Below are 57,671 nucleotides of genomic sequence, written 5' to 3' on the forward strand. Positions count from 1 at the left end.
TTTAAAGCAATTTGCTCGTATGTTAGGTGATATATCAGATGAACGTATTATCGAAATTGCTGAAATGGTTCATTTAGATGAAAGAATTCATGACAAGGTAAAAACGTACTCACTTGGTATGAAACAACGCCTTGGAATTGCACAGGCGCTCCTTGGGAATCCGAAATTGCTCATATTAGATGAGCCAACGAATGGTTTAGATCCAGCAGGGATTAGAGAACTTAGGGAATTTATACATAAGCTTGTGAAAGAAGAAAATATGAGCGTGTTTATTTCAAGTCACTTGCTAAGTGAAGTGCAAATGATATGCGATCGCGTTGCTATTATTCATAAAGGAAAGATGATAACAGTTGCCAAGGTTGAAGAATTAATTAAAACAGCAAGTGATCGTGTAGAATGGATTGTTACACCGATTTCTAAGGCGAAAGATATGCTAGAAGCGGCCGAAGAAGTAAGGGAAGTGAGTGTAGAAGGCGATCGATTACTATGCCGCATGGATATTGCATCTATAAGTAGTTGGAATAAACACTTTGTCGCAAATGAAATAGATGTACATAGCGTTAAGGAGCTTGTATTTACGCTAGAAGATTTATTTATTGAACTCACAAGGGGTGAGCAGCATGCGTGAATTTGCGAATCTAGTTTTAAATGAATCAGAAAAGATTTACCGCAAGAAACGTATTTTTGTTGTCATGCTTATTTTAGCAATCTTGATCCCGCTTTTTGTGTATGCGCAGTATCGTGAAATAGAAACGACACAAAAAAGACTCGGTACAACTGATTGGAAGGTTTCATTGCAACAGCAAATTGTTGATTCTCAGAACCGGTTGAACAATTCTAGGTTGCCAGAAGAATGGCGTGATTGGTTAAAGGTAAGAGTTGAGCAACAACAATATTATTTAGATCATAATATTAATCCGATGGCACCGGGTGCACCGACTTTTGTCAGAGCATTTATTGAACAAGGAATTACATTATTTATTCCGCTTCTCGTAATGATTGTCGCCATTGATATCGTTTCAGGAGAACGAAGTGATGGGACGATGAAGATGTTACTTACGCGGCCGATTCGGCGCTGGAAAATACTCCTTAGTAAATACGTGACGATGTTATTTTTCATTTCGCTCATACTGTTTCTTGTAGGTTTGTTTGCTTACATATTATCAGGGCTTGTATTTGGGTACTCGGGATGGAATTTACCTGTTTTAACAGGATTCGTCATTGATAAGGAAACGTTAAATACGAACTTTGTACATCTTATTCCGCAGTGGCAATACATCTTAATGGCGTATGGACTAGCCTGGTTTGTTGCTATCGTTGTCGGAACTATATCATTTATGGTCTCTGTTTTAATTCGTAATACACCAGCTGGTATGGGCGTTATGCTAGCTGCATTAATTGCAGGCGGTATTTTAAGCTCGTTCGCAACATCTTGGGAAGGCGCCAAATATATTTTTAGTGTGAATTTATCATTAACGGATTATTTATCAGGAAAATTACCTGCATTACAAGGTTTATCGATGGGATTTTCTTTGATGAATTTAACTGTTTGGGCAGTTGTTTCTCTTGTTATTTCGTTCGTAGTATTTACAAGACAGGATATGGTGAATTAATTAGACAGGAAGTGACAGTATGGAAAATGTTTTAAAGAATGATTGGGAGCCACTATTGGCACCAGAATTCGAGAAAGAGTATTATCTTACTCTATCCAGTTTTTTGACAGAAGAATACAGCACGCATGTTGTTTATCCGAAGGTAGAAGATATTTTTAACGCTCTTCAGTATACAAGTTATGAAAATACAAAGGTTGTCATTTTAGGGCAAGATCCATATCATGGACCGAATCAAGCGCATGGTTTAAGCTTTTCTGTGCAACCTGGTGTTAAAACACCACCGTCATTGTTAAATATGTATAAAGAACTTCGAGATGAATATGGTTATGAAATCCCGAATAACGGTTATTTAGTAAAATGGGCGGAACAAGGAGTATTATTACTAAATACCGTATTAACAGTTCGTCAAGGCGAAGCAAATTCTCATAAGGGAAAAGGATGGGAGCACTTCACAGATCGTGTAATTGAACTGTTGAACGAACGTGAAAAGCCAGTTATTTTCATATTGTGGGGGCGCCATGCGCAGGCGAAGAAGAAATTAATTACGAATCCGAATCATCATATTATCGAATCTGTACATCCAAGCCCATTATCGGCAAGACGTGGTTTCTTTGGTAGTAAGCCATATTCTAAAATAAATACAATTTTAGCTAATATGGGCGAAAGAGAAATTGATTGGGAAATTCCAAATTTATAAATAGAAAAGGTAGTTAACAGTTGTTAACTACCTTTTTATTATCATTGTTGCTCGTTCTTTAATTTTGCATCTAGTACAAAAGTACCAAATGGGATAACTGATGAAACGAATGCTCCAAGTGCCCATAAAATTGATTTACGGTGTACGATTGTTACTTGAATTACTGCAAAGATGAATAGAATAAATAGAACACCATGAGCCATGCCTGTAATTTTAACAGCTGTTGCAAATCCTGCGAAATATTTCAATGGCATTGCTACAAATAATAGTAATAGGAAAGAAATACCCTCAACTAGTCCAATTGCTCTTAATCGTCCGATTGGTGTAGATAACATAAAGTAGCCTCCTTTAACGTATGCTTGTATATAGTAAATTTGTATTCTTTTTCAAAATAAAATAGTCTATTTTGTTTCATTATATACAAAAAGAAAGTTTACACTACGAGAATAGTGCAAAGTTCAAAATATAGTCACAAAAGCATGAGAATTTAAATAAAAACCTATTTGAAGTATTTGACTTCAAATAGGTTTTGTGAATGAAAATATTAAACAAGTACATCCGTTTTTAAAACGAATTTCTCTACAACTTTTGCAACACCATCGTTCATATTTGTATCTGTTACGTAGTTCGCAATTTCTTTAATATCATCAGGTGCATTGCCCATTGCAACGCCAAGACCAGCAAATTCAATCATTGCTTGGTCGTTATAGCTATCGCCCATTGCGATAACTTCTTCACGCTTAATGCCAAGCTTTTGAATCAGTTTGTTTAAGCTCGTTCCTTTTGTAACACCGGCTTCTGTAAATTCTAAGAAGAATGGTTTCGAACGCATCACGCTTAATTGGCCTTCTAGTTGTTGTTGAAGTTTCTTTTCAACTTCAACAAGGCGTTCAGCTTCTTTATTCATTAATACTTTTACTACAGGCTCTTTAACTGCGGCTTTAAAGTCATCTACTACAACAATTGGCATACCAGTAATATCGCCCTCAATTTCAGTATAAGGATTATTTTCTTCCGTTACGATATCATCGCCCATATAAGTATGAATCCATACATCTTCAGTTTTACTAATTTCAAATAGGTTGTGAACGATTTCAGGAGATAGTGTACTACTAAAGATTTCTTCGTTTGTTTTACAGTTAATAATTTTTGCGCCATTAAAAGATAGAATGAAACTGCCGTATTCTTCTAAGCGAAGTTCTTTGGCTACATTGCGCATACCAAACGTTGGACGTCCAGAAGCAAGTACAACCTTTACCCCTTGCTCTTGTGCAGTCATTAACGCTTCTTTCGTACGAGGTGAAATAGTATGGTCATCACGTAATAAAGTATCATCTAAATCTAAAACAATCATTTTATAAGTCATATAGAAAATTCCTTTCTTTAATTGAAATCAAAATACATGTTCATGAAGATGTTGAGGAATAATAGTAAGACATCAAACCTCTTTGAAAAGAAGTAGATAAATTATTATGAGTTGTTGCTCATAATATTGGTTAATAATCATTGGGGAAGAATAAAACCCCAATGATTAAAGTTTGATTTTATCGTAACAACTCTAAAGGTAGAGTGCAATAATGGAAGTTTTCCAATTTACGATATTTGTTTTGCAGCGGAACGAGAAAATAGTATTTCTAGCAAGATTGCCATTACAGATCCAAGAACGAGACCATTACTTAAAAACGATGCTAGAAATGGTGGAAGTGTGGAATATGCTCCTGCTGGAACAAACATAACTCCGACTCCTGTAAAGATTGAAAGACCGGCTACTTTAAATAATCGTTCTTTATCCTGGACAGTTTCGTATTCTCGAAAGGCGAGACCAATCATGCTTGCGAATACAGGATAAATAGCGGCATAACCAACTGCAACAGGGATTGCTGCAAAGAATGAAGTAATCTTTGGAAATATACTAACGACAATAATAAAGCTTGACCCTAATATAAACGGGAGACGTTTATAAATATTAGTCGTTGCAATAAAACCTGCTGATCCAGAAATAGCGACAGGCCCAATAGCTGAAAATAGGCCGCCTAGCAATTGGTTGATTCCTGTTATAATGCCAGCTTGTTTAAAACGATCTGATGCAGCGTTTTCTTCATATTTAGAGACAACCTTTTGTACAACGCGAATACTTGCTAACATATTTGTTAGAAGTAAGAGTGTAACGAAAATGACCGTAATTACCATGTTCCATTCAACACGAGGCATTCCGAAAACAAATAAGGATGGAAAACGGATTATGTCTGTCACTGGTGTTATTGGATTAGATAATCCGAAACATGCGAATAATATCCAGCCGCATACGATACTGAAAAGAACGGAATATTGTCCAATAATAGGTAGCTTCATGATGAAAAAGGATAGTAAAATAACAATGAGTGAAAGAATAAATACGTTAGGTTGTACTTCTGTATGTTTTCCATCAAGGCCAAACATTCCCTTTAAGAAGGAGCCACTAAGCTGCGCGACAAGAAGAAATAAATATGTTCCAATGACTGTCGGTGTAAAATAGCGAACAAGTTTATCAATAAGTCCAAAAACGCTAAGAATAATACAAATAATACCGCTTAATAAGAAAGCATATTGAAGAACTTTAAGTGTCTCATTGCTTGATCCAAATAATACGACGCCTAAACTCGCATAAAGGGAGAAAATTCCCCACCAAAGGCCAGCAGGACCTTCTTGAATAGGAAGTTTATGCCCAAATATAGCTTGCAAGAGACCAGCAAAGCCTAGAACAAATAATGTTCTTTGTACGAATGCAATGGCTTCAGCGCCATCAAGACCATAACTAGTTGCGACACTAATTGGTACAATAAGGCTTCCAGCTAAAATAAATAGTGCCCATTGTAAGGCGGAAAGAAATGTCTTCATTATATCAACCTCTTTCATAGATTCCGTATCTAGTATATACGTATTTTATTTCCACTGGCAAAGATTGTAGATAGAGAAAAGAGTTGAAACACGGTATGAATGCACGTAAGCAATTATGGATAGCAGTTATATGTATGACTTTTGTTGTAATTCTAGGAACGATAGGATTTATGACGATTGAAGAGATTAGTTTGTTTCAAGCATTTTGGATGACAATGATTACTGTATTGACTGTTGGATACGGAGATGCTGTTCCTGTAACGCAAGCGGGGAAAGTATTTGCGCTTCTTATTATTCCTGTTGGCGTAGGTATTGTTACGTATGCAATTGGGGTAGTGGCAGCTATGATTATTGAAGGGAATTTATTTCATGCAGTACGGAGGAAGAAGATGGATAAACAAATAGCGCAGTTGAAAAATCATATTATAGTATGTGGTTGCGGTAGAGTGGGGCTTCAAGTTGTACATGAATTGCAAGAAAAGAATATTCCATTTGTCGTTGTTGATAAAGATGAAAGTATATTGGAGCAGGAAAAGCTTTTATTTGTACATGGAGATGCAACGGAAGATCAAGTATTACATAATGCCGGAATTTTAAAAGCAGCTGGTTTAGTTGCTATTGTTGCAAATGATGCCGAAAATGTATTTATTACATTAACAGCAAGAGGGTTAAACGATACGATTAAAATTGTGGCGAGATCTGAAAAGCCAGAAACTGAAGAGAAATTAAGGCGCGCCGGTGCAAATAAGGTTATTAATCCATCTAGTATGGCAGGTGTTCATATCGCAAAAGGTATTGCAAATCCATTAACCGTTCATTATATTGATACAGTGTTGTATGGAATAGAACAGTCATTTGTCATTGAAGAAATTCTAGTTGGAAAAGATTCAATATTAGTTGGTAAATCGTTACTAGAGAGTAATGTAAGGAATCAGTTTGATGTAACAATATTAGCGATTTCAAGAAATGGGGATATTATACATAATCCAGCAGGGCAGGAAAAATTGAAAGAACGTGATATGATAATAGTATTTGGTTCAGTAGAGAAATTGGGACAATTCGAGAAAGAATTACAAAGTACGAGGTGATAAGGAATGCAAATATCTAGCGACAAGATTTTAAATAAAATGGCGAATGAAATTGCGAAGGCAAAAAGTAGTGAAGGACAAAAGTCAAAAGAACATTTATTAGTTGTGCGTGCTTTATGTGACTTATTATTAGATGAACAAGTTGAAACATCTATATATAGAGAACCGCAAATTCCATCGCAAGTAATTGGATCACAACCAGTAACAACTATGCAACCAATTGCACCTGTTTCTGGGGAGCCGGTATATATAAAAGAAAGTGATGCAAACGGTAATTCTTTATTTGATTTTTAGAAGATAAATCGTTTGGCTTATATGAAAAAATTGCTTATGATAAAGGTAAAAAAGGGGAATTAAGATGAAAATTTTCTTTTTACTAGGTTGTATTGCAGCGGGGCTATCTGTTGCGTTAGGGGCCTTTGGAGCACACGGTTTAGAAAATAAAATTTCTGCGAAAATGTTAGAAGTTTGGAAAACAGGCGTTACATATCAGATGTTTCATGCAGGTGGATTATTCGTAGTTGCTTTATTGATGGATAAGGTTCAATCATCACTTTTAACTACTGCTGGTTGGCTAATGGTAGCTGGGATTATTATGTTCTCAGGTAGTTTGTATGCATTAAGTACGACAGGCATTAAGTTCTTTGGCCCAATTACACCTCTTGGTGGTGTAGCGTTTATTGTGGCGTGGATTCTAGTAGGGACTGCAGTTGTAAAAGGATTATAAAAAACAAAAGCTGGCATTTGCCAGCTTTTTTTATGGTCTTGGAGTATAAGTTGCTTGTTGACTAGGTAAATACGTAATTTCTTCTGGAAATTCTACGTAATCTAAGTAGATCATTAATAGTAAATAGCGTTTTCCTGATTGCGGTTCACTAATAACGATATGGTCACGGCCAGCTGCTTCAATAATACCTGTATAAGATTGTGTACCAAGGGAACTGCCACGTTCATAAGTCATTACAACTGTAGCTTGCTTACCTTTGTTTAAACGAAGGATATTTTCAATATAGGATTGCTCTAGAGGTAACATGCCTTGAGAAATTGCATATTGAGCTTGCGCAGCTTGAGCTGTTTGTTGTTGCATCGCTTGCTGCTGTTGTTGAGTCATTTGTTGCGGTTGTACATAAGTTCCAGATGGTTGATAAAAACCTGTTCCATAGTACGGATTTTGTTGCTGTGCCATTCAAAAATCCCTCCTCATTTTCATCTCTTAATATACGCTAGGGCAGTCTTCGCCAGATGGTTGGAAGAAGCAGTGCTTTTTGAAGCGACCAGAGTTTTGTTGGTTATACCAAGTTGGCGGACAAGGACCTTCAGGTCTAAAGAACCATAAGGCAAAGTTAGCGGGCCAAAAACGTTGTCCTTGAATAGTTCGCCTTGCTAAGGCGATATCTTGTTCCCTGGCTCTTTGATAAAAATACCCTTTTTGTGTTGCCTCAAAACCACCAGGATTTTGATAAACCATTTGACGTAAATTACGTATTTTTCTAAAATCTAAACAATTTCCGCGGACACGATTTACTCCAACGTTTCCGACCATTAACATTCCTTGTTGCCCTTCTCCTTCGGCTTCAGCACGCATCAGTCTAGCCAACAACTTTACATCTTCTTCGTTATAAGCAATAACGCCCATTATGTGTCACCTCTCTTTTTGTAATACCTTTTGGAAAGAGGTTTATCCCGCATTAACGGGCAGTAAGACTCCTGCCCTAAAATTTGGTTGAAGTAAAGAAATTAGATGGGAGATCAAACTGCCCGTAAACGCCCGATTGGTTCAACTAATAATCAGCGGGGGATTCCCCCACTGATTAAAGTTTCACTTTATCTCTAGATGAAGTGTGTAACAATTACTAGTTCATACGTATGAGAAAAAGGACTCAGATATGACAACCAAACGAAGTTTTACATTGAGAGTGGAAAATAAAAAAAGCTAGCGTGAGCCAGCTTTTTTATTAAAAAATTTTAGACCATAAGTTTGAGAAGAAATCACCAATAGAGCGCATTGTTAACACAAACCAATTTGCTTTTTCAACTTCCTCTGTCGTTTTTGCAGTAACTTTCATACTTTTACTACCGTCTAAGAAACCATATTTATCAGTTGATTCTAAAGTAATTGAGCCTACTTTGGTATCTTTCTTAATAGGGGCAACTAAATGTCCATCTTCAGAAAGAGATTTATCTAATTCAGTTCCAATTTTATAAGGCTCTTTGCTACCTTTTTTCGCAATTACTGTTATTTCTTTTTCGGGTGCAACAGTTACTTGGTCTTCTTTCCCTTTTACTACAGAGATTGTATTGTTTTTATTAACTTTTAGTTTTTGTTTTTCAAAGTTATTAAATCCATATTCGATTAATTCACGAGATTCCGTGAAACGTTCATCCATTGATTTTGTTTTAATAATAACCGAGATAAGACGTACATCACCACGTTTAGCAGTAATGGTAAATCCGTATCCAGCTGTATCAGAACTTCCGGTTTTTAAACCATCAGTACCTTCATAAGCGAAAGCAGCTCCTGGTAACATCCAATTCCAGTTTTCCATACGAATTGGTTTTGGGTGATTGTCTGGGAAGTTTCTAAATCTTTGTTTTGTATCCTCTAGCATTTCTGGATACTTTGTAATCATTGCTTTTGAAAGCATACCCATATCACGAGCTGACATAGAGTTTTCTGCATTTGGATCAGTACCCTCAGGATGTTTTCCTTTTAAGTCAGCGTTATTTAAGCCAGTAGCGTTTACAAATTTATATTTCTTTAATCCTAGCTTTTTAGCATGTTCATTTGCAAGATTTAAGAAGTTTTTCTCACTTCCTGCAAGAAGTTCTGCTAAAGCAATACTAGATCCATTTGCAGAGAATATAACAATAGAATGATATAATTCTTTTACAGTATATTGACGTCCTTTTTCGAACGGTACATTAGAGAATTCATTATTACGAGAGACTTCATAAGCGTAATCAGAAATATTTACTTTCGTATCCCATGTGATTTTTCCTTCTTTAATTGCTTCTAAAACAGCGTAAACAACAATTAATTTTGACATACTAGCAATAGCTAGCAATTCATCTGGATTTTGCTCGTGAAGTATTTTTCCTGTATCTGCATCAAATAAAAGTGCAGCCGCCGCCTCAATATGTATTTTTCCTTCCGCATGGGATGTTATTACTCCTAAGGAAGAAATTGACAATACAAGCAATAGTAAAATAGACAAGATTTTTTTCATATAGATTATCACCTTCGCATCGTTATTTAGCATATAGCTCGTATCATTTTAGCATATCTTTACATATAAAAAGGTTACAATTTTACAAGAAATTTGAAAAAATGTTGGTTTTTCTTCAAAAGTGTAGAAAAAAGGAGATTTTTGAGGATAAATATAGAGAAGAATAAAAAAAGGAACGAATTTCGTTCCTTTTCACCATTTATATGTGTAAAAATTTCTCTACTTTTTCGTCTGGTAAAATGTTTCCAACGAAGAATGTTCCAAATTCACCATAACGAGCACTTACTTCATCGAAGCGCATTTCGTATATAAGTTTCTTAAATTGAAGAACATCGTCAGCGAATAATGTTACGCCCCATTCGAAATCGTCGAATCCAACAGATCCTGAAATCACTTGGCGTACTTTACCTGCGTATTGACGACCAATTTTACTATGGCTGTACATCATTTTTTTACGTTCTTCCATAGGAAGCATGTACCAGTTGTCATCACCTTGGCGACGCTTATCCATTGGATAGAAGCAAATATGATTTGCTTTCGGTAATTCAGGATATAAACGAGCTAAAATTTGCGGGTTTTGGTATGGATCCTCATCAGCTGGAAGGTAGTTGCTTAATTCAACAACAGATACGTAAGAATATGCAGGAACCATATATTCAGCTAAAGTTGTTTTATTCAATTCTGTCTCAATTTCATTTAACTCTTCCATTGTTGGACGTAAAATCATAAGCATAATATCAGCTTTTTGGCCAACAACTGTATACATTGCGTGACTACCTTTTTTCGCAGTAGCTACTTCGTTCCATTTTTCAACGACATTTAAAAATTCAGACACTGCTTGTCCGCGTTCGTCGCTAGATAATGTTTTCCATGCAGCCCAATCAATAGAACGTAAATCATGTAAACAATACCAGCCATCTAACGTTGTTGTTGCTTCACTCATTCTATTCACCTCAGTTAATGATAGTTTTACACGTTAACTATAGCATATATAGTTTTAAAATCATCTATATAAAACCTTGGCGCATAAAATTGTCACATTTAAGTGTTTAAGCAAGGTGAATTTAACGGCTGAATTTTATGAAAATATAATCATTTTTATTTTATCTATTTTTTGGGAGCTATAAGTTTAAAATATAGAAGAAAAGCAGTATTCTTAAAGATAGAGTTTTTTTAACATATGTAGGAGGGTTTATTCGTGAGCAACTTATTTACAACAGTAAAAGAAAAAGTTCAAGGAAAAGGCATTTCTATCGTACTTCCTGAAGGAACTGATGAAAGAATTTTAGGCGCTGCAGAGCGTTTAGCAAAAGAAGAGTTAGTAAAACCAATCTTAGTTGGTAATAAGGAAGAAATTAGCGCAAAAGCTGCTAGCATGAATTTAACATTAGCAGGCGTTGATATTTACGACCCAGCTACATACGAAGAAATGGATGCAATGGTAGCATCTTTCGTTGAACGCCGTAAAGGTAAAGCAACTGAAGAAGACGCTCGCAAAATCCTTAAAGACGAAAACTACTTCGGTACAATGCTTGTATACATGGGCAAAGCACACGGTTTAGTAAGTGGTGCAGCTCACTCTACAGCTGATACAGTTCGTCCAGCACTTCAAATTATTAAAACAAAACCAGGCGTTACAAAAACTTCTGGCGTATTCATCATGGTACGTGAAGAAGAGAAATATGTATTCGCTGATTGCGCAATTAACATTGCACCAAACAGCCAAGATTTAGCTGAAATCGGTATCGAAAGTGCGAAAACTGCTGAGTTATTCGGCATTGATCCACGCGTTGCTATGTTAAGCTTCTCTACAAAAGGTTCTGCGAAATCTCCAGAAACAGAAAAAGTTGTAGAAGCAACTCGCATTGCAAAAGAAATGGCTCCGGAGTTAACTTTAGATGGAGAATTCCAATTCGATGCTGCATTCGTACCATCTGTAGCTGAGAAAAAAGCTCCAGGTTCTACAATTAAAGGTGATGCTAACGTATTCGTATTCCCAAGCTTAGAAGCTGGTAATATTGGCTACAAAATCGCTCAACGTTTAGGTAACTTCGAAGCAGTAGGACCAATCTTACAAGGCTTAAACATGCCTGTAAATGATCTGTCTCGTGGATGTAACGAAGAAGAAGTGTACAAGTTAGCTTTAATTACAGCAGCTCAAGCACTTTAATTCTATAATGAATTGAAATAAAGACCGTCGCTATTATAGCGACGGTCTTTATTTTTCTAAGCCAAGTGCTTTATTATTACGATCAATAATACGTTGTAAATTCGTCTCATATAAAGGAATCTCATCTATTGTTAATTGAGATGGTGTTAACTTTGGAGCGAATTGCTGCAATGTTTTTAAAAGACGCATCATTAAATCTTGTACTGTAATGGTTTCGCCAAGTAATTCTGAGAGTGAGGCCATCGTACTTGGTACAATTTCAGGGTACGTAAAGCGTGTTTCTTCTCCTTGAATTGCTAGGTTGTAGAAATCACGAACGAGTGCGGCACGCTCAGAGCCACTTCCGGTAGCACAGAGATAAATTTGGACAGCGACACCGCCGCGAATACGACGTTGTGAAATACCAGCGAATTTTTGATCGCGAATACTTAAGTCATAACTACCAGGACAGTAAGAGCCAACAATTTCTTTTGCCTCGATAGTAACGTTGTAATCCTTTAACATCTCCTTAATTAAATGCCACATCGTATCGTATCCAAGATCAATATCGATACCTTTTTCTGTTTCTTGGAATAAAAGTGATACGTTTAAAACACCTTTATCAAGCACGACTGCAAGCCCGCCAGAATTACGAACAATAACATTGAAGTTGTGTTGTTTTAAAAAAGAAATACCTTCTTCTAAATGCGGAAGGCGTGAATCTTGAATGCCAAGGACAATTGTATTGTGATGAACCCAAGAACGCATTGTTGCGGCTGACTTGCCATTTCCAATGCTTGTGCATAATGTGTCATCCATTGCGAATGACTGAAGTGCATGGAATGTTGGTCCCAAACTAGACTGATCTACAATGCGCCACTCTGGCTGAGATAAAATGGAACGGGAATTGCTCATATAACTAACCCCTTATCTTTAAAATGACAATCTCTATTATAGCAAAAAATGAAGAATGGAGTTTTCTCACATATAAAGGGGGAGCTTAAAGGTGAAATAATAAAAAGGATGCATTACATGCATCCTTTTTATTCTGCAATTTTTTCTAAATTACCGTTTCGGTCCATTCGGAAAGATGTTTGAGAACGTTCTTCGTCATCCATGACTGCCAATTTACGAGCACGGTTCATAATGTTCATAAGTGTTTCGTAATCTTCTTGTACAGTATGAGATTGCTTTTCTAATTTTTCTAGTTTCTTTTCTAGTTCCTCATTCCGAAGGATTTGTGCTTTAATTTCTTGTTTCAATCTCGTATTCTCGTTTTCAAGAGCTGTCACTTTTATATTTGAAGATCCGACTGTTTGTAAAAAATAAATAACATCTTGCATTGTCATAGAGCTTCTTGCAGCAGGAGCAGTAGATTCTTGATATGGAATAGCTTCTTTATATTGTACGATTGATTCTTCTTGTACTAATTCTTCATAATCAGTTATCGAATCTGAAGCTGGTGGTGTATAAAGTAAACGTTTTTTCGCTTGTTCACCGCTTGCAGCACGCATTTTATCTTTACGATGTTTTTTTGCTAGTTGAAGAGCTTGTTCATAGCTATAGCGAACAACAGCATTCCAGCGGAAACCACAAGCAGCAGATGTACGATTTAACTGATCCCCTACTTCCTCAAATGCATTTAATTGCGTACTTCCTTCTCTAACATGACGAAGTACCGTTTCAGCAAGTAATAAATCATCCTCATCTGTCCAAGCATCTTGTCTTACTTTCATAGATTCAACTCCCTTTCTTTTTATGAACTTCCTATTTTTATAATGGGCAAAAAAATAAACTTTTATACAAAGCTTTTAAAAATATGGTAGATTTCGATGAAAGGTAAAAATTTTCCCATGAATGGTGAGCGCTTCTGTAGGAGAGCATATAAATATGTATCATTATGTAGAGAATAGGCTTTGTAGGGAAACTTGCAACGAGCTTCAAAGAGCGGTAAAATACCATTTAGTGTTTATTTTTAAACGAACTTGAGAAAAGTTTAAAATAGAGGAAGTGTTATGTAATGGGAAACGAGTTTCGCGTGTGCGATGACTGTCAGGCAACGAACATTAAAACGTTAGTTCCGAAGTTAAAAAAAGTAGATTCATGTGCAACGATTGAAGTTGGATGTCAGTCTTACTGTGGTCCTGGTCGTAAAAAATCATTCGCATTTGTAAATAACCGTCCAGTTGCGGCTCCAACAGAAGATGAGTTAATCGTGAAAATTGAAGCAAAGTTAAATAAGTAAGAAAAAGAAGAGTGAAAAGATTACTCTTCTTTTTTTATGCCCATAAGAGGAATGATTTATTCTGCGAAAGTACTCTTGTGTGGACGAACATTTTCTAAAGGATGAACATAACTTTTGTATTAAAATACCAATTTGTATAAATTTATATTTCAAAATAATGGTTGACAGTCTTTTAAAGCGATAGGTAGAATAGAAGTGTCTGATTCTGAGAATCATTATCAGGGAAATAACAATTCACCTAATTTTTTTATTACTATTTGAGAATAAATTTCATTTCAATAAATATATGTTGTTGGTTAGGATGGTTGAGGGATGGAAGCGAGCGCAAGCAGTATAGAACAGCAAGAAGAGAATGTTAAAGAGATTAAGAGCAGACCGCTCATCGCTTCTATTATTTTAGTAGCGGGTACAATTTTGTTAGCTTTAAGCATGGCAGTTTCTATTTCTTTTGGGGCTGCAGATATTAGTTTAAAGACTGTATGGCAAGCTGTATTTCAGTTTGATGGATCTATTACACATCATAACGTAATTCAAGAGCTTCGCATGCCTAGAGCAATAGGGGGCGTAGTTGCAGGTGCCTTTTTAGCGGTATCAGGAGCAATTATGCAAGGTATGACGCGAAATCCACTTGCTTCACCATCGTTAATGGGGATTACAGATGGAGCTGTATTTGGAATTGCAATTATGTATGCATTTTTCCCTAATTCACCTTATTTAATGTTTGTTATCGCATCTTTTATTGGAGCTGCGTTTGGTGCAAGCATTGTATATGGAATTGGATCTTCTTCACCAGGTGGATTAACACCTGTGAAATTAGCTTTAGCAGGTGCAGCTATTAGTGCTTTATTAGGGGCAATTTCATCTGGAATCGCATTGTATTTCAATCTTGCCCAAGAGGTGAGTATGTGGAATGCAGGCGGAGTCGCTGGAGTGAAATGGCAAAGTATTAATATGTTAGTGCCAATTGGCCTTATTTGTCTTTTTATCGCAATTATGATGTCGAGATATATTACAATTTTGAGCTTTGGTGAAGAAATTGCGATTGGACTTGGTCAAAATACGACATTGATTAAATTTATCGGAACAGTACTTGTTCTTGTTTTAACGGGTTCCGCAGTTTCCATGGCAGGATCAGTTGGATTTGTTGGTCTTGTAATTCCGCATATGACTCGTTTCCTCGTAGGCTCGGACTATAGATGGGTTATTCCATGTTCTGCGGTCTTAGGTGGGCTGTTAATTGAATGTGCAGATATGTTATCTCGCGTTATTAACCCGCCATTTGAAACGCCAATTGGAGCAATTACAGCGCTAATTGGGGTTCCATTCTTCCTCTACTTAGCACGTAATGAAGGGAGAGGAAAGATGTGAGGACGAGTGTCTTAACAAAAAAGAACATTTCTATATTAACGATTTTAGTAGGACTAATCGTTTCTATATTTCTTATTAGTTTAAATACAGGAACTTTTAAAATCCCGCCAATGGACGTATTAAAGTCATTGGTTGGACTAGGGGCTGAAGATCAGTCTGTTATTTTATTTGAATTCCGTATGCCGCGTATGGTAATTGCTATACTAGTCGGATCTGCTTTAGCTATGTCAGGCGCGATTTTGCAAGGTTTATCACGAAATCCGCTTGCTGATCCAGGTATTATAGGTATTAATGCTGGAGCGGGATTAACAGTTGTTATATTCGTCTACTTCTTCTTCGGGAAAGTAGGGACTGGTACATTTTTATCTGTATTCATTCTCCCATTCTTCGCACTAGTTGGAGCGATATTAGCAGCGGTAATTATTTATTTACTAGCATGGAAAGACGGCGTTTCATCGACTCGATTAATACTAGTCGGTATTGCCGTTGCAGCTGGATTTGGAGCTGTTAGTTTAATTTTCTCTATGAAGATGACATCTAACGATTTTCGTTTTGCTACGATTTGGCTGGCGGGAAGTCTATGGGGTACAGATTGGAAATTCGTATTAAGTGTACTTCCATGGATGGTTATTTTCTTACCGCTTGCTATAAGTAAAGCACACATATTAAATGTAATGAACCTAGGCGATTCTACAGCAGTTGGCCTTGGTGTAAACGTAGAAAAAGAAAGACGTAAATTATTATTTATTGCAGTTTGTTTAGCAGGGGCATCTGTTGCTGTTGCCGGCGGAATTGGCTTTATCGGTTTAATGGCCCCGCATTTAGCAAGGCGCCTTGTTGGTGGTAAACATCAAATTATGTTGCCCACAGCTGCGCTAATAGGAACGTTTTTACTTTTATTCGCAGACGTAATTTCAAGAAGTGTACTAACAACTTCAGAAATACCAGTCGGTCTTGTTATTTCTGTAATTGGTGCACCGTATTTTATTTATTTACTTATGAGGACAAAATAAAGGGAGGCTTTTCGTATGGCAACTTTAGCGGTGGATGCGGTATCGGTTGGCTATAATGAAGGTTTAATTATTGATGGATTAACAGTTGAAATTCCGGAAGGGAAAATTACAACAATTATTGGACCAAATGGTTGTGGGAAGTCCACATTATTAAAAACGGCGTCTCGTATTTTGAAGGCAAAGCAAGGTACTGTTTATCTTGACGGAAAAGCAATTGAGAAACAGCCAACGAAAGAAATTGCAAAGAAAATGGCGATTTTACCACAAACTGCAGAAGTGCCAACGGGTCTTACTGTATTTGAGCTTGTGTCATATGGAAGATTCCCTCATCAAAAAGGGTTTGGCACGTTGAAAGAAGAGGATTATCGCTATATTAACTGGGCACTTGAAGTGACAGGAATGAAAGAATTTGCGAATCGTCCAGCAGAAGCGCTATCAGGCGGTCAACGTCAACGTGTTTGGATTGCAATGGCTCTTGCACAAGGAACAGAATTACTTGTATTGGATGAACCAACGACGTACTTAGATATGGCTCATCAATTAGAAGTATTAAACTTATTGAAAAAGTTAAATGAAGAAGAAGGTAGAACGATTGTTATGGTTATCCATGACTTAAATCACGCTTCTCGTTTCTCAGATCATATGATTGCATTAAAAGCAGGTAAGTTAATGAAACAAGGAACGCCAGATGAAGTTATGACAAGTGAAACACTTCGTAACGTATTTGAGATTGAAGCTCAAATCGTTCCATGTCCAGTAAACTGTAAGCCAATTTGTTTAACATATGATTTAGCGATGATTAGTAATCAATTGCGTAAAAAAGCATAAGTAGAACCCCCTCGTGAAGAGGGGGACTTCTAATGGACGTTGAGCTTCTTATATAAGAATGGGAAGTTGAACGCCCGTTAGAATGGGTTATTAACAACAATTAATAAATATATATTAATTAATTGTTATCTTTGTTTCTTATAGTTCGTTGTAACTTATAAGATAAATACAGCTAGAAGGAGTGGGAACATGAAGAATTTTAAAATGGCACTATTAGCAATGGTACTAGTTGTGACTTCTGTACTATTTGCAGCTTGTTCTAACAAAGAAGAAGAAAAGAAAGCAGATGCAAAGACTGAAGAGCGCACTGTAAAACATGCAAAAGGGGAAATTAAAATTCCTGCAAACCCAAAGAAAATTGCTGACCTTAGTGGTTCAACAGAAGAATTATTAATTTTCGGTATGAAACCGGTTATTACTGCTAATACATCTCAAGAAAAAATTGATGCACATATTGAAAAGAAACTAAAAGACGTTAAACCAGTTGGTTCTGCTTGGGGCGATAAAATTAACATCGAAGCAGTAGCTGCTGCAAAACCAGATTTAATTCTTGTAAATAATCGTCAAGAAAAGATTTATGATCAATTATCTAAAATTGCACCAACAGTTATGTTAAACACTCCATTAGATCAATGGCGTCCAAAATTTGAAGAAGTAGGTCAAATCTTCGGTAAAGAAAAAGAAACAAAAGAATGGTTCAAAAAGTATGATGAAAAAGCAAGCAAATTACATGACAAAATCGTCGCTAAAACTGGTGAAGCAACATTTATGAAAATGGCTGCATATCCAAATGCTTTCCGTGTATACGGTGACTACGGTTACGGTAGCGTAATCTTTAATGATTTAAAACTACCAGCAGTTAAAGGTACACCAACTGATAAACCGTTAGTACAAGTACAAAAAGAAGCTTTAATTGATTACAACCCAGATTACTTATTCGTGTTTACAACTGGTGACGGTTCTCAGCGCTTGAAAGAATTCCAAGAAGAATCAATTTGGAAAAACATGAACGCTGTTAAAAACAACCACGTATTTACAATTAAAAATGAAGACTTAAACAAAGGTTACTTCCCACTTGGGAAAGATATGATCTTAGACGAAGTTGCTGAATTCGTTTTAGGTAAATAATGTATAAAGGAAATCACTTTTACTTCGGTAAAGGTGATTTTTTCTTTTTATAAAGGGAATTAATACAGTCTTTCATTTCTTTCTGTTTCTCATTTCGTTTATAATATAAAGTAAGAATGTAGTAAAGAAAGGGGGATGTCGGAAAGTGGTATATTTAAACGACAAACTCAGCGAAACAAAAGTGTTTAAAGACCCAGTACATAAATATGTGCACGTGCGTGATCGTGTTATTTGGGATTTAATCGGAACGAAAGAATTTCAACGCTTGCGCCGTATTAAGCAGCTTGGAACGACATTTTTTACATTTCACGGTGCAGAGCATAGTCGCTTTACTCATTCGTTAGGTGTATACGAAATTATTCGTCGTATGATTGATGATGTGTTTGATGGCAGACCAAATTGGAATGCTGAAGATAGATTGTTATGTTTATGTGCGGCATTACTTCATGATGTCGGCCACGGCCCATTTTCTCACTCGTTTGAAAAAGTATTTTCATTAGATCATGAGAAATTTACGCAAAAGATTATCGTTGGCGATACGGAGATTAATGATGTATTAAGTCGTGTTGATAAGGAGTTTCCACAAAAGGTAGCAGATGTAATTGCAAAAACGTCTACTAATAAATTAGCGATTAGTATGATTTCGAGTCAAATTGATGCGGATCGTATGGATTATTTATTAAGAGATGCTTATTTTACAGGCGTAAAGTACGGAAACTTCGATATGGAACGTATACTGCGTGTAATGCGTCCGTATGGGAATCAAGTAGTCATTAAAAATAGTGGTATGCATGCTGTTGAGCATTACATTATGAGTCGTTATCAAATGTATTGGCAAGTATATTTCCACCCGGTAACGCGAAGTGCAGAAGTTATTTTAACGAAGATTTTACACCGTGCGAAATCACTGCACGAGAAGTATTATACATTTAAAAATCATCCTGTTCATTTCTATTCTTTATTTGAAGAAGAAGTAACAGTAGAGGATTATTTAAAGTTAGACGAGAACGTTATGTATTACTACTTCCAAGTATGGCAGGAAGAAGAAGATCCAATTTTAAGCGATTTATGCCGCCGTTTTATGAATCGAAATCTATTTAAATATGTAGAGTTTACAGATAAACACGGTTTAGATAATTGGATGGAATTAAGTAGTTTATTTAAAAAGATTGGACTTGATCCGGAGTATTATTTAGTAGTTGATTCAACATCAGACTTACCGTATGACTTTTATCGTGCAGGAGAAGAAGAGGAGCGTCTACCAATCCTACTTCTTATGCCAAACGGAGAGCTTAGAGAGCTTTCACGTGAGTCGGATATTGTTGAGGCGATTACAGGTAAGAAAAGAACGGATCAAAAGCTATTCTATCCACATGATTTAATCTATGAAGATGGAAGAAAAGGAAAATATAAAGAGAGAATTATTGAGTTGTTAGAAGGAAAGAAATAAGAAGCAGCTAATGGCTGCTTCTTATGAAAAAACTTGAAATTATTTGTCGCTTAAGCGTTTTCCGCCAACTGCATAATGGTTTTTAGACATTTCTTCGATGAAAACAACGATGTTTTCTTCAGGAGCACCAGTTGTTTCGCTTACTGCTGCTGTTACTTTCTCAGCAAGAGCTTTCTTTTGTTCTTCTGTGCGTCCTTCTAGCATTTTCACTGTTACGTATGGCATGTACAATCGCTCCTTTTATGTAAGTTACACTCTTATTATAGCGGATTATGGGGAAGAACAATCGAAAAAACAAATAATTTCTTTTTTTGACATATGGAAGAGGAGATGAAGTATGGATCAGTTATTTAGATATCCATTGCACGAAATTCCGTTAGTAGCAATGGCAATTATTATTGCACTATCCGTTCATGAATTTGCACATGCATATGTTGCATATAAATTTGGGGACGATACAGCAAAGAGACAAGGGCGTTTAACGTTATCACCGATGGCCCATTTAGACCCTATCGGTTTGATTGCAGTATTAATTCTTGGATTCGGTTGGGCAAGACCAGTTCCTGTTAATCCATATAACTTTAAAAGACCGCGTCTGGCAGGTATATTAGTTTCAATTGCAGGGCCGATTAGTAACTTAATTTTGAGTGCAATTGGTTTAATTATTTGGTATAGCTTATTAAAATTTGGTGTATTATACTCAATTCCATCTGCAGTGGCAGATACGTTAGCTCAATTTTTCCAGATTTTTATTATGCTGAATATCGTTTTACTTGTATTTAACTTATTACCGATCCCGCCACTTGATGGGTATCGCGTAGTGGAAGATTTAGCGCCAGCAAATATTCGCGCAAAAATGACACAGTATGAAAAATACGGGGCAATTGCGTTATTAATTCTCGTTATTACACCGCTTAGTAATTACACAATTCAACCTATTTTCCAGGTAGTTATTCCGCATGTATTTGTATTTTTAGACAGCATCATTGCGCCTATTTTTGGCCTTTTATAATTTTTAAGTGAGGAGGATTTTACATATGACAGAGAAAAAGAAAAAAATCGGTTTTAATATCGTGAAAAATGATTCAACAGATGGACATGGTGGATTTGGTGTTGGAGCATTAAGCTTAGAAAACATTTCACCTGTATTTGTTGATGTACTAGAGAAGACTGCATTCGTTGATATCGGTGCGATGCATGCGCGTAGTACAGTAGAAAAAGGTATTAAGTTTTTAACAAATAAAGATGAAGTTCCAAATGGAAAACCATTTTGGCTTGTTTGGGTAACAATTGAAAGAACTGCGACAGGTGCGTATTACGCGGGTGTAACAGCTTGTGAAATGACAGTTGACCGTGAGATTCGCCGCGGATATAAATCACTTCCAGAACACGTAAATAAAATGGATAAATCATTGAAGCGTCACATTATGGTTGACCATATGGATGAATCATCTAAAAAGGTACTTGGTACGTTCTTGAAAGAACATAATGAAGCGATTTGGAACGAATCTAGTGAAGAATTGCGCCGTGCATTATTAAGTGAATAAAAAATAGCTGACGGATGCCCGTCAGCTATTTTTTTACCAAGGAAGATATTTTTTCCACCAACTTGTTTTTTTCTTTTCTTCAGTTGTTTTTTCAAATTCTTCTTTATCATCGACGTGATCCATACAATATTCAGTCGGTTCGGTACCTTTAGCGAAATACATTTTCACAGAAATAGGACAATTTTTTGTAGCAATTTTACCGTTCTCTGGATTGATATTAACCGCTACGACGTCACTTGGTTGTTTAAATTCTTTTTTAGGCTGTCCATCTAAGCCCTTCTCCATCGTATCAGTCCATATTTTCTTCGCATACCCCTGTTCTGCTACGTTTGAAATAGATTTAGGTTGATCATATCCGACCCATACACCTGTTACGATTTGCGGAGTAAATCCGATCATCCAACTATCCGTTTCAGTAGAACCAGATTTGCCGGCATATGTTCTTGATAATTTTGATAACATCGATTGGCCAGTTACAGCAGCATAACTGCTTAGTTTCTTATTAAACATACCAGTCATCATTTCTTCCATTACAAATGCTTTGCTCTTGTCGAGAACTTGTTTACTCTCTAAATGAGCATCGTATAATATATTTCCTTCATGATCCATAATGCGGCGAATGAAAGTAGGTTTTACTTCTTTTCCACCGTTTGCGAACATGCTATAAGCGTTAACCATTTCAATTGGTTTTACTGGTGATGTACCGAGAGCTAGAGAAGGCACATCTTTTAATGCACTTTTAATTCCAAATTGTTTCGCTGTTTTTGCTAGCGTGTCATCTCCTAAAAACAAATTCGTTTTCACAGCATAAATGTTATCAGAGACTGCGAGAGCTTGTGCCATCGTTACGAAATCATCTGCATAATAATCTTTATAGTTCTTCGGTTTATACTTTGAAACGCCGTCACCTAGGGTGAATACAGTATATTCGCTTTTTAAGCGCGTAGCAGGCGTGAATCCTCGTTCTAATGCCGCATAATATAGAAATGGCTTAAATGTAGAACCAGGCTGACGAACGGCTTGTGTAGCCCTGTTAAATTGACTCATATTATAATCAGTTCCACCAACAAGAGCAGCCACTTCACCTGTCGTTGGATTCATAGAGACGAGAGCAGTTTGTATGTTTGTTGTGTCAGGTATATGATCTTTTACAGCTTGTTCTGCTACAGCTTGTAGTTTAGGGTCTAGCGTTGTATAAATTCGTAAGCCACCTCGTTGTAAAGCTTGTTCGTCTAATCCAACATCACGAAGAAGCGAAGCTTGTACAGCATCTTGGAAATATGGTGCGACCTCTGCTACTTTTTTCGTATCTAATGAGGCAAAAGTTAGTGTCTCTTTCTTCGCTAAGGTTGCTTGTTGCTTCGTAATATATCCTTGCTTCACCATTTCATCTAATATGAGAGCTTGTCGTCCTTTAGCGCGATCCTCTTTCAAAAAGGGAGAATAGACACTTGGCCCTTTCGGGATACCTGCCAGCATACTAGCTTCTGCTAATGTTAACTCTTTTGCCGTTTTATCGAAATATAGACGGGACGCAGCTTCGATGCCATAAGCGCCATGTCCGTAATAAATTGTATTTAAATATCCTTCTAAAATATGATTTTTATTATAGTTTACTTCAAGGCGGATAGTGTACATTGCCTCTAATAATTTTCGTTTCCACGTTTTATCATGATCTAAATACAGATTACGCGCGTATTGTTGTGTAATTGTACTAGCTCCTTGTACCTTTGCCATCGCTTTTAAATCAGCAACAATTGCACCTGCAATCCGTTTCACATCGAAGCCGTGATGTTTATAAAATCTTTGATCTTCAATAGAAAGGGTCGCTTCTTTTACATAAGGTGAAATTTCATTAAGAGAGACATTGTAACGTTTTTGAATTTCGTTACTTTGTCCAATAACAGTATCATCGTTTGCGTAAAAGACGCTTGTTTGCGGGACCGCAACAGGAGGAGGTCCCATAATTTTTGCAACTATAATAATAACAAAAAAAGAAAAAACGAAGAAAAGGACGCACGAAAACATTGCGGTGAAGAAAAGACGTTTATATTTTTTAAGTTTTGGATTCATAGTTTGATCCATCTTTTTCAGCCCCTCATTAATACAAGCGTTATTGTATTAGTATTGAGGGTTTTCGTTTATTTTAAACAATGAAATTTCGAAAATAAAAAGCTCCTTCCATTAAGAAAGGAGCTCAAAGGCACGTGCTGGCCAATCGGTAATGATGACATCTACACCATAATCAATCATAGTTTGTAAATCTTTGTATTCGTTAATTGTATATGGACGGAAAACATATCCTTGCTCTTGTGCTAACTGCACAAATTCTTTCGTTAATAACTGGAAGTTTGGATGTAATCCACTTGCTTCTCTATGTTTTGCTTCGGAAATTGGATCAGTAAGTGGTGTATCATATAAAATTGCTCTTGGGATTTCAGGAGCAATTTCTGCTAATAATGAAACAGAGTCATGGTTAAATGATGAAAATACAATTTGATTAGAAAGATGATATTCACGCACAAGTGCAACAGCTTTTTCCTCAATATTTGGGTAATGAATAACATCTGTCTTTAATTCAATATTTAGTTGTAAGTTCGTTGTGGAAAGCCAAATGAAAACCTCACGCAACGTTGGGATTTTTGCTTCATGGAAAGAAGGGTCTTTATAGCTACCAGCGTCCAATAATTGTAGTTCCTCTACCGTTTTTTCAGAAACAAGTCCAACGCCATTTGTTGTACGATCGACGGTTTCATCGTGAATTACGACAAGTTCACCATCTTTTGATAAGTGGACATCGAGTTCAATTCCGTGAGCACCAATGCGTTCTGCTTCTTGGAAGGCAATCATCGTATTTTCGGGATGTGTTCCTTTTACTCCGCGGTGAGCGAAAATAAGTGGTTTACTCATGTGAAATTCTCCTTATTATCTCTTTTCTTTTATTATGAAACTGCTTTAGGGAAAATACAATTGAATATGACAAACATTTACAAAAGTCTAACAGTTGCAGAAAAGTTAACGTTAACGTAAAATGTAATAATCAAGTGAAGGGAGGAATAAACATGTATAAAATTGATGAAGTAACAAAGCAAGTCGGTTTAACAAAACGTACACTTCGTTATTATGAGGAAATTGGTTTAATTCATCCCCCAGAACGTAGTGAGGGAAATATCCGTCTGTATACGGATGAGGATATTGCCAGAATTAAAAGAATTGTAGAAGCGAAAGAAGTGCTAGGAATCACACTTCAAGAAATGCAGCATTTCTTATCACTAAAAGAAAGAATGGAGCAAAGAAGAAATAGCGAAAATCCTCGTGATCGTGAAGTGATTCAAGAAATTAAAGATATGCTTGAAAAACAAGTGCAAACGTTAGACGAAAAAATGGAGCAAATGCAACGTGTAAAGGCAGAACTAGAAGATAGTTTACATCGTGCAGTAACATTTTTAGAGAGCACAAAAGGAGAGTAATCAAAATGGAGAGCAAACAAAAACTAGGGAGATTGATTACAGTGGTGGCTACCTTCCTTGCCTTTTCGGGTATAGGAGTAGTCGACCCAATTTTGCCGATTATTGCAGAGAAAATTGGTGCATCGCATTGGCAAGTTGAAATGTTATTTACCGCTTATATTTTAACGATGGCAATTATGATGTTACCAGCTGGTATATTTGCATCGAGATTTGGTGATAAACGGATGATGACAATCGGTCTTGCGATTGTGACTGTATTTGCGTTTATATGTGGTATGTCACAAACGATTGCTCAATTATCTCTTTTCCGCGCTGGATGGGGATTAGGGAATGCGATGTTCTTCGCGACGGCGATGACTTTATTGATTGCATTAAGTAAAGAAGTTCATGAAGCAGTAGGATTATACGAAGCAGCTATCGGCTTAGGTATGGCTGGCGGACCGTTATTAGGCGGGATATTAGGTGGTCATTCTTGGCGTTATCCGTTTTTCGCGACGAGTATTTTAATTTTCTTAGCATTTATTTTAGTATTCTTTTTTGTAAAAGAACCAGAACGAAAAGTGAAGCGTAAGGCTGCTGGCGTAGGGGAATTACTTAACCTGGTGAAGTATAAACCATTTATGCAAGGTGCCATTTCAGGGATGCTATACTACTACGGATTTTTTGTCGTGTTAGCATATTCACCACTTATTATGCATTTATCAGCTATTCAATTAGGCTTTGTATTTTGCGGATGGGGACTCGCGTTAGCTTACGGTTCTGCAATTTTAGCACATAAGCTAGAAGGGAAATATGAACCAAAAACATTATTGAAGGGTAGTTTACTCGTATTTGCGATTTTCTTAATTGCACTATTCTTTGTGAAAATTATGTGGTTACAAATTACTCTTATCGTTTTATCAGGATTGGCGTCTGGCTTAAACAATGCATTATACACAAGTTATGTAATGGATATTTCACCTTATGAAAGATCTGTTACGTCAGGTGTTTATAACTTTGTTCGTTGGTTAGGTGGTGCGATTGCTCCGATTTTATCAGGAATTATCGGTCATACTGTTTCACCACAAAGTCCGTTTTTAGTAGGTGGAATTGTGGTGTTAGTTGGTTGTATTATGATCCTAATTCCAATTCGTAAACCAGTAGAAATAGAGACAAAAGCCCTTTCTTAAGAAAGGGTTTTCTTTCCTTTTACGGTGCAAACCCTTTCCGCACATATGTTAGAACCCTCTGACTAAAATATATTTTCGGTATTTTTGTACTTTTAACTATACATTTTGGATGTTTTGTTTTATTTTTGTTAGGGGACATTAATGATGTCCCTATTATAAATTTGCATTGAAAGGCGTGATTGTACGATGGAACTATGGTTCACTGAAAAACAAACAAAACATTTTGGGATTACGGCGCGTATTAACCGCACATTACATACGGAGCAAACAGAATTCCAAAAACTTGATATGGTTGAAACGGAAGAGTTCGGAAACATGCTTATTTTAGATGGCATGGTTATGACAACAGAAAAGGACGAGTTCGTTTATCACGAAATGGTAGCGCACGTACCTTTATTTACACATCCAAACCCTGAAAACGTATTAGTTGTTGGTGGCGGTGATGGTGGTGTTATTCGTGAAGTGTTAAAACACCCAAGTGTAAAGAAAGCAACTCTTGTTGAAATCGATGGAAAAGTAATTGAGTACTCTAAACAATACTTACCATCAATTGCAGGCGCATTAGATAATGAGCGTGTAGAAGTAAAAGTAGGAGACGGTTTCCTACATATCGCAGAAAGTGAAAATGAATACGATGTAATTATGGTAGATTCTACTGAGCCAGTAGGACCAGCAGTAAACCTATTTACAAAAGGCTTCTACGCTGGAATTTCAAAAGCGTTAAAAGAAGATGGTATTTTCGTTGCACAAACGGACAACCCTTGGTTCACACCAGAGTTAATTACAACTGTGTTTAAAGACGTAAAAGAGATCTTCCCAATCACTCGTTTATACACAGCAAACATTCCAACTTACCCAAGTGGTCTTTGGACGTTCACAATTGGATCTAAAAAACATGATCCATTAGAAGTAAGTGAAGAGCGTTTCCACGAAATCGAAACGAAATACTACACAAAAGAATTACACAATGCAGCATTCGCATTACCGAAATTTGTTGGCGATTTAATTAAGTAAGAGAATTGTATCAAACAAATAAAGTGTAAGTAGCTCATTTAAGGTGTTTGTCCAGAAGACTTGAACATGCTAGCTACTTACACTTCTGTAGAGAAAATCGTCTTCTTGTTGTTAAAAAGAAGACCCGGTAAATCGAGAAAGAGGAGCAATTCGCTCCAAATTTGAGAAATAGTGAAAGGTTGGGATACCTTAAGTTCCACATAAGGAGGAAAAGAATATGCGTTTTGATGAAGCTTATTCAGGTAAAGTATTTATTAAAAGTCATCCAAGTTTTGAAGAGTCAAAGGTAGTTATTTATGGGATGCCTATGGATTGGACAGTAAGTTACCGTCCGGGATCTCGTTTTGGCCCTGCACGTATTCGTGAAGTATCAATCGGTCTTGAAGAATATAGCCCGTATTTAGATCGTGAACTAGAAGAGGTAAAATATTTTGATGCGGGTGATATCCCATTACCATTCGGAAACGCACAACGCAGCTTAGACATGATTGAAGAGTATGTATCAAAACTTTTAGATGCCGATAAGTTTCCACTAGGTCTCGGCGGTGAGCACTTAGTGTCTTGGCCAATTTTTAAGGCAATGGCAAAAAAATATCCGGATTTAGCAATCATCCACATGGATGCTCATACTGATTTACGTGAATCGTATGAAGGGGAGCCTTTATCCCACTCTACACCAATTCGTAAAGTGTGTGATTTAATTGGTCCGGAAAACGTATATTCTTTCGGAATTCGTTCTGGAATGAAGGAAGAATTTGAATGGGCGAAAGAAGTAGGTATGAACTTATACAAATTTGACGTATTAGAACCGTTAAAAGAAGTATTACCGAAACTTGCTGGCCGCCCAGTCTATGTCACAATCGACATTGATGTATTAGACCCAGCTCACGCTCCAGGAACAGGAACGTTAGAAGCTGGCGGTATCACATCTAAAGAATTATTAGATTCCATCGTAGCAATTGCAAATTCAAATATAAATGTAGTTGGAGCAGACTTGGTAGAAGTAGCTCCAGTCTACGACCATAGTGATCAAACACCAGTCGCAGCAAGCAAATTCGTGCGGGAAATGCTGCTCGGTTGGGTGAAATAAAAGTGAAGCCGACTGTTTAGGCCCGGTGGCTAAGGTTCTTTCCTGCAAAAGGCGCTTTTTGCCTCGAAGGAAGAAGCGAAGCCACCGATCATTCTAGCCACTGCAGCTAGATAAAATAAAAGCCCTCTATATGATTAGAGGGCTCTTATTTTTTCGTTATGTGTCGGTAAGTCGATATATTAAAAAAACCGCCGATATAATTTCATTTACTGTTACGCAACACAAAAAAGAGCTATTCCTAAACGATGGGAATAGCTCTTTTTCTTATGCAACCTTCTCTTCCGAAGTAACTCCGCGAATTTCATCAGCAGAGCGGATCGGATATTTACGGAACACAATAGATCCGATGTATCCGACAATAGTGGTAACGATCCCACATAATATAGCAGCAATTGTTACTTTTACAACGTCATTAAATCCGAATAAGACAAGAAGTCCTGGGATTGGTGATGCTGTTCCTGGTGCATTATTAACGAGCTGGAACAGAGAGGTAATAATACCAGCAAGTGCACCGCCAACGAAGTTTGTCGCATAAATTGGAATCGGATTTGCTGAAACAACATCGGCTTGTGTTAAAGGCTCGATTGCTACAGCAATTGTATCTTTCTTTGAACAAATTTTTAAGCGTTTAAAGAAAATAAAGTTCATTGGGGCTGAAGCTGCTACAGCCAGACTACCAATTGCCATTGGTAAACCTGTTAATCCAAGCATTGCAGTTAGTGCCATAGAACTCAGTGGAGAGGTAGAAATAACTGTTATTAATCCACCAAGCATAATACCCATAATGATAGGACTTTCTGTAGTTGCAACTGAAATCATAGAACCGATTTTACCAAGTGTGGCGTTAACGAGCGGATCCATAAGCATTGCCATTCCGCGTGAGATTGGTGCAGCGATAAATAGGATTGCTAAAAATTCCACACCAGCTGGTAATTTCTTTTCGAGAAATTTCACGACGAAGGCACAAACGTATCCAGCGAAAAATCCTGGTAAAATACCAAATCCACTAGTAGCGATACCAATTAAAACAGCATATACGGGGGAAACACCGATTGCTAATGCGACTAAAATCGCTGCTGCGACACCGCTCATACTACCGGAAGCTTCTCCTACTGATTGTAAAAAGTCATTATGAAACATTTCTCCACCTATATAACGGTGAAATGCTTCAATAAGAAAACTTGCAATTGCTGCATTAGCTAAAGCGCCCATCGCCTTCATTCCGTAAGGCGCACGGTAACTGAAAAGTGTAAATAGACAAAGTACAACAAGTAATAGTGCTAAACCTTGCAAGATAGCCATTTGAAAACTGTCTCCTTTGATTTTTGTAATAAAAATTCGTATCATTCAATAATAATATAAAAGTGTATGAAACGGAAAAATTTTTTCTTGGGAACTGGTTGTAAGAAAAAATCCCTTACAATAATGTAAGGAAAGTGTAAGACTTTTAGATAGAGTATAGTATGCTCTTTTCCGTATAATACAAGTATAGATATAATACTAGCGAGAAAGAAGTGCAAACAGGAGGTTCATGTATGAAATTGGTAATTAAAGTTTTAGCTGTATTCGCCATTATTCTAGGTGGAACAGCGTATTATTTGAACACAAAAACAGAAGGTGTACATGCTTTTGTAGACAACTTCTTTTCAAATAAAGAAATACAAGATTATTATGCGGTTATAGATAAAGGTGAGAAAAAAGACGGAGAATACTTGTATACTTTTAAAGGGTATACAGAAGATGGAAAGTTACAAGTTATTAAAAGAATGATGAACCGTGAATTGCATACGGGGGCGTTTATAAAAATTTATGCAAAAGGTATGCAAGGAAAAGGATGGGCTGAAATCCCGAAAGAATCCATTCCGCAAAAAGCGTTGGAAAAAATAGAAAAACCATAAAAGGAGCGACTCATTCGCTCCTTTTTTAGTACGTTAAAATAGTGATAGATGTCTTCTCTTTGTGAGAAATAATTTTTGCATGTCCACCAATTGGAAAAGTGAAAATCGGGGTTGTATGCCCGAAACTTGCGTTTGCAATGATAGGGATATGTGCAAGTTCAGGTTTTGAAGCAATCATTTCTTGAATGTCTTCTATCGTACATTCTGCACCTTTTTGCATCTTTCCTATAACGATTCCCTTTATGTATTCAAAACCTTGCTGCTGCATAAGGGAATGTAAATAACGATCAAAAGTTTTAAGAGTAGATGTTCCAGTTAAACTATCTTCTTCAATAAATAAAATTTTCTCCTTTAAATTTGGCATATATGGTGTACCTTGCAGTAAGTTAAATGTGCTCATATTGCCACCGATAATATCTCCCGTAGCTTCTCCTTCTTGAATTGAAACATATCCTTCATTTTTAATAAATTCTCGATTTTCCTGATCTATATACCAAGAATCATCGCTCCATGTTTCAGATGGAAGGACTTCAATAGGCTCATTAGAAGTTAAGCACTTTAAAAAGTAATCGGTTGTATATCCGAGCCCTTTCTCCATTCCAAACGAAGAGAAATGGGGTCCTGAATATGTAACAAGCCCTGTTTTTGCGTAAATTGCATTATTTAAGGCAGTAATATCAGAATAACCACAGAAAAATTTCGGGTTTTCACGAATTAAATCATAATCGAGATGTTTCAATAAACCATTTGAGTTGTATCCGCCAAGTGTAGTCAAAATAGCTTTTACATTAGAGTCTCGAAATGCTTCATGGAGGTCTTGAATGCGGGAAGAAATAGAGGAGGAAGCAAATCGATCTATCTCATCAGCATATTTTGAGAATGTAACTTGAAAGCCCATGTCAGTTAATCTTTTTATAGCAAGTTTTCTATTTTCATTTGAAACAATACTTAAACTACACGATGGTGAAATCACTCGTATTTCAGCACCCTTTTTTAACTTTGTTGGTATCACTACATTCACCTCTTTAATTGAAAGAATATTTAGATTTAAAAAATATTTTATCATATGAAATAAAGTAGAAGTGAATTATTTTTTGAAATGGAGTTTTCCTGATTTTTCAGCAGACAGACAGAGTCTTTTTTTGATATGATAGGAAAAGTGATTTATTATAAGTAGTATTTAATATCTATAACATTTGAAAGGTGTGCAAGACGTGGAGAAACAACTTGCAGGCTTGCCGGTACACGTTCATTTCGTAACAGAAATCCGTGAAGGGGCGAGGAAGGAAACCGTTGCTTTTGAAGCAAATGGTCAATACTATGTAAAAGGTCAAGGTACATATGTAACATTCCAGGAGCCGAACGAACAAGGCGAAGTGAAAACAATTATTAAAATTCAAGATGAACAAGTTCTCATTATGCGTTCAGGTGCTGTTTCTATGCGTCAGACGCATGTGAAAGGTGAATGGACAACTGGTACGTATACGAGTGAACTTGGTACGTTTGCATTGCAAACAAAGACTGATAACGTTCTTTTTAAATGGTCGGATGAAAAGAAAAAAGGACAACTCTTCTTAACGTACGCATTGCTTCTAAGTGAACAAGAAGCTGGCAGATATACTATTACAATTAATTTGAAGGAGGCAAAATAATGAATTCCTTAGAACAGGTAAAAGGATTGATTAAAGAAGAAATTCAGGCTGCTGTATTAAAGGCAGAATTAGCGACAGAAGAACAAATTCCAAACGTTGTATTAGAATCTCCAAAAGATAAAACAAATGGTGACTTCTCTACAAATATGGCAATGCAACTTGCACGCGTTGCGAAAAAAGCACCTCGTATGATTGCAGAAGAACTAGTTGCAAACTTCGATAAAGCAAAAGCTTCTATTGAAAAAATCGAAATCGCTGGTCCTGGTTTTATTAACTTCTATATGGATAATAGCTACTTAACAGATTTAATTCCAACAATCGTAAACGCTGGTGAAGCTTACGGTGAAACGAATACTGGTAAAGGTGAAAAAGTACAAGTTGAGTTCGTATCTGCGAATCCAACAGGTGACCTTCACTTAGGACATGCACGCGGTGCGGCAGTAGGTGACACTTTATGTAACCTATTAGCAAAAGCAGGATACGATGTATCTCGTGAGTACTACATTAATGACGCTGGTAACCAAATTCATAACTTAGCTCTTTCTGTTGAAGCTCGTTACATGCAAGCTTTAGGCTTAGAAAAAGAAATGCCAGAAGACGGATACCATGGTGCGGATATCATTGGAATTGGTAAACGTTTAGCAGAAGAATTCGGTGATCGTTATGCGAAAGCTGATGAAAAAGAAAGCTATGAATTCTACCGTGAGTACGGTTTAAAATATGAATTAGCAAAACTTCAAAAAGACTTAGAAAGCTTCCGCGTTAAATTTGATGTATGGTTCTCAGAAACATCATTATACAAAAACGGGAAAATTGATCAAGCACTTGCTGTATTAAAAGAGCGCGACGAGATCTTTGAAGAAGACGGTGCAACTTGGTTCCGTTCAATGACTTACGGTGACGATAAAAACCGTGTATTAATTAAAAATGACGGTTCTTACACATACTTAACGCCAGATATCGCGTATCATCGTGATAAATTAGAGCGTGGTTTCGATAAGTTAATTAACATTTGGGGTGCTGACCATCACGGTTATATTCCACGTATGAAAGCTGCTATTCAAGCACTTGGTTACGATAAAGACACGCTTGAAGTAGAAATCATCCAAATGGTACAACTATACCAAAATGGTGAAAAAATGAAGATGAGTAAGCGTACGGGTAAAGCAGTTACACTTCGTGAGCTTATGGAAGAAGTAGGCGTGGACGCAATGCGTTACTTCTTCGCAATGCGTAGCGGTGACTCTCATTTAGACTTCGATATGGACTTAGCTGTATCAAAATCTAATGAAAACCCAGTATACTATGCACAATACGCTCACGCTCGCGTATGCAGCATCCTTCGCCAAGGTGAAGAATTAGGATTAGCTACAGGTGGAGACGTTAACTACAAACTTGTTACTTCTGAAAAAGAAGTAGAGTTACTGAAAAAACTTGGTGAATTCCCAGCGGTAGTTGCGGATGCAGCACAAAAACGTCTACCACACCGTATTACAAACTATGCATTTGAATTAGCAGCAACATTACACAGCTTCTACAATGCAGAAAAAGTATTAAACCAAGATAATTTAGAATTAAGTAAAGCTCGTTACGAGTTAATGAAAGCAGTACGCACTACACTTCAAAATGCATTAGCAATCGTAGGAGTATCTGCACCAGAAAAAATGTAATTAAGAAAAGCGGAAGCGGCTCGTTTAGAATAGGAGGGGGATGGAGCTCCTGACAGAGAGGCGTACTTTGCCTCGGAGGAAGGCGCGAAGCCACCGAGTATTCTAGCCGCTGGAGCTGGACAATAAAGAAAAGCGGAGCCGACTGTTTAGTCCCGAAGGCTAAGGTTCTTTCCCACAGAAGATGCATTTTATCTTCTAGTGGGGAAGGTTCTTAGACAGAAGGGGCTAGGAGGCAGAGCTGGACATAAAGAAAAGCGGAAGCGGACTTTCGTTTTTAAATAAAAGGCAATCACACGATGTTGTGATTGCCTTTTTATGTGGAGATAATAAAAAAATAAAATTTTATCAAACAAAAAGGGAATTTGCGTCGTCTTATATAAATGACAGGAGGTTTATGATGGAAGAAAAGGTAGAAGAATTAATTGATATATATAAGAAGCAAATATATTCCTTATGCTATAAGTTAGCAAAGACGAAAGAAGACGCGGAAGATATTTTTCAAGAGACATGGATAAAAGTTTTTTCATCGCGGCACCAACTTTCTTACGTGGAGAATTATAAAAAATGGATTACTACAATTTGTGTTCGTACGTTTTATGATTTTTATCGTAAGAAAAAAAGGTGGAAAGATCGAATATTGGATTTGTTTCATAAAGAGGATGGTGGAGAAATAGATTTCGCAGATGATGTGAATATATCAGAAGAATTTATTCAAAAAGTGGAAGCGGAAATGATACGGGAATTTATACAGCTATTGAATGAAAAATATAAAACCGTGCTCGTACTCTACTATTATGAACAATACTCTTATAAAGAAATGAGCGAAATATTAAATACACCGATTGGTACGGTAAAGTATCGGCTTAATTATGGGAAAAAGAAAATGCGAGAACATTTGGAGGGGTTCGTTCATGAAGGAAGATAAATTTGAACAGAAAATAAAGAGCAGTTTAGCAGAAGAGATAACTCCAAGCGAAGAGCTAATAAATAACACGAAGCAGGGCGTGCGAAAGGCTCAGAAGTTAGAGAGGAAATGGATGATTTGTATTCACACCATTTGGATTGTTTTGCTAACAATTGTTATAGAACAATTTGTCACTCATTTGGATTATAAAATTCCTATGTTAATAGCCATTGTGATTATGATGCATGTATACATTCCGATATATGTTGTAATACAGTCATTTTTAAAGAAGGAGTATAAATTACATGAATGAGTTCGCTAATCCGTTTGTACTATTTGAAGTAGCTGGAGTGACGATGTTTTTAGCTTTTATAGCACTTTTAATATGTGTTGCATCATGGGTATATACAGATGCTAAAGCACATCAAATGAGTAAAGGATGGAGTGTCTTAGCGGTTATATTTCCATTTTTTATCGGTTTTTTGTTATATATGGTAAGAAGAAGTAAAAAGAAAGTTGAAGGAGAATATAAGATGAACTTTGTTAAAAAACAGAAAGTAACATTAGTTGCGATATTGGCAAGTACAATGTTTGTATTACTTAGTGGTTTTGCTTTTGCACAAACGTTAGATGACGCGTGGAAAGCAGGAGATATATATTTAGAAAATGAGAAGCAAGGGGAGACAAGTTACGAGGCGAAATTCTCATCATGGGATATTGCCGGTAAAGATATTGAACTTCAGTATGAGAAGGACACAGAAGTGACATTTTCTTATGAGACAGATGCAAAACGAGGGAACTTATGCTTTAGCGTGTATGAAAGACGAGGAGAAGGTATAAAAGAGTTAAAGGAAATCTGTGAATCGAAAAAAGGTAGTTTTACAGTTACTTTAAAAGCAAATGAAGAGTATGTATTGAATATAAGCGGATTAAAAGTGAAAGATGGATTCGTAAAAGTGAATTGGCAAGAGAAATAAAAGGGGCCCTATAAAGGACCTCTTTTTTATTGAATAGTATAAGTAACAGAAAAACTAACAGGACTATAGTAAACGTAAGGTGCATGAAATTGAACATACATATTTCCATCTGTTTTTGCAGTGAAAATTCGGCCGTAACCATCAGAATAACGTCCAATTAGGTTATGATTTGAGTCATAAACACTGTAACTAGGAGTTTTGCTGTTAGGATGAATTGTTAGTTCTTGTCCTTTTTGAAGGAAAATAGGTTCTTGTTCAGAACTACCTCCAGTTTGCAAAGAATAAAATTTTGTAAAGCTTTGTTCTTGAGCGGCAGCAGCGACTTTTGTTTCAGGAATAAACGCAGTAGCTCCAGTAATTCCTGCTAAAGTTAATGCACCTGCTAAAATCATTTTTTTCATAATAGAAAAAGCCTCCTTATTAGTTGTAATCGGTGTTGTTACAGTTAATATTGTATACGATAATGGGTAGGATAAAATATGCTTTTATGCATATATATTTTTTCTCAATAAAAGACCACTGATAAAATCAGTGGTCTTTTAAATGATTAAGCAGCTTTCTGTTCAGTTTGAGGAACAGGTTTTTGAAGCGAGTTATAAACTCCTGTTCCGATAACGTCTAATGCCATTCTCATTCGTTCAGGTGAAATGTTTTCTAATACGTTATCTTGAGGTGTATGGTATACCTTCTCAATATGATAGATTAATGGATTCCAACTATCGACACCCATCCAAATGAATAGAGCAGCAGGAATACCAGCTTCAGCAAATGGAACATGATCACTAGAACCGAATTTACCTTGTAGGACGAGGTCATTATTTAGTTGTTTACCTGCTTGCAAGGCAGCGTCTGTTACAAAGTTTGTAGAGCCATCAGGTGTCATAGCGTATAAATTCTTTGCTTTATCATAATTTGTTGCAACCATGTCGGCGTTAAAGACACCTAAAATACGGTCGCGTTCTTTCTGGGATAGACTATTCACGTAATAATCCGAACCAAGTAATCCAGTTTCTTCAGAACCAAAGGTAATAAAGCGAATTTCTTTATCAGTTTCTACATTTTGAAAAGCACGAGCTAGTTCTAATACTAATCCAGTTCCAGAAGCATTATCATTTGCGCCAGGTGCTCCGACAACACTATCATAGTGCGAGCTTACAACGACTGCTTTCTCATTACCTGTACTCTTTTTTGGTTTCTTTTTGGCGATAACATTTAGAGATGTTAATTTAGATTCATGTCTCGCTTTTAGGGAAAGAATTGTTGTCCCTTTTTTAGCGATTTCTTCTTTAAATGCATTTCCTTGCGCATAAGCAAGACCAAAGACAGGGATAGACTGCTTTTTCGTTAGGCGGGGATTGAAGGTTTGTCCATAATTTCCGCGTCCGCCAATTAAACTGTATAAAAGAACACCTTTTGCACCTTTGCTAACAGCATTTTCAACTTGTTTATTATAGTCTGTAACTGTCGTTCCTCTTTCAAATAAAACAATTTTACCGTTTACTTCATTTGGAATATCTTCTAATTTTGTCCCACCTTGAACAAAGATAAGGGGAGCTGTAACAGCTTCTGTAGAAATGAGTGCATTAGGAGCAGCACCAGCTTGCCAATTACGTTTTGTTGATAGTGGTGATTCAATGAATCCAACGTATTGATCGGGCACCTGAAATGGTTGATATTCTACGTCATAGCCCATTGATTTAAGCTGCATACCAATGTAACGAGAAGCCCATTCTTCGGATTTTGTTCCACCGGGGCGAGGACCAATTGTTTCAGATAAGAAACGAACATGTTCAATCGCGCGGTTTGGATCAATCTGTTTTGTAATAGATGGAGTTTGTGTAACCTCTGACGTGGAATCCGCTTTTGCTTGCCCAATTGGAGCTAAGCTAACAGCGAGTGATACAGCAAGCAAAGAGCTTACTATTTTTTGTTTCAATGATTTTCTCATTTTTTCCTCTCCTATTCTTCTATTCTCTGTGACTGACAAAAGAAGACGGATAATGACTTTATTTTACCTTCGAGTCTTTTATTTTTCAATATTCTGACATTGAGAAATAAAAACAATATATGCATATTTGCATATTTTTGAGGAAGATATGTATGCTATCATTTTAAACGAAGGTTCGCTTTCTACTCTGAAAGCTCCTACATTGCATGAATCTAGTGTACCCAAACTTTAGATTATGTAGAGAAATGGAACCACTGTAGGGTTTCATTTCTCATGTTTGAATCAGTTGATGGTAATTATGTTTCCGCATTTCATAATTATTATCAGTGATATATGTAAGGCATCCATATGAAAATAAGAGGCTGTTCAAAGGTTTTCCGTACTTTTGGGCAGCCTCACCCCGTTAAAAGGACGATACTTTATGTATCGTCCTTTTTGTATAAAAAAACATCCAATCAATTGAGAGATTGATTGGATGTGAAAAAATTATTAATAATTTTTTTTGCGTTTTGTAGCCAAAATACTTAATAATCCAGCTAGTAGAAGAAGGATACCTACTGTTTGTGTAGGGTCTTCTTTATGACCTGTATTTGGAAGGTGTTTATCCGTATTTCGATCATCTTGCTGTTTGTTATCTGTTTTATTCGATGTTTCTTCGGAAGTTCCGTTTTCGTGTTTCTCAGATGTTTCATTGCCTTTGTTCTCTTCTTTATTTGGAGGAGTAACTGGCTTGTCATCTCCACCTGACGAAGATTCAATTTTTTTATTTGAAACTGTAATTTGTAGTGGTGTAGCTTGGGCTTTATCAATTGTAAAGTTTATTGGTGATGCATCTAATTGATAGCCATTAGGAGCCTGTGTTTCTACTAATTGATAATTACCAGGTTTCAAATCATTTACGATTACTTTTCCGTGTTGGTCTGTTTTTAAACCTTCTCGGATGATTTTTCCATCTTGGTCTAAAATATTGAAAATGGCACCTTCAAGTGTTCCATGGTGATCAATATCAACTTTAGTTAACTCAATTGAACCTGTTGTTAAACTATTTAAAGCTGTAACAGAGGTAATCTGAGATTGTCCTTTCGTAATTGTGAAAGGAATTGGTTTAATGTTTAAATCATAGCCAGTTGGAGCTTTCGTTTCAATGAACTGATAATCTCCCGGACGTAAATCAGAAACAGAAATCTTCCCATCTTTATCAGTAGTTAAATCAGAACGAACATCCTTGCCGTCCATATCTACAATTTTAAAGATTGCTCCTTCAAGAGTAGTACCATCGATGTCATCAACTTTAGTTAATTCAACTGCGCCTTTAGTTAAGCTGTTAGTAGCAGTAACAGAGGCGATTTTTTCTTGTCCTTTTTTAACTGTGAACTTAATAGGTGTTTTGTTTAAGTCATAGTGTTCAGGAGCTTTCGTTTCGATAAACTCATAGTCTCCTGGCGGTAATTCATCCACAACTAAACGGCCGTTTTTATCAGTAGTTAAATCGGTACGAACATCGTGTCCATCCTTATTAACAATTTTAAATACTGCACCTTCAAGTGTTATGTTTTGCTTGGCATCATCAACTTTAATTAACTCAACACTACCTTCCGTTAAGCTATTAATAGCTGTAACGAAGACATGCTTTGTTTGACTTCTTTCGATTGTGAACTTAATTGGTTCTTCATTTAAGTCGTAATGTTTAGGAGCTTTTGTTTCAATAAATTGATAGTCTCCTGGTTGTAAGTCTTTAGCGATGATTTTTCCGTCTTTATTGGTAACTAAATTCGTACGAATGTCGTTACCGTTCAGATCAGTAATTTTAAATACCGCACCTTCTAGCATTTCTTTCTTATCTATAGAGTCAACTTTCGTTAATTCCACGCCACTTTTTGTTAGGCCATTCTTAGCAGTAACAGAAGCGTGAGTTAGTTGACTTCTTTCGATAGTGAAGCTAATAGGTGTTTTATTTAAATCGTAATCTTTCGGAGCTTTCGTTTCAATGAATTGATAGTCTCCTGGGCGTAAGTTCGTAGCAGTAATCTTACCATCTTTATCAGTAGTTAAATCAGTGCGAACAATTTTACCTTTCGCATCGATGATGTTAAACACTGCATCAGAAAGTTTTGTATCTGGATTTATATCATCTACTTTTATTAATTCTACAGAACCCTCAGTTAAGCTATTTGTAGCAGTAACTTGGAGCTTTTCTTTTTGGCTTTTCTTAATTGTAAACTTAATAGGTGTACTATCTAATTTATAGTGTTCAGGAGCTTTCGTTTCAACAAACTGATAGTCCCCAGGACGTAAATCAGAAACAGAAATTTTTCCGTGTCCATCTGTTGTAAGCTCAGTACGAATGTCTTTACCATTCAGATCAGTAATTTTAAATACCGCATCTTTAAGAGCAGTACCATCTACATCATCCACTTTAGAAAGTTCCACAGCGCCTTTCGTTAAGCTATTTGTAGCTGTAACGGAGATAGGATCAGCTTGGCTCTTTGTAATTGTGAATGGAATTGGCTCTTTGTTTAAATCGTAGTGTTTCGGAGCCGTTGTCTCGATGAATTGATAATCACCAGGACGTAGGTCAGAAACGCTAATTTTACCTTGTTGATTCGTAACAAGATTTTTGCGAATTACAGTACCATTCATATCCACAATTTTAAATACTGCGCCTTCAAGAGTAGTGCCATCGACGTCATCCACTTTAGAAAGTTCCACGCCGCCTTTTGTTAAACTATTTTTCATAGTAACGGTAGCAATATCTTTTTGGCTTTTTTCAATTGTAAATATAATTGGTTTTTTGTCTAAATCATAGTGTTCAGGAGCCGTTATTTCAACGAATTGGTACGTACCAGGACGTAAGTTTTCGATAACGATTTTACCTTCACTGTTTGTTTTTAAATCTGTTTTAAGTACTTTGCCATCTTGATCTAGTAAATTAAATACCGCATCGGCAAGTTTTGTTTGAGTGTTTAAATCATCAACTTTAAGTAATTCGATACTACCTTGTTTTAAGCTATTTGTAGCAGTTAAAGAAATAGCTTTCTTCTGTCCTTTTTCAATAGTGAATTTGATTGGTGTTTCATCTAAAACGTAATGCTTCGGAGCTTTCGTTTCGATAAATTGGTAATCACCAGGACGTAGGTCGTTAATTTCGATTATTCCTTGTTCATTTGTAACAAGGTCTTTATGAACTACATCACCATTCATATTAACAATTTTAAATACTGCATCTTTAAGAACAGTGCCATCAACATCATCAACTTTAGCAAGTTTAACTGCACCCTTTGTTAAAGCATTTGTAGCAGTGACATGAAGAGTTTCAGTTTGGCTCTTTTTAATTGTAAATACGATAGGTTTTTTATCTAAATCGTAATGTTCAGGAGCAATTGTTTCAACGAATTGATACGTACCAGGACGTAGGTTTTCAACAACAATTTTACCTTCATCATTTGTTTTTAAGCCTTCTTTAACTAGCTCTCCGTCTGCATCTAATAAATTAAATACGGCGTTAGCAAGTTTTGTATTTATATCAATATCGTCAATCTTTGTTAGTTCAACGCTACCGTTTTTCAAAGCATTTTTGCCTGTAACATTGATCTCTTTCGTTTGACTTCTTTCAATTGTAAATGGAATCGTTGTTTCATCTAATACATAGTGCTCAGGAGCTTTTGTTTCAATGAACTGATAGTCTCCAGGGCGTAAATCAGAAACAGAAATTTTACCGTTTTTATCTGTAACAAGATTCGTATGAACTTCCTTACCATTCATATCAACAATCTTAAAGATTGCACCTTCGAGCATCGTACGATCGATGTCGTCAATTTTTGTTAATGTTACTGCACCTTTCTTTAAACTGTTAGTAGCAGTAACAGTAATATTCTCTTTTTGACTTTTTTCGATAGTGAATGGAATAGGGTCTTGGCTTAAGGTATAGTCTTTTGGAGCTTTTACTTCAATAAATTGATAGTCTCCAGGACGTAAATCAGAAGCAGAAATTTTACCGTTTTTATCAGTCGTTAAACCTTTGCGAATTACCTTTTTAGTATCATGAGCGTCAACGATTATAAATTCTGCACCTTCAAGAATAGTGCCATCAACATCATCAACTTTTGTTAAAGTGACGCCACCTGTAAGTAAACTGTTTTTTACAGTAACAGGGATAGGAAGATCTTCCTTACTACCTTTTTTAATTGTGAACTTAATAGGTGTTTTGTCTAATTTATAATGTTCAGGGGCTTTTGTTTCGATAAATTGATAATCCCCTGGTGCTAAATCAGGAATAACTAATACTCCGTAATCATCTGTTGTTAAATCTTTCATAATTTCTTTGCCAGTTGCATCTTGCAATGTGAATACAGCGCCGGCAAGAGCTTTACTACTTTCCACATCATCTTCTTTAATAAGTTTAACTTTTCCTTTCGTTAAACTATTTTTAAATGTAAGTGGAAGGAGTTTTTGTTGTCCTTTTTCGATTGTAAATTCAATTGGTTCTACATTTACATCGTAATAAGTTGGAGCCTTTGTTTCGATAAGCTTATAGTTACCAGGACGTAAGTCATCTACAACTAGCATTCCTTTACTATTCGTAACAAGGTCCGTACGAACATCTTCATTAGTATCTCTATTAACGATTTTAAATACTGCACCTTCAAGTGTTTCCTTTTCATCTGCAGCATTCACTTTTGTTAACTCAATACCGCCTTTTGTTAAGCTGTTTTTAGCGGTAACAGTAGCCTGAGTTGTTTGACTTTCTGTAATCGTAAATTTAATTGGTTTTGTATTTTTGTCGTAATACTTCGGTGCTGTTACTTCGATAAATTTATAATCGCCAGGGCGTAAGCCAGTAGCGATAGCTTTACCATCCGCACCAGTTTTTACATTTTCGCGAATAACTTTCTTTTCATCATTTGCATCAACAATTTTAAATACAGCACCTTCAAGAGCTGTACCATCGATATCATCAACTTTTGTTAATTCAACATCTCCTGGTTTTAAAGCATTTTCAGCTTTCACAAGTAGAGTTTCTTTCTGACTTCTATCGATTGTAAATTCAATAGGTTCTGCTCGTAAAACGTAATGTTCAGGAGCAGCTATTTCAATAAATTTATACGTACCAGGACGTAGGTTACTAACTTTAACTTTACCGTGTTTATCAGTAGTTAAGTTAGTGTGAGGGGAAACGTCATTATTATTTGTATCGACAAGTTTGAATACAGCACCTTCTAGTGGTTTTTTCTCACCAAACTCATCAACTTTTAATAATTCAACCTCGCCCGTTTTTAAGCTGTTATTTGCCGTAACAGTAGCAAGAGCTTGTTGGCTTTTATCAATTGTAAACTCGATAGGGTTTGTACTTAACGTATAATCCTTAGGAGCTTCTGTTTCGATAAATTTATAAGCACCAGGCTCTAAATCTTTAACGGTAACTTTTCCATCTGAACCTGTTTTTATATTTTCACGAATTACTTGTTTCTCGTCATTCGCATCGACAATTTTAAATACAGCACCTTCAAGGGCAGTGCCATCGACATCATCGACTTTCGTTAAAGTGACACCACCTTTAATGAGGTGATTTGTCGCTGTAACAGTAAGTGCTTTCTTTTGACTTTTTATAATTGTAAACTCAATTGGTTTTTTATCTATGTCGTAATCTTTAGGTGCTTTTTCTTCGACAAATTGATAGTCTCCAGGGCGTAAATCTTTTGCTTCGATTTGTCCTTGATCATTTGTCGTTAATTTTTCATATCCACGAATTACTTTGTTATATCGATCGCGTACACTGAACTCCGCACCTGCTAAAGTTTTTCCATCTTTATCGAATTTTGTTAAAATGGCCGATCCTGGAATCAAACTGTTTGTTGCAGTTCGGTTTATTACTGTTGTTTGATCTTCTTTGATTGTGAATTGTATAGGTGTACTGTCTAATTTATAATGCTCAGGAGCAGTTGTTTCTTGTAAGTAGTAAGTTCCTGGTTTTAAATTATCTACAGTAATTTGTCCTTGATTATTTGTTGTTAATTTTTCGTGTTCTGAAATTATTTTTTTGTCTTTATCAAGTAGTGTGAAAACGGCACCTTGCAGTGTGACGTTTTTATTCAGGTCATCAGACTTTGTTAAAACTACTTTACCGACAAACTTCTTATTTGCAAGTTTATATGTTGTAGTCTCTTGTGTACCAAGTTCAACAATTTTCCCTTGTTTTAAATCCCAGCTAATTACATAGCCTTCAGGAGCCTTTGTTTCTTTTAATAAATATTTATCGCGTTTTAAATTATTAAATTTAGCGATACCGTCTTTGTCTGTTGTAATTTTACGGATAACAGTTTTACCTGTACGATCGTATAAAGTAAATTCTGCCCCAGCTAATAGTGCGTTCTTATTGTCGTTATCTACCTTTATAATTTCAAGGTTTCCACGGCCTTTAGTAGCAGATCCTCCGCCTGAACCAGAAGACATTCTCACTTCAATCGTTTCAGTAGTTTCTGTGTTTTTAACTGTCAACTTATTGCCTGTGATTTTCGCTTTATTACTTACTTTTTCTTTATCGTCTGCATTAATAAGTGAGCGATATTCTAAAATATAAGCTCGATCAATTTTTTTCAAGAAGGCAATTTCGAAATGTTGCTTTCCGGTATTATTGTCTGTTGTTATTTTGAGTTTATAGTCTGTTCCTTCTTTTAATTCGTTTACTGTATCTTTTGTTAAATTTCCATATGGATCAACAGTTGTAGGATATAAGTGGAATGAATCTTCCACAATTACCTGATTTTCGGTTGGATCATCTGTTACAACGGCATCTGCAATGGTTGATTGGCTTTCGTTAATTGCGATACTCCAATTAATATAGTTGTCGTCTTGCACAGCTTTTTTAGTAACGAAGCTGCCACCTTTATTTACTTGAGTGTCACCTGTAAGGGTGTTTACGATTTTAGAGCCATCTTTTAAATCTGCCTCGTTTTTGTAGGTGCCTTGGATAAGTTCACCATCAAGGCTTGTTTTAAAGATAATATAGTAAGGTGAATTAATTGATTGTTTGAAATGAACCTTTAGGGTGTTTTTATTTTTCTCTGTAGGTTCTTCAAGTTCATATTTCTCAGTTGGTACAGCATTACCAGGTTGTGCATTATCAGGATTTCCATTTAGAATCATATCGCGCACTTCAATGGATCCAGGCACTAATTTTTGTTTATCTTGTATTACGTCTATAACATAAGGATCTTTAATCTCAACATTATTATAGTTAAAGCCTATTATCCAAGTAATTTCCTTCGTTTGGGCGTTATAAGAACCGTATTTATAACCATTTGCCTTTGTGAAAGTATCAGGATCGAAATTAGCTTCAACTTTATTTGATTGTGGATTAGAATCCGTATCTATCCAAGAAAGGTTACCTGTATTTTTAAATGAAGTTTTACCACTTTCTAGCTTTGTATAATCAAAGTCTGTCGTATATTTTACGACTAATGTCTTTGTCATATTAGACTGATACGTACCTATAAGAGTAATTTTGAAGCCTTTATCTGTTACATCTAAAACATAGTCAGTCCCAGCTTGAAGGGTATAATTTCCGTCTTTAATTTCTAGTTTCTTATCTTTTAATTGTAATCCACCATGATCAAAGGTGTCCGTAATAATCGCGTTGCTTAATGGATAGTTGTTATTATTTACTATAATTGTCCAAGTTGTTGTTTTGTCTTTATAATTTGTTTCAGCTTTATTATTAGATTTAATAATATTTTGCTGCTTGAAGCTAGCTTCATTTTCTTTACTTGAATCATTATCAGCTGTAACTTTATTTTTTACTTTTCCATCTTCTATAACTTTATTAGTTGGCTTGGTTTTATAGGTAATCACATAAGCACTATTAATATCATCATTAAACTGTAAATCGAATCCATTCTTCTTGTTATTTACAGTGTAATTATTAACAGCGTCTCCTGTTACAAGCGTTCCTTTTTCATTATATGAAGCGTTTTTTACAACAATAGAATTTGCATCTAGTTCGTGTGTATCGTCAAAAATATCTTTTAAAATCGCATCAGCTTTTTTGATCTCTCTTTGATCACCATTGTAAGTAATTGTCCACTCAATTGTTTGCGTCTTTGGATCATATTTACTTGTTTTATTTAAGTGTGTACCACGAGAAACCGTTACAGTAGAACTTGCGTTTTGTTGCTTTTGATTATCACTCGTTATCGTAACGTTATTTCGGAAACTTTTAATATTTTCATCAGTAATTTTTGTGGCATATTCGATTTGATATGCTTTATTGATAGAATCTTTGAAAGCAATCTCCAATTTTGAGCCATCTGATGAAATAATATTGTAATCTGTTGGCTCAGCTTCTGCACCACGCGTTACATTCCCATTAACATCAACTTCTAAATAATAAACTTTAATAGAATCTTTATTTAAGCTTGTACCTTGTGGAATGTTATCTTTAAAAACAGCGTTTTTAAGGGGGTCTTTCGTTTTGTTCATCTCTACTTTCCAATTAATTTCATTTGTATTAATTGGTCTATCAGGTAAACCCTTTTTATTCGTAGCTGTTTGTACATTAGGCTTAAAGTCAACTGTAATAGAAACATCCTTATCTTTAATCGGGAAAGGAATTTCTTGTGTTGTTGTACCTTTAATTTCAGCTTTATTAAATTCTGTCTTTAATTGTAGGTTACCAGCAACATCTGGATGCTCTTCAACATAATCGTTGAATGTCATCGTGACTTTTCCATCTTTTGTAACAGTAAAATTACCAATTTGATGGTTTTCACTATCATATAAAGGACTGTTAATTGTATTGTAAATCTTAAAATGTTTAGGAAGATCAAAAATATAGTAATCTCCATTTTTCACATTCATTGATTTTAAAAGTTCCCATGTAAACTCAATATTGGCAGGGGAATCTGTACTTGGACGGTTATCCTCTGTAAATGGTTTTCCGTCTTTATCCGTCAACTTTACACTGGTTAAAATGTTTGTTGTTATTTGCTTTGGACCTGAATTTGTATTCTCAGCAGGGTCGCTTGCTAGCTTTTGTTCTGGATTGTCAGTAGCAATTTTAGCTGCTGGGTTTTGTTCCGGATTATCAGTGGCAGTTTTAGCTGCTGGGTTTTGTTCCGGATTATCAGTAACAGGTTTAGTTGTTGGGTTTTGTTCCGCATTATCAGTAACAGGTTTAGTTGCTGGATCTTGCTCCGGATTGTCAGTAACAGGTTTAGCTACTGGATCTTGCGCTTGTTTATTAGTATCCTGTTTGGTGCTATCTTCTTTAGAGTTTTCTACTTGAACAGGAACTGATATAGGCTGAACCATTGTTCCTAAAGGAAAAGCGATTTGAACTGATTTTTCTCCAGTTTTTAAAGTTGAGTTAAACACGGTATCAACTTTAATTTTTCCTTTAGCGTCTTTCAAATTTTCTACTTGATTATTAAATATTAATTTTAATTTATTATCTTTAGCTGTTATAAAATATTGACCAATATTTTTTTGATTTGTTACTAAATCTCCTTGCAAATCTTTAGATACTTTTAATGCAAGTGGTATTTGAACTACTGCTGTATCATTTGCGTGTGCAGCTTGTTGATCCTTTATTGACCAAGCGTATTCTACTTGAATGATTGATCCTATCTTTATTAAATTGTTAGGATTTTTTGCTTCGTCAATAATATGATTCGTTGCATCTTTCATTTCAACAGTGTCAAATAAGGAATCTCCTGTTAAGGTTTCCGCTTTTACTTGATTGTATGGAAAACTAGCAAGTTGCGAAAATAGTACGAATACAATTAAACATACATTGAAAAGTTTTTTCATTTTTCCTCCTCTGAACATTCATTTGTCCATTGGGGACTTATTCCACATGAACAAATGGAATATTAAAAGTATTTGTTATAAGCTATTTATTTTTGCTATCCCTCCGTTTCTATACGCGTTCTCAGACAAACAGGATTATGTTCAAAGTAAAATTGTTTAACGTAAAACAAAATGTATATTTACACAGTTCTATGGAAATATACACAATTCGACAAAAAATGTCGAAAAAAATACTGATATAAAGAATGATATCAGACCTTTATATGTGAGATAGTTTTCATGTATATCTAGTAAAAAAGAATGGTTATAAAGGTAAGTTTTACGATACATACTAACCAATGTAGTGTATCCCTTTGTGAAGGCTTATTTTTGCCTTAAAGTTATGTGGAGATAAAAAGCTAGATAGGGTTGGTTTTGGTCAGAATGAAGACAATATGTACTTTGAAAATAGTCATTTATTTTGTCTAAAGAGAGTTGTGCGATTAGTGGACCGAAGTTGAAAGATGATAGTTTCTTACATTGTTAGAGGAATATAAGAATTACAGAATATTCGACTAACACGTTACTACGGTCATTTTTGAGACTGTTTAAACAATAAGAAAGAAGGTGTTTTTAGTTACAATATCTTTTTAGTAAAGATAAGCTTAAGTAACCTCCGCTAAAGATTATATACTTAAATGATAAAGAGTTCAACAGTAGTTCACATATTTTCCCAAAAATAAAAACGGCTGTTTTATGTGGAATAAATCTACAAAACAGCCGTTTTTGGTATTAGATTTCTGTTAAAATTATTGGTTCGCCGCGCGTTACGACAACCGTATGTTCACATTGTGCAACAAGACTTTTATCAGGTGTAACGAATGTCCAGCCGTCGTCACCACGTTCAATAATATGATCAGCTTTCATAGAGATGAACGGTTCTACAGCGATAACAAGACCGTCTTTTAGAAGCGCATTATCCATTGGATCATAGTAACTTAAAATGTGATTTGGTGCTTCATGTAAGCTAAGACCAATGCCGTGACCAGTTAAGTTTTGAATAACATTGTATCCACTTTTATGTGCGAAGTTTGAAACAGCACGACCAATTTGATTTTGTTTTGAGCCAGCTCTAACCTTTTTCATTGCTGCCCAAAATGCATCAACTGCTGCTTGGCAAAGCTTTTCTTTTGCTTCGTCTTCTCCAAGAACAAATGAGATACCTGTATCTGCATAATAGCCATCAAGTGCAGCAGATACATCGACGTTTACTAAGTCGCCTTCTTTTAATACGCGATCTCCTGGAATACCATGAGCAACTTCCTCATTTACACTAATGCAAGTTACACCTGGGAAATCATATTCTTTTTCAGGTGCAGAAATAGCACCATGCTCATCTAATACTTTTTTACCGATCAAATCAAGCTCTTTCGTTGTCATACCTGGCTTCGCTTCTTTTTTCATTTCTTCACGTGCAAGCGCAACGATGCGGCCGATTTTTCGTAAGCCTTCTAAATCTTGTTCATTACGAATAATCATGAAAACCACTGTCCTTCCTCGAATATATATCTTATCCGATTGTATCATGTTTATTTTCGTCCTGCTACTCGCTTGCGGTATGCGGGTTGATTCCTCTCATAAAGAATACATGACAATTGTCATATCGATGTCATGACGCATCATACTGTTTCCTAAGTTTTCCAAGTAATACAATGTAAATATAAGAAACAGCGGGGGTGGAGAGATGGAAAAGATTATTGAAGTAAATGGTGTTTCTAAAACATTTAAACATAAAAACGCAGTAAATAATGTTTCATTTCATGTAAATAAAGGGGAAATAGTAGCGTTACTTGGTCCGAATGGTGCGGGGAAAACAACGACGATGTCGATGATGCTTGGATTAAAGGACCCGACAGAAGGTAAGGTCTTTATATTTGGAAAGAGTCCAAAGCATAGAGATGTTCGTAATAGCCTCGGTGCGATGCTGCAAGAAGTAAGTGTCATTGATAGTATTACGGTGGAAGAGGCAATCGAGTTATTCCGTAGTTATTATACGAATCCTATAGCGAAAGAAACGTTAATGCAGTTATCAAATTTAGAATCAGAGCGAAAGCAAAGATGTGAGAAGTTATCAGGTGGGCAAAAAAGAAGGTTGAATTTTGCGCTTGCACTTGCGGGAAATCCAGATTTGTTATTTTTAGATGAGCCGACAGTCGGAATGGATATTACGTCTCGAAGAATGTTTTGGGAAACGATTCGAAAGTTAGCAAGTGAAGGGAAAACAATTATTTTAACGACGCATTATTTAGAAGAAGCAGATGCTTTAGCAAATCGTATCTTATTATTTGCGAACGGAAAGATTATCGCAGATGGTACACCAGACGAAATGAAAGCGACGATTTCGCGAAAAACAATCACATTTTACTCGAAGGAAAGCATTCCTACAAAATTACTAAAGGAATTACCAAATGTAACAGAAGTAAAGTCAAGCGAAGGACGCTTCATTTTAACAACGGAGGATACGGATGCAACTTTAAAAGCCATTTATCAAAAGAGTTTACCTGTAACAGATGTTTCAGTTGAACGTGGAAGTCTTGATGAAGCATTCGAACAGTTTGTCGCAAATCAGAAGGAGGAAATCGCATGAGAGCATTATGGATGCAATGCAAAATAGAAATTTTACGTACATTCCGCAATAAATTATTTATCTTTTTCTCATTATTAATGCCTGTTATGTTTTACTACATTTTCACAAATGTTGTTCAAGTACCACAAAACGGAGATGCGTGGAAAGCACATTATTTAATTTCGATGGCAACTTTCAGTATTGTAGGGACTGCACTCTTTAGTTTCGGTGTGAGACTTTCTCAGGAAAGAGGGCAAGGATGGACACATCTTCTAAAAATTACACCGCTTCCAGAGGGAGCATATTTAACAGCAAAAATTATCGCTCAAACAGTAGTAAATGCTTTTTCAATATTAGTTATCTTTATTGCAGGGATACTAATTAATCATGTTGAGTTAACGATAGGGCAATGGATTGGTGCGGGATTATGGTTATTGTTAGGGGTAACACCATTTTTAGCGTTAGGAACAGTAATAGGTTCCATTAAGAAGGCGGACGCAGCTGCTGGCTTAGCAAATATTTTAAATATGAGTTTAGCTATAGTTGGCGGGTTATGGATGCCGATTGAAGTATTCCCAAAAATATTAAGAACGATTGGTGAATGGACACCGACATACCATTTCGGAAGTGGTGCGTGGGATATTGTAGCTGGAAAATCAATTGGATGGGAAAATATCGCGGTATTAGGAGGTTATTTCCTTATATTTGTTGTAGTATCAATATATATAAGAAAAAGACAGGAAGCGGTATAAATGATAGAGAAGAAGAGGATTGAGATTTTTCCGAAACATATGGGATTCTTCCCGTATATGTGGTTTGTTTATCTATTATTTCCAATTTATCACTTAGCGCAGGCATCAGGATGGAAGCTTGTAATAGGAAGCGGTATGTTGATAATTTTTATCGTCACATACCGTCAGCTTTATTTTGTTCAGAGGACGTTTGTTTTTTGGGCGTGTATTCAAATGGTACTCATCTTTTTATTTGCTTTATTTTATAATCCTTTTATGATATTTTTTGGCTTTTTCACAGCAAGTGCGATGGGATTTGCGCCAAATAAGAAAGTATTTCGAGTGCTGTTATGTTCGTTAGTTATCATGCTTGGAGCATTTTTATTTGTAAATATGAATCAACTAACAACTACAAGTTTAGTAAATATCGTTCCAATGTTTATTTTAATGCTTCTTACGCCATTTGGTATGCGCAATTTTAATCAGAAAAAGATGTTAAGAAATCAATTGGATCAGGCGAACGAGCAAATTAAAGACTTAGTAAAACGTGAAGAACGGCAGCGGATTGCAAGAGATCTTCATGACACATTAGGGCATACGTTATCTCTTATTACTTTGAAAAGCCAGCTTGTAGAGAAGTTAATTGTGAAAAATCCAGAGCGTGCAAGTGCGGAAGCGAAGGAAATTACACAAACGTCTCGTACAGCCTTAAAACAGCTGAGAGAATTAATTTCTGATATGCGTATGATTACGGTAGAAGAAGAGCTAGAGCAAATAAAAGCGATCTTACAAGCAGCTAATATTGAATTAGAAGTGAGGCAAGAAGCAAAATCGAGCTCGTTATCACCAATTGAACAAAATATTGTCGGGATGTGTTTACGTGAGGCCGTTACAAATGTTGTAAAACATAGTAAGGCAACGCGGTGCGCAGTTTCTGTATTAGAATCACAAGGTGAACTGATTTTGAAAGTAGAAGATAACGGAATCGGTTTAACAGATCAAAATCATGATGGAAATGGTATTCGCGGCATGAAAGAACGAATTGCTCTTATTGATGGATTTGTTGAACTAGGTACAATCAATCCAGGGACGTTATTAACGGTAAAAGTTCCAGTTGTTATTAGAACAGGAAAAGATGAGGTGAGGGCATGATTCGAATTATTATTGCAGAAGACCAGCGGATGCTTCGTGGTGCATTAGGGGCCCTGCTTGATCTAGAAGATGATATCGAAGTAATTGGGCAAGCTGCGAACGGGGAAGAGGCGTTAGAATTAATTGAATCGTTAAAGCCCGATGTAAGTATTATGGATATTGAAATGCCGATTCAAAGTGGATTGGATGTCGCTGAGACTTTAAAGAAAGAAAAATCATCATGCAAAGTAATGATTTTAACAACATTTGCACGGCCGGGATATTTTGAAAGAGCAATGAAAGCTGGTGTGCACGGCTATTTATTAAAGGATAGCCCAAGTGAAGATTTAGCGGCAGCAATTCGTAATGTAATGAAGGGGAAACGAGAGGTCTCCCAAGATTTAATGTTTGGCTTATGGCAGGAGCAAAATCCGTTGTCAGATCGCGAAAAGGAAGTACTGTTGCTTGCGAAAGAAGGAAAGACGGCAAACGAAATTGCGAAGGCACTTTATCTTTCGCCGGGTACAGTACGTAATTATATTTCTGAAGTATTAGCGAAGCTTGATGCGAAAAATAGAATTGAGGCAATTACAATTGCGGAAGAAAAGGGTTGGATATAAAAAGAAGGTTACCTATGAGAGGTAACCTTCTTTTTATAATTATTGTACTTCTATTACTTGATTTACTTTTTGTAACGGTTTGTAACCGTGTGCTTCAAATGCCTTTGCAAATTCATTTGATACGGCAGTGCCATATAAATCTTTGGCAGCTTGTACGATATGAGATTGAAGTGATTCAAAGTCTTCAGCGGAAGTTGCATAATTTTGCAATGCACGCATAACAACTTTACTTACTTTTTCATTTCCTTGTTTTTGAACAGCAACACCGTTATATGTTTTACCTTCAGCTAATTGATATAATACGTGACTGATAATACCAGAATTCACGTGTGATTCTTGATTATTACCATCGTTATAGAAATCTCGTAAATTTGTATATAGTTTATGACCGCCGTCACCAATTTCCCTTGGGATATCACGAATTGTTAGGCCACCTAATGTATCGCCCATAATCCAGTTTCCTTTATCTTTCTTTACGTAATATTCGATTTGTGTACCCCAGAAATCCGCTAATCCCTCGTTTAGTGCAGATGTTTCAGCGCTTGGATATCTCACGACTTTATTTTTCGTCGTGCCACTGAATACAGCATGTCCAAATTCATGAGCTGTTACATCAAGAGCGGATGTTAGTTTTCCGTCTAAACCATCACCAAATACCATTTGGTTCCAAGCGGGATGCCAAAATGCATTTACATAGTCTTCTTTTACACCATCACTAACTTCAGTAGAATCAAAACCGTGTACACTAGCAACAACTTTTGAATCTTTATTGTCGTAACTTTTTAGATTATGTTCTTTCTTAAAGTAATCGTAAATATCACTCATGTTCTTCATAGCGCCCGCGGCTTCTTTATCTGCAAAATTAGGAGTACTACTTGAAATTAGTGTCCCTGGATAACCAGCTTGACTATATCCTCCAAGGGAATCGGCGTAGTTTGCATTATAAATATAAATACCATTTCCGCGTGATAAATCCGCTAAATAAAATTTTCCATCAGTTCCTTTGGCAATATTGAAAGAGATGTTTTCTTGAAGTGCATTTTTCCCAGTTCCTTGCTCACTTGCAGGGGATAATCTAGGTGATGTTACTTGATTTATAGTCTTATTCTCTTTGTTTTTAATGAATTTTTCTTGGAAAAGTACTTCGCCAGTTTTTAAATCAACGATAGCATTGCCGTTTATAATTTGTTCATTGTTTTCATAAGTAAATGTAATAACAGTTGCGAATGTATAATAGCCATCTTTTTTCTTATAAACAACGGTTTCGCTAGAGAATTCTGTCTCAACTGCATCACTTGGAATTTGAACTATATCGCGTAATTTAGATTTTACTTCATTTTTCGACAAAAAATTTGTTATAGTAAGATTAGGTTGTTGATTTAAATTTTGAACAACTTTACCACTAACAGTTGTGATTACTCCATTTTTATCTACTTTTACAATGAGATCTTGGCCATATATTTTATAGTTTTTATATGTTTGTGCAAGGCGAACTTCGGTTTGATTTTCTTTGGTTTCTTTATTTGTAGGTTGGAAATCTACATTTTTTTCAGTAGTGACTTGTTCTTGTTGAGCTTTCGCCCCATTTACCTCACCTTTTAAATACTTTTTAGCAATATTTTCTTTCGTATCATTTTGAGGTTGTGTTAATTTCCCGATTGTTAAACCAGGCTGAGCAATTTCAACTTTGACTGCACTTTTGTCTAATTCTTGAGCATGAATAGCTTCTGTTGATAAAGGGCAAAGAAGACCGAATGTAACGAAAGCACTAGCAAGTTTTCTATAATTCATCTATAACACTCCTAATCTATTATTGTATGTGAGATGAATTGTATGAAAAATTTGCCGAATTTTATATATATTATGCATTATTTCATATCAAAAATTGTCGAATTCACATTATTGTAGTGGTATGACAACTCAAAAAATTAGATTGTTCTAATGGGATGGTGAGTAAGTATGCACGCAGAAAAATTAGGAAGTGAAATTAAGAAAATTAGGGTGATGAGAGGATTAACACAGAAACAGTTATCCGATAATATATGTCATCAATCGGAAGTGAGTAGAATTGAATCGGGTGCGGTATACCCAAGTATGGATATATTGCAAGGTATCGCAGCAAAATTACAAGTTCCTATTATTCATTTTTATGAGGTACTCATTTATTCCGATATTGAAAGAAAAAAACAGTTTAAAGATCAAATCATTATGCTTTGTAAGCAAAAGAAATATAAAGAAATTTATAATAAAGTATGGAATGAGCTGAAAAAGGAAGAATATCATCCTGAATTCCAGCAATTTCTTCAATGGCAATATCATGTAGCAGCTTACATATTAAAGAAAATCGATTACGAATATTGTATTTTAGAATTAAAAAAATTGTTAAATCAACAGTTAGCTGGAATAGACGTATACCAAAATCTTTATATAGAAAATGCGATTGCAAATATTTATGCTGAAAATAGCTATTTTAAGAAGAGTATTGAGTTATTTGAAGATATATTAAAACAATTAGAGGTATTGCATGATAATGAAGAATTTGAAGTGAAGGTAAGATATAATCATGCGAAAGCATTATATTTAGATAATCAATATGAAGAGTCACTTTATCAAGTAAATAAAGCGATTGAAATATCATGCCGAATTAATAGTATGGCATTAATTGGACAGCTATATTATCAAAGAGGTGAATGCCTAGGGAAGTTGGAGTACGATGGGGCAGAGGTTGAAGATGCATATAAAAAGGCAAGCTTCTTTTTTGATATATTAGAAATGCATACATATAAAGAAGCTCTCGTAAATAAAATCAGTAGATAAATATCCTAAAAAATGGGTATGCATAATTGCATATAATAGAGATAAATTTTCATGATATATTAAAATAAAAAATGTGGGTGATGGAATATGAAGAAATTACTTATTGGTAGTTTATTAACGTTAGCGATGGCATGGGGTATTTCATTAGGCGATACGGCATTAGAGAAAAGCCATATAATTTCTCATAACGATCAAGAGGTACAATTAGCTAAAGATTTACCTTTTGAATATTAAAAAACAACCGTCTTACTTAGGCGGTTGTTTTTTTATGGAGTAACATCCAAACGTCTTTACTAGAAACAGGTTTGCTAATAAAGAATCCTTGAATGTGATCACAATTTTGTTTATGTAAAAATTCCCATTCTTCTTCCGTTTCTACACCTTCTGCAATCACTTCTAAATTTAGTTGTTTTGATAGTGTAATAATGGAAGAGACAATTGCTTCTTCTAAAGGGCTAGTTGTAATTCCACAAATAAACTCTCGAGCGATTTTTAATGTGTTGATTGGATATTTTGTTAAATAAGCTAAAGAACTATAACCAGTTCCAAAGTCGTCGATTGAAATTTGAATACCGAGATTTTGAAGTTGTTCTAGTTTTGCAACTACAGATTGATTTTGATTAATTGCGATGCTTTCCGTAATTTCAATATCTAGTGCTTCTGGTTTCAGTTCTGTTTCTTCCAATACCTTTGAAATAGTTGGGATTAAATCTGCATGGTTAAATTGAACAACAGATAAATTTACACCAACTTTTAAGTGAGAGAAACCTTGATTATGCCATCTTTTTGCCTCTAAACAAGCAGTACGTAAAATCCAATTGCCAAGTTCAATAATAAAACCAGTTTCCTCTGCTAGAGGGATAAATTGGGCAGGAGATACGATACCGAGTTTTGGATGCTTCCAACGTATTAATGCTTCAAAACCGATAATTTGTTTTGTTTTTGTGCTTACTTGTGGCTGGTATTCAAGGAAAAATTCATTTTGTTGTAATGCTTTTGAAAGTTCACCTTCTAAGAATTGAATTTCATTTTGAGCGATACTCATTTCTTTTGAGAAGAAAACAAATCTGTTTTTTCCATTTGCTTTCGCACGATACATAGCCATATCAGCATTTTTCATTAACTCATTTACATCAGTTCCATAATCAGGGTACATCGCAATTCCGATACTTGGTGTAATAGAGAGTTCTTCGTCTTGAATGAAGAATGGTTTGTTTAAAATAGTTAAAATCTGTTCAGCTATAAAAATTGCACTTTTTTCGGAGTACATTTCTGGTAATAGAATTGTAAACTCATCTCCACCTTGGCGAGCGACGATATCTTTTGAACGCAAGCAACCGCGTAATCTTTTTGCTACTTCAATTAATAATAAATCTCCGACGTCATGACCAAGTCTATCGTTAATTTTTTTAAATCGATCTAAATCAAGGAACATGACGGCGACATCATTTGCGTTAGTTTGAGCTGTATTTAAAATGGCTTTTAAATCTTTTTCGAACTTTCGACGATTTGGTAATCCAGTAAGTGCATCGTGAAAGGCTAAATGTTCTACTTGTTTTTGTTTTTCATATAAAGTGGTAATATCACGCGCTATCCCAAACATTCCGACCACTTCTTTGTTTATAAAAGTAGGGATAAGTGTAATATGGAGATAATAATAATAGCCTTCTTGTTCTTTTGTACGAACTTCTAACGTTTGTGGCCTACCTTCCTTTGTAATTTGTAAAGCCTTCTTTAGTAGTTCGTGGTCTTTTGAATCAATGAAGTGTACCAGAGAATAGCTTGCCACTTCGCAATAATAGGCAGTAAATAAGCTTTCGCACGCCTTATTAGATTGTTGAAAAATGCCATTCATATTTAAAGAGAAAACGGCATCGGGGTGATCTTCGAATAAAGACTTATAGCGTTGTTCACTTTTTGATAATGCAAATGCACCTTCTTCAACTTCGTCCTCTAGTTGTGTAGTCAACTGTTCATATGTATGAATTAGTGCTTGATTATCTTTCCACATGTAAAGTTGCCGCAAGAATAACAAAATAAGTGATAATACGAGACCGATTAACATGAATTTATCATCCCAAGGTTGAATGATAATAAAAGAAAAAGTAATAATTATACTAAAATAAGGTAGTATAAAACGTACATAATCGAATCGATAATATTTTGTTTTCGTTTCATGCTGCATTGGTTTATCTAAAATATATAGTATGGAAGAAAGTCCAATTAATAAAATAGAAGCAGTGTGTATTAAATAATTAATTTCAGCAGAAGTTTTCATCCCAAAATTCAATTGAAACAGATGAATATAACCGTATACGAGTATAATAGTGAAACCGATAATTAATGCAATTCTACTAGAAGAATATTGTTCTCTTCTATATAGGCTAATAACGGCGTAAATTACTAATGATTGTGCAATGAAATACCCAATTAAAATCCAAGTATCCTTTGTTAACATGCGGAAGCTTGAAAGGTCTAAGATAAAAGTTAAGGTGAAATAAATGTTCATAATAATAATAAAGATGCTATCGAATGAAAATTGAGAAAGCCCCTTAATAGAATAATTTTTTATAAACTTTATAGCAAATCCAACAAAGAGCAAAATATATTGTATGATAAAAAAAGGTAATGCTTTATATGAAAATATAGATTGATCATGTATAGAAAGTGAACTAAGAAATAGGGTTATCTCCATAACTAACCCACATAGGCAAGTACATAGTAATAAAATCCAAAATAGTTTATCGCTGCGTTTCATTCTCTTAATAGCTTTATATAAACAGTGACAAGAAAAAAGTGCAGCGAAACAGAATAAGAAAAGAATTCCAATCTCCTTTATATGCGATTCATTTGGAATAAAGAGTATCCAAAGAGCAAATATAGATATGTATATTATGACAAATTGTACATATTTTTTTTGATTAATCATATTATGACTCCG

51 protein-coding genes (1 of these 51 only partly in view) are annotated in these 57,671 nt (G+C 35.7%); 31 read left to right on the plus strand and 20 right to left on the minus strand.

All coding sequences use genetic code 11. The features are described from left to right. The 3 genes in view from ACTFR3_RS22990 to ACTFR3_RS23000 are tightly spaced (at most 19 nt apart) and all read left to right on the plus strand, a layout consistent with a single transcriptional unit that may run on beyond the window. A protein-coding gene (locus tag ACTFR3_RS22990; RefSeq protein WP_000207717.1) for an ABC transporter ATP-binding protein crosses the window boundary here: on the plus strand, window positions 1–628 show its 3' portion. It extends 290 nt beyond the left edge of the window; 628 of the gene's 918 nt are visible here — the last part of the coding sequence; the start codon falls outside the window, past its left edge; its stop codon occupies window positions 626–628. Further along, on the plus strand, window positions 621–1,613 hold the full coding sequence (locus tag ACTFR3_RS22995) for an ABC transporter permease subunit (RefSeq protein ID WP_001206500.1): 993 nt from the start codon (window positions 621–623) through the stop codon (window positions 1,611–1,613). The genes ACTFR3_RS22990 and ACTFR3_RS22995 overlap by 8 nt, the downstream gene beginning before the upstream one ends. A gap of 19 nt (window positions 1,614–1,632) precedes the next feature. Next, window positions 1,633–2,310, plus strand: coding sequence for a uracil-DNA glycosylase (locus ACTFR3_RS23000; protein WP_000432519.1), 678 nt, complete (start codon window positions 1,633–1,635; stop codon window positions 2,308–2,310). Between the two features lie 41 nt (window positions 2,311–2,351). On the opposite strand, the gene ACTFR3_RS23005 is transcribed toward ACTFR3_RS23000, so the two are convergent. From ACTFR3_RS23005 to ACTFR3_RS23015, 3 genes are all read right to left on the minus strand, one after another. Next, window positions 2,352–2,645 carry a DUF3817 domain-containing protein gene (locus ACTFR3_RS23005; RefSeq protein ID WP_000953396.1) on the minus strand — a complete coding sequence of 98 codons (294 nt, stop codon included), beginning with the start codon at window positions 2,643–2,645 and terminating at the stop codon, window positions 2,352–2,354. A 209-nt stretch (window positions 2,646–2,854) separates the two neighbouring features. Continuing rightward, window positions 2,855–3,676, minus strand: a complete 822-nt coding sequence (locus ACTFR3_RS23010) for a Cof-type HAD-IIB family hydrolase (RefSeq protein WP_000221387.1) — start codon at window positions 3,674–3,676, stop codon at window positions 2,855–2,857. A 227-nt stretch (window positions 3,677–3,903) separates the two neighbouring features. Continuing rightward, on the minus strand, window positions 3,904–5,187 hold the full coding sequence (locus ACTFR3_RS23015; protein WP_000847034.1) for a purine/pyrimidine permease: 1,284 nt from the start codon (window positions 5,185–5,187) through the stop codon (window positions 3,904–3,906). Between the two features lie 95 nt (window positions 5,188–5,282). Between ACTFR3_RS23015 and ACTFR3_RS23020 the strand changes: the two genes are divergently transcribed. From ACTFR3_RS23020 to ACTFR3_RS23030, 3 genes are all read left to right on the plus strand, one after another. Next, on the plus strand, window positions 5,283–6,275 hold the full coding sequence (locus ACTFR3_RS23020; RefSeq protein ID WP_000993986.1) for a potassium channel family protein: 993 nt from the start codon (window positions 5,283–5,285) through the stop codon (window positions 6,273–6,275). 6 nt (window positions 6,276–6,281) lie between these two features. Then, complete coding sequence (locus ACTFR3_RS23025; protein ID WP_001167347.1) at window positions 6,282–6,569, plus strand: YwdI family protein; 288 nt, start codon at window positions 6,282–6,284, stop codon at window positions 6,567–6,569. Between the two features lie 64 nt (window positions 6,570–6,633). Continuing rightward, a complete protein-coding gene (locus ACTFR3_RS23030; RefSeq protein ID WP_000688315.1) occupies window positions 6,634–7,002 on the plus strand; it encodes a DUF423 domain-containing protein in 369 nt (122 codons plus the stop codon). Between the two features lie 30 nt (window positions 7,003–7,032). On the opposite strand, the gene gerQ is transcribed toward ACTFR3_RS23030, so the two are convergent. The 4 genes from gerQ to hemQ form a co-directional block, all read right to left on the minus strand. Further along, on the minus strand, window positions 7,033–7,461 hold the full coding sequence (gene gerQ, locus ACTFR3_RS23035; protein ID WP_000068652.1) for a spore coat protein GerQ: 429 nt from the start codon (window positions 7,459–7,461) through the stop codon (window positions 7,033–7,035). Between the two features lie 27 nt (window positions 7,462–7,488). Continuing rightward, on the minus strand, window positions 7,489–7,911 hold the full coding sequence (gene cwlJ, locus ACTFR3_RS23040) for a cell wall hydrolase CwlJ (RefSeq protein ID WP_000538169.1): 423 nt from the start codon (window positions 7,909–7,911) through the stop codon (window positions 7,489–7,491). Between the two features lie 319 nt (window positions 7,912–8,230). Beyond that, window positions 8,231–9,502 (minus strand): serine hydrolase, encoded by a 1,272-nt coding sequence (locus tag ACTFR3_RS23045; protein WP_440044827.1) that lies wholly within the window; start codon window positions 9,500–9,502, stop codon window positions 8,231–8,233. A 199-nt stretch (window positions 9,503–9,701) separates the two neighbouring features. Next, window positions 9,702–10,445, minus strand: a complete 744-nt coding sequence (hemQ, locus tag ACTFR3_RS23050; protein ID WP_001287595.1) for a hydrogen peroxide-dependent heme synthase — start codon at window positions 10,443–10,445, stop codon at window positions 9,702–9,704. Between the two features lie 255 nt (window positions 10,446–10,700). Between hemQ and pta the strand changes: the two genes are divergently transcribed. Continuing rightward, window positions 10,701–11,672 carry a phosphate acetyltransferase gene (gene pta / locus ACTFR3_RS23055; protein ID WP_000067215.1) on the plus strand — a complete coding sequence of 324 codons (972 nt, stop codon included), beginning with the start codon at window positions 10,701–10,703 and terminating at the stop codon, window positions 11,670–11,672. Between the two features lie 48 nt (window positions 11,673–11,720). Here the strand turns inward: pta and ACTFR3_RS23060 are convergent, their stop codons facing one another. Next, window positions 11,721–12,566, minus strand: a complete 846-nt coding sequence (locus ACTFR3_RS23060; RefSeq protein WP_440044828.1) for a lipoate--protein ligase family protein — start codon at window positions 12,564–12,566, stop codon at window positions 11,721–11,723. 128 nt (window positions 12,567–12,694) lie between these two features. Next, entirely contained in the window at window positions 12,695–13,387 is a 693-nt protein-coding gene (locus ACTFR3_RS23065; RefSeq protein ID WP_000868358.1) for an RsfA family transcriptional regulator, read from the minus strand. 284 nt (window positions 13,388–13,671) lie between these two features. Here ACTFR3_RS23065 and ACTFR3_RS23070 point away from each other — a divergent pair, with 284 nt between their 5' ends. From ACTFR3_RS23070 to ACTFR3_RS23095, 6 genes are all read left to right on the plus strand, one after another. Further along, complete coding sequence (locus ACTFR3_RS23070; RefSeq protein WP_000526071.1) at window positions 13,672–13,896, plus strand: DUF1450 domain-containing protein; 225 nt, start codon at window positions 13,672–13,674, stop codon at window positions 13,894–13,896. A gap of 312 nt (window positions 13,897–14,208) precedes the next feature. Continuing rightward, on the plus strand, window positions 14,209–15,264 hold the full coding sequence (locus ACTFR3_RS23075; protein ID WP_000388293.1) for a FecCD family ABC transporter permease: 1,056 nt from the start codon (window positions 14,209–14,211) through the stop codon (window positions 15,262–15,264). Beyond that, a complete protein-coding gene (locus ACTFR3_RS23080) occupies window positions 15,261–16,277 on the plus strand; it encodes a FecCD family ABC transporter permease (RefSeq protein WP_001260757.1) in 1,017 nt (338 codons plus the stop codon). Before ACTFR3_RS23075 ends, ACTFR3_RS23080 begins: the two co-directional genes overlap by 4 nt. Before the next feature lie 15 nt (window positions 16,278–16,292). Beyond that, entirely contained in the window at window positions 16,293–17,105 is an 813-nt protein-coding gene (locus tag ACTFR3_RS23085; RefSeq protein WP_000212068.1) for an ABC transporter ATP-binding protein, read from the plus strand. Between the two features lie 189 nt (window positions 17,106–17,294). Beyond that, on the plus strand, window positions 17,295–18,233 hold the full coding sequence (locus tag ACTFR3_RS23090; RefSeq protein ID WP_000787724.1) for an ABC transporter substrate-binding protein: 939 nt from the start codon (window positions 17,295–17,297) through the stop codon (window positions 18,231–18,233). A gap of 145 nt (window positions 18,234–18,378) precedes the next feature. Beyond that, window positions 18,379–19,683, plus strand: a complete 1,305-nt coding sequence (locus ACTFR3_RS23095) for an HD domain-containing protein (protein ID WP_000262730.1) — start codon at window positions 18,379–18,381, stop codon at window positions 19,681–19,683. 39 nt (window positions 19,684–19,722) lie between these two features. Here ACTFR3_RS23095 and ACTFR3_RS23100 read toward each other — a convergent pair whose 3' ends face one another. Then, on the minus strand, window positions 19,723–19,908 hold the full coding sequence (locus ACTFR3_RS23100) for a 2-hydroxymuconate tautomerase (RefSeq protein ID WP_001147171.1): 186 nt from the start codon (window positions 19,906–19,908) through the stop codon (window positions 19,723–19,725). 112 nt (window positions 19,909–20,020) lie between these two features. Between ACTFR3_RS23100 and ACTFR3_RS23105 the strand changes: the two genes are divergently transcribed. Together ACTFR3_RS23105 and ACTFR3_RS23110 are read left to right on the plus strand one after the other, a co-directional pair. Next, window positions 20,021–20,695: a site-2 protease family protein gene (locus tag ACTFR3_RS23105; protein ID WP_000372445.1), complete on the plus strand. Its 675-nt coding sequence runs from the start codon at window positions 20,021–20,023 to the stop codon at window positions 20,693–20,695. A gap of 25 nt (window positions 20,696–20,720) precedes the next feature. After that, the gene (locus ACTFR3_RS23110) at window positions 20,721–21,230 is read left to right on the plus strand and encodes a YwhD family protein (protein ID WP_000136678.1); all 510 of its coding nucleotides are present in this window, start codon (window positions 20,721–20,723) and stop codon (window positions 21,228–21,230) included. A gap of 33 nt (window positions 21,231–21,263) precedes the next feature. On the opposite strand, the gene ACTFR3_RS23115 is transcribed toward ACTFR3_RS23110, so the two are convergent. Together ACTFR3_RS23115 and ACTFR3_RS23120 are read right to left on the minus strand one after the other, a co-directional pair. Beyond that, a complete protein-coding gene (locus ACTFR3_RS23115; RefSeq protein ID WP_000372958.1) occupies window positions 21,264–23,315 on the minus strand; it encodes a transglycosylase domain-containing protein in 2,052 nt (683 codons plus the stop codon). A gap of 99 nt (window positions 23,316–23,414) precedes the next feature. Continuing rightward, entirely contained in the window at window positions 23,415–24,140 is a 726-nt protein-coding gene (locus tag ACTFR3_RS23120) for a glycerophosphodiester phosphodiesterase (protein WP_000042779.1), read from the minus strand. A gap of 152 nt (window positions 24,141–24,292) precedes the next feature. Between ACTFR3_RS23120 and ACTFR3_RS23125 the strand changes: the two genes are divergently transcribed. The 4 genes from ACTFR3_RS23125 to speB all read left to right on the plus strand — a co-directional run bounded on the left by ACTFR3_RS23125 (window position 24,293) and on the right by speB (window position 27,973). Continuing rightward, entirely contained in the window at window positions 24,293–24,700 is a 408-nt protein-coding gene (locus ACTFR3_RS23125) for a MerR family transcriptional regulator (protein WP_000276560.1), read from the plus strand. Window positions 24,701–24,705: 5 nt separating this feature from the next. Then, entirely contained in the window at window positions 24,706–25,869 is a 1,164-nt protein-coding gene (locus ACTFR3_RS23130; protein WP_000444228.1) for an MFS transporter, read from the plus strand. A gap of 186 nt (window positions 25,870–26,055) precedes the next feature. Continuing rightward, window positions 26,056–26,883, plus strand: a complete 828-nt coding sequence (speE, locus tag ACTFR3_RS23135) for a polyamine aminopropyltransferase (protein ID WP_000424696.1) — start codon at window positions 26,056–26,058, stop codon at window positions 26,881–26,883. Between the two features lie 217 nt (window positions 26,884–27,100). Further along, complete coding sequence (gene speB / locus ACTFR3_RS23140) at window positions 27,101–27,973, plus strand: agmatinase (RefSeq protein ID WP_001209831.1); 873 nt, start codon at window positions 27,101–27,103, stop codon at window positions 27,971–27,973. A gap of 264 nt (window positions 27,974–28,237) precedes the next feature. Here the strand turns inward: speB and ACTFR3_RS23145 are convergent, their stop codons facing one another. Beyond that, window positions 28,238–29,275: a PTS sugar transporter subunit IIC gene (locus tag ACTFR3_RS23145; RefSeq protein ID WP_000996319.1), complete on the minus strand. Its 1,038-nt coding sequence runs from the start codon at window positions 29,273–29,275 to the stop codon at window positions 28,238–28,240. A 233-nt stretch (window positions 29,276–29,508) separates the two neighbouring features. On the opposite strand from ACTFR3_RS23145, the gene ACTFR3_RS23150 reads away from it, so the two are divergent. Then, window positions 29,509–29,871, plus strand: coding sequence for a YxeA family protein (locus ACTFR3_RS23150; RefSeq protein ID WP_000779921.1), 363 nt, complete (start codon window positions 29,509–29,511; stop codon window positions 29,869–29,871). Window positions 29,872–29,896: 25 nt separating this feature from the next. Here the strand turns inward: ACTFR3_RS23150 and ACTFR3_RS23155 are convergent, their stop codons facing one another. Then, window positions 29,897–30,883 (minus strand): S66 family peptidase, encoded by a 987-nt coding sequence (locus ACTFR3_RS23155; RefSeq protein WP_000613224.1) that lies wholly within the window; start codon window positions 30,881–30,883, stop codon window positions 29,897–29,899. Window positions 30,884–31,085: 202 nt separating this feature from the next. On the opposite strand from ACTFR3_RS23155, the gene ACTFR3_RS23160 reads away from it, so the two are divergent. The 5 genes from ACTFR3_RS23160 to ACTFR3_RS23180 all read left to right on the plus strand — a co-directional run bounded on the left by ACTFR3_RS23160 (window position 31,086) and on the right by ACTFR3_RS23180 (window position 35,074). Then, complete coding sequence (locus ACTFR3_RS23160; protein ID WP_000414867.1) at window positions 31,086–31,523, plus strand: DUF1934 domain-containing protein; 438 nt, start codon at window positions 31,086–31,088, stop codon at window positions 31,521–31,523. Next, window positions 31,523–33,193 (plus strand): arginine--tRNA ligase, encoded by a 1,671-nt coding sequence (gene argS, locus ACTFR3_RS23165; RefSeq protein ID WP_001086454.1) that lies wholly within the window; start codon window positions 31,523–31,525, stop codon window positions 33,191–33,193. Before ACTFR3_RS23160 ends, argS begins: the two co-directional genes overlap by 1 nt. 397 nt (window positions 33,194–33,590) lie before the next feature. Further along, complete coding sequence (locus ACTFR3_RS23170) at window positions 33,591–34,118, plus strand: RNA polymerase sigma factor (protein WP_071740962.1); 528 nt, start codon at window positions 33,591–33,593, stop codon at window positions 34,116–34,118. Beyond that, window positions 34,105–34,410, plus strand: coding sequence for an ECF-type sigma factor negative effector (locus ACTFR3_RS23175; RefSeq protein WP_000656684.1), 306 nt, complete (start codon window positions 34,105–34,107; stop codon window positions 34,408–34,410). Before ACTFR3_RS23170 ends, ACTFR3_RS23175 begins: the two co-directional genes overlap by 14 nt. After that, window positions 34,403–35,074: an ECF-type sigma factor negative effector gene (locus tag ACTFR3_RS23180; RefSeq protein WP_001001596.1), complete on the plus strand. Its 672-nt coding sequence runs from the start codon at window positions 34,403–34,405 to the stop codon at window positions 35,072–35,074. The genes ACTFR3_RS23175 and ACTFR3_RS23180 overlap by 8 nt, the downstream gene beginning before the upstream one ends. 26 nt (window positions 35,075–35,100) lie before the next feature. On the opposite strand, the gene ACTFR3_RS23185 is transcribed toward ACTFR3_RS23180, so the two are convergent. The 4 genes from ACTFR3_RS23185 to map all read right to left on the minus strand — a co-directional run bounded on the left by ACTFR3_RS23185 (window position 35,101) and on the right by map (window position 48,392). Next, window positions 35,101–35,475 (minus strand): hypothetical protein, encoded by a 375-nt coding sequence (locus ACTFR3_RS23185; protein ID WP_000738221.1) that lies wholly within the window; start codon window positions 35,473–35,475, stop codon window positions 35,101–35,103. 146 nt (window positions 35,476–35,621) lie between these two features. Beyond that, on the minus strand, window positions 35,622–37,022 hold the full coding sequence (locus tag ACTFR3_RS23190) for a M28 family metallopeptidase (protein WP_001232218.1): 1,401 nt from the start codon (window positions 37,020–37,022) through the stop codon (window positions 35,622–35,624). A 489-nt stretch (window positions 37,023–37,511) separates the two neighbouring features. Beyond that, a complete protein-coding gene (locus ACTFR3_RS23195) occupies window positions 37,512–46,826 on the minus strand; it encodes a SpaA isopeptide-forming pilin-related protein (RefSeq protein WP_440044829.1) in 9,315 nt (3,104 codons plus the stop codon). A 771-nt stretch (window positions 46,827–47,597) separates the two neighbouring features. Next, the gene (map, locus tag ACTFR3_RS23200; protein WP_047792083.1) at window positions 47,598–48,392 is read right to left on the minus strand and encodes a type I methionyl aminopeptidase; all 795 of its coding nucleotides are present in this window, start codon (window positions 48,390–48,392) and stop codon (window positions 47,598–47,600) included. A gap of 157 nt (window positions 48,393–48,549) precedes the next feature. Between map and ACTFR3_RS23205 the strand changes: the two genes are divergently transcribed. From ACTFR3_RS23205 to ACTFR3_RS23220, 4 genes are read left to right on the plus strand one after another with little or no spacing between them, the layout of a single operon-like run. Next, window positions 48,550–49,452, plus strand: a complete 903-nt coding sequence (locus tag ACTFR3_RS23205) for an ABC transporter ATP-binding protein (protein ID WP_071740957.1) — start codon at window positions 48,550–48,552, stop codon at window positions 49,450–49,452. Further along, the gene (locus tag ACTFR3_RS23210; RefSeq protein ID WP_001202429.1) at window positions 49,449–50,183 is read left to right on the plus strand and encodes an ABC transporter permease; all 735 of its coding nucleotides are present in this window, start codon (window positions 49,449–49,451) and stop codon (window positions 50,181–50,183) included. Before ACTFR3_RS23205 ends, ACTFR3_RS23210 begins: the two co-directional genes overlap by 4 nt. Beyond that, on the plus strand, window positions 50,184–51,314 hold the full coding sequence (locus tag ACTFR3_RS23215; protein WP_440044831.1) for a sensor histidine kinase: 1,131 nt from the start codon (window positions 50,184–50,186) through the stop codon (window positions 51,312–51,314). It begins immediately after the preceding gene. After that, window positions 51,311–51,913, plus strand: a complete 603-nt coding sequence (locus tag ACTFR3_RS23220; RefSeq protein WP_000619237.1) for a response regulator transcription factor — start codon at window positions 51,311–51,313, stop codon at window positions 51,911–51,913. Before ACTFR3_RS23215 ends, ACTFR3_RS23220 begins: the two co-directional genes overlap by 4 nt. 39 nt (window positions 51,914–51,952) lie before the next feature. Here ACTFR3_RS23220 and ACTFR3_RS23225 read toward each other — a convergent pair whose 3' ends face one another. After that, a complete protein-coding gene (locus tag ACTFR3_RS23225) occupies window positions 51,953–53,704 on the minus strand; it encodes a M4 family metallopeptidase (RefSeq protein ID WP_440044832.1) in 1,752 nt (583 codons plus the stop codon). A 168-nt stretch (window positions 53,705–53,872) separates the two neighbouring features. Here ACTFR3_RS23225 and plcR point away from each other — a divergent pair, with 168 nt between their 5' ends. Further along, complete coding sequence (gene plcR / locus ACTFR3_RS23230; RefSeq protein ID WP_061457925.1) at window positions 53,873–54,730, plus strand: transcriptional regulator PlcR; 858 nt, start codon at window positions 53,873–53,875, stop codon at window positions 54,728–54,730. 87 nt (window positions 54,731–54,817) lie between these two features. Then, a complete protein-coding gene (locus ACTFR3_RS23235) occupies window positions 54,818–54,964 on the plus strand; it encodes a quorum-sensing peptide PapR (RefSeq protein WP_000734730.1) in 147 nt (48 codons plus the stop codon). A gap of 16 nt (window positions 54,965–54,980) precedes the next feature. Here ACTFR3_RS23235 and ACTFR3_RS23240 read toward each other — a convergent pair whose 3' ends face one another. Next, window positions 54,981–57,659: a DUF4084 domain-containing protein gene (locus ACTFR3_RS23240; RefSeq protein ID WP_440044833.1), complete on the minus strand. Its 2,679-nt coding sequence runs from the start codon at window positions 57,657–57,659 to the stop codon at window positions 54,981–54,983. Between the last annotated feature and the right edge of the window lie 12 nt (window positions 57,660–57,671).

The sequence above is a fragment of the Bacillus cereus group sp. MYBK14-1 genome (assembly GCF_051916885.1).
In the GTDB taxonomy this organism is placed as follows: domain Bacteria; phylum Bacillota; class Bacilli; order Bacillales; family Bacillaceae_G; genus Bacillus_A; species Bacillus_A cereus.

Coding starts and splice junctions, on each gene's coding strand:
- ACTFR3_RS22995 (WP_001206500.1), top strand. CDS start 621: ATGCGTGAATTTGCGAATCTAGTTTTAAATGAATCAGAAAAGATTTAC.
- ACTFR3_RS23000 (WP_000432519.1), top strand. CDS start 1,633: ATGGAAAATGTTTTAAAGAATGATTGGGAGCCACTATTGGCACCAGAA.
- ACTFR3_RS23005 (WP_000953396.1), bottom strand. CDS start 2,645: ATGTTATCTACACCAATCGGACGATTAAGAGCAATTGGACTAGTTGAG.
- ACTFR3_RS23010 (WP_000221387.1), bottom strand. CDS start 3,676: ATGACTTATAAAATGATTGTTTTAGATTTAGATGATACTTTATTACGT.
- ACTFR3_RS23015 (WP_000847034.1), bottom strand. CDS start 5,187: ATGAAGACATTTCTTTCCGCCTTACAATGGGCACTATTTATTTTAGCT.
- ACTFR3_RS23020 (WP_000993986.1), top strand. CDS start 5,283: ATGAATGCACGTAAGCAATTATGGATAGCAGTTATATGTATGACTTTT.
- ACTFR3_RS23025 (WP_001167347.1), top strand. CDS start 6,282: ATGCAAATATCTAGCGACAAGATTTTAAATAAAATGGCGAATGAAATT.
- ACTFR3_RS23030 (WP_000688315.1), top strand. CDS start 6,634: ATGAAAATTTTCTTTTTACTAGGTTGTATTGCAGCGGGGCTATCTGTT.
- gerQ (WP_000068652.1), bottom strand. CDS start 7,461: ATGGCACAGCAACAAAATCCGTACTATGGAACAGGTTTTTATCAACCA.
- cwlJ (WP_000538169.1), bottom strand. CDS start 7,911: ATGGGCGTTATTGCTTATAACGAAGAAGATGTAAAGTTGTTGGCTAGA.
- ACTFR3_RS23045 (WP_440044827.1), bottom strand. CDS start 9,502: ATGAAAAAAATCTTGTCTATTTTACTATTGCTTGTATTGTCAATTTCT.
- hemQ (WP_001287595.1), bottom strand. CDS start 10,445: ATGAGTGAAGCAACAACAACGTTAGATGGCTGGTATTGTTTACATGAT.
- ACTFR3_RS23060 (WP_440044828.1), bottom strand. CDS start 12,566: ATGAGCAATTCCCGTTCCATTTTATCTCAGCCAGAGTGGCGCATTGTA.
- ACTFR3_RS23065 (WP_000868358.1), bottom strand. CDS start 13,387: ATGAAAGTAAGACAAGATGCTTGGACAGATGAGGATGATTTATTACTT.
- ACTFR3_RS23070 (WP_000526071.1), top strand. CDS start 13,672: ATGGGAAACGAGTTTCGCGTGTGCGATGACTGTCAGGCAACGAACATT.
- ACTFR3_RS23075 (WP_000388293.1), top strand. CDS start 14,209: ATGGAAGCGAGCGCAAGCAGTATAGAACAGCAAGAAGAGAATGTTAAA.
- ACTFR3_RS23085 (WP_000212068.1), top strand. CDS start 16,293: ATGGCAACTTTAGCGGTGGATGCGGTATCGGTTGGCTATAATGAAGGT.
- ACTFR3_RS23090 (WP_000787724.1), top strand. CDS start 17,295: ATGAAGAATTTTAAAATGGCACTATTAGCAATGGTACTAGTTGTGACT.
- ACTFR3_RS23100 (WP_001147171.1), bottom strand. CDS start 19,908: ATGCCATACGTAACAGTGAAAATGCTAGAAGGACGCACAGAAGAACAA.
- ACTFR3_RS23105 (WP_000372445.1), top strand. CDS start 20,021: ATGGATCAGTTATTTAGATATCCATTGCACGAAATTCCGTTAGTAGCA.
- ACTFR3_RS23110 (WP_000136678.1), top strand. CDS start 20,721: ATGACAGAGAAAAAGAAAAAAATCGGTTTTAATATCGTGAAAAATGAT.
- ACTFR3_RS23115 (WP_000372958.1), bottom strand. CDS start 23,315: ATGGATCAAACTATGAATCCAAAACTTAAAAAATATAAACGTCTTTTC.
- ACTFR3_RS23120 (WP_000042779.1), bottom strand. CDS start 24,140: ATGAGTAAACCACTTATTTTCGCTCACCGCGGAGTAAAAGGAACACAT.
- ACTFR3_RS23125 (WP_000276560.1), top strand. CDS start 24,293: ATGTATAAAATTGATGAAGTAACAAAGCAAGTCGGTTTAACAAAACGT.
- ACTFR3_RS23130 (WP_000444228.1), top strand. CDS start 24,706: ATGGAGAGCAAACAAAAACTAGGGAGATTGATTACAGTGGTGGCTACC.
- speE (WP_000424696.1), top strand. CDS start 26,056: ATGGAACTATGGTTCACTGAAAAACAAACAAAACATTTTGGGATTACG.
- speB (WP_001209831.1), top strand. CDS start 27,101: ATGCGTTTTGATGAAGCTTATTCAGGTAAAGTATTTATTAAAAGTCAT.
- ACTFR3_RS23145 (WP_000996319.1), bottom strand. CDS start 29,275: ATGGCTATCTTGCAAGGTTTAGCACTATTACTTGTTGTACTTTGTCTA.
- ACTFR3_RS23150 (WP_000779921.1), top strand. CDS start 29,509: ATGAAATTGGTAATTAAAGTTTTAGCTGTATTCGCCATTATTCTAGGT.
- argS (WP_001086454.1), top strand. CDS start 31,523: ATGAATTCCTTAGAACAGGTAAAAGGATTGATTAAAGAAGAAATTCAG.
- ACTFR3_RS23170 (WP_071740962.1), top strand. CDS start 33,591: ATGGAAGAAAAGGTAGAAGAATTAATTGATATATATAAGAAGCAAATA.
- ACTFR3_RS23175 (WP_000656684.1), top strand. CDS start 34,105: ATGAAGGAAGATAAATTTGAACAGAAAATAAAGAGCAGTTTAGCAGAA.
- ACTFR3_RS23180 (WP_001001596.1), top strand. CDS start 34,403: ATGAATGAGTTCGCTAATCCGTTTGTACTATTTGAAGTAGCTGGAGTG.
- ACTFR3_RS23185 (WP_000738221.1), bottom strand. CDS start 35,475: ATGAAAAAAATGATTTTAGCAGGTGCATTAACTTTAGCAGGAATTACT.
- ACTFR3_RS23190 (WP_001232218.1), bottom strand. CDS start 37,022: ATGAGAAAATCATTGAAACAAAAAATAGTAAGCTCTTTGCTTGCTGTA.
- ACTFR3_RS23195 (WP_440044829.1), bottom strand. CDS start 46,826: ATGAAAAAACTTTTCAATGTATGTTTAATTGTATTCGTACTATTTTCG.
- map (WP_047792083.1), bottom strand. CDS start 48,392: ATGATACAATCGGATAAGATATATATTCGAGGAAGGACAGTGGTTTTC.
- ACTFR3_RS23205 (WP_071740957.1), top strand. CDS start 48,550: ATGGAAAAGATTATTGAAGTAAATGGTGTTTCTAAAACATTTAAACAT.
- ACTFR3_RS23210 (WP_001202429.1), top strand. CDS start 49,449: ATGAGAGCATTATGGATGCAATGCAAAATAGAAATTTTACGTACATTC.
- ACTFR3_RS23215 (WP_440044831.1), top strand. CDS start 50,184: ATGATAGAGAAGAAGAGGATTGAGATTTTTCCGAAACATATGGGATTC.
- ACTFR3_RS23220 (WP_000619237.1), top strand. CDS start 51,311: ATGATTCGAATTATTATTGCAGAAGACCAGCGGATGCTTCGTGGTGCA.
- ACTFR3_RS23225 (WP_440044832.1), bottom strand. CDS start 53,704: ATGAATTATAGAAAACTTGCTAGTGCTTTCGTTACATTCGGTCTTCTT.
- plcR (WP_061457925.1), top strand. CDS start 53,873: ATGCACGCAGAAAAATTAGGAAGTGAAATTAAGAAAATTAGGGTGATG.
- ACTFR3_RS23235 (WP_000734730.1), top strand. CDS start 54,818: ATGAAGAAATTACTTATTGGTAGTTTATTAACGTTAGCGATGGCATGG.
- ACTFR3_RS23240 (WP_440044833.1), bottom strand. CDS start 57,659: ATGATTAATCAAAAAAAATATGTACAATTTGTCATAATATACATATCT.